Source organism: Endozoicomonas atrinae (assembly GCF_001647025.1).
Taxonomy (GTDB): Bacteria; Pseudomonadota; Gammaproteobacteria; order Pseudomonadales; family Endozoicomonadaceae; genus Endozoicomonas; species Endozoicomonas atrinae.
The window spans coordinates 1-45,944 of the sequence record NZ_LUKQ02000012.1; the positions used below are offsets into that span (position 1 = coordinate 1).

A 45,944-nucleotide genomic window follows, 5' to 3' on the forward strand; every position below is an offset into this window, starting at 1 on the left:
GAAAATCAACATCATTAAAACCTTCGGGTAGCTGTGGTCGACGAGACATCTGTTCTAGATAATGCATGGTAATGATGCCTAAGCATAGTTGGCGGCAGCTTAAGGATTTAGAAAATGCGATTGGTATTACTAGGCGACAACAAATCTTCCAAGCCATCTTTGCTCTCAGAATCCAATTCAAGATCTCTCAAATTCCCATAACTCTGGAGAGGGATATGCCCGATGGGAGGACGAGGCGACAAAGTTTCAGAGTCCTCGAGATCAGCATGAGTCACTTCCACTACATCACGCTTAAAGGATATATCACTCTCAAAGGAGGCCCTTCGTCTATCAGTCAGAAGAGAGGTATGCCTGGTGAGAGGACGACGAGGCATGCTCTCATCTTCAACACTATCTTCTATGTCCGATAGCGGTAAACTTGGAACCACTCGAGCAGGAGTCGCTCTATATACATCCATACCAGCTCTGCTGTCAGCAGGGTAAGTTTTTCCAAGGACATCAGTTTGAACAAGCGGACTTGCATCAACTTCAATGTCCTCGAGATCAGGGGTAGTCACTTCCAAACCACTACTACTTCCTTCACGAGACAGTGGAGCTACACTGTCAGCTTGACGAGAGATGTTGCTGGCGCGAAAACGCAACTGACTCTCATCCGCAATCCTGTCTTCTCTTAAGTATGAACCCACACGATCACGAACAGTCGTATGCATTGTACTTAACTGATCAGAAACAACTGGCCGTTGATCACCTTCTAAGTCACCGGCCTCACTGATTTCTTCCAATAGATCCAACCGTTGTCTCAGGGACTCCATCCTCAAGCCCCTTAACTCGGCTTGAACCCTGCTGCTGTGCAATTCAGCATCAACATCAATCGGGCCATTATTCATTCCCGGATGAGCAGAGCGATGCTGCACAGGTAAACCCTCAGACCTATGACCAGTTCCTGACTCTCTCATTCTCAATGTAAAATGCATTTTTGGACGAGCAGGAAGACTATCAGTTGCAACAGGAAGACTATCAGTTACAACAGGCAGACCACCAGGTCCGGCAGGCTGAATCTCAGATTCAGATCTCGTACGAGCTATCTGCGCCAATCGCTGCTCAAACCGCGCCATTCGTTCCTCAAACCGCACACGTTCTTCTTCGAGCTTATCCTGCACAGTTTTGCTGCGCTCGTAAAGCCACAATTCTTGCAACCTGTCAGCCTCTTCTTTAAGTTCAGCAACCTCTGCTTCAAGGTCAGCAACCTCTGCTGCAAGGTCAGAAGCATTGTACATATGATGATAAGCGACGTCCTGGAAAGCCTTCAGATCTCCTTTAAGCTGGCCAATTTTAGCAATGTTTGAGTGCACTACACCTCGAAGCGAGTCAATTTTTTCTTGCTGAGCTTCAATTTCAAGTTGCTGCTTGCGAATACATCCGACTTTCGACTTAATATCTTTGTCATCATTAGCGGCATTACGAACCAGGGCATCAATTTGACTTTCTGCTTCGTTACGAAGGTTCGCTTTCTCAAGCTCTGCTTTCTTGGCTGCATCCTTGGCTGCAGCTTCTGCAGCAGTAAGCTTATTCTGCAGCGCTTCAAATTGCGCTTGGGTTGGAACTTTCTTTTCAACCGATTCTACTTTCTTTGCGTCTCTGGAAAGGAGACTCTTGATTTTTTGGCCGCCATCATAAACGAGACCACCCAAGAGAGTCCCTGGTGAGGTTAGAATCGCAACAGTCCATCCAAAGAAACCACCAATCTTACTGGCGATCTTACCCTCGCCAAATAAGCCGGAAACTCCATCTTTAACTTTGTTGAATAGTTTCACGTGAGTCCATTGACTTTCAGGTGTTCCTGATGCTGTCATTCCACTTGTTGGTGCAGTCATTTTAACTTCCTCTATTTTTTGTTTGAGTATTTATTCAGTTGATACTGATGTCTTAGAGAGGAAAGTTGTGAGTTGGTTCAATGGTCAAATATCTTTTTTAGAAATTAAATTTTTTATAGATATTCATAAAATGAATAAAAAAGGACTGAACAGGGTGATCACCGACAGTCACTTAGAGATATTAGCAGGCGCTCTGAAAACCAGGAGCCTGTCGGACTAGCCGACCGTTGCGAGAAAAAGGCCGGTTTGAGCCAGTTTTTATGCTGATTTGAGGCGAATAGTGATTCTATTTAACGAGAAGCAGCATAAAAACCGGCTTTTTCACACAACGAAATGGATGCAGGAGCTAGGGGGTGTTACCAACTGGCCATTCAACCGTTGGTAACACCCCCTAGTACCCATAGGGCATAAAAGCAGTACAGGAGCAGTTGCCGTATGAGACAGTCTATTCCTGGTCAGCCCAGAAAGCCTGAATAGCGGCAATTCCCTGGGCTCCCAGCTGCCGGGCAAGAATCGCATCCCCCTGACCCATCCCTCCAAGCCAGAACACAGGGACTTTTGCCACTGTGGTCAACATTTCAGCCCGGGCCAGTCCCAGGGGGCTGACCTCAGGGTGCGAAGCTGTTCGCTTGACGGGTGACAGGGTCATAAAGTCCACCATCATCGCCTCGGCTGCCTTTATCTGCTCCTTATCATGACACGAAGCTACCAGTAACTGATTGATATGCCGTTTCTCTGGTTTAACCGGCAACCCCAGCTGGCGGGATGTCAAATGAAGCCCGTGACACCATGGCTTGGATAAAAGGGAAAATTCCCCTTTGATGATCAGCGTTCCACCTGCAGCCTGAACGAAACATGACAGTTCTTGTGCCAATCGGAGGTATTCACTTTCCTCAAGCCAATGAGCCCGAAATTGAATCAGGCGAATACCGTTATCCAATGCGGCTGAAACTCTATTGAAGAGTGTTTCTTTTTCCTCAAAATGACCGGTAACCATATAACGATCAGGGAGTTGCAGCGCCCGGAGAATGACCTTATTGGCTTCAGGAAATTCATAATCATTAAGGCAATCTTTTTCAACCCACTGAATCAACTGACCTTCATTGCCTTTTGGCTCGCCCTGAATACCACTGACAACCCAGGTATCAAGCAAGACAGATTTGTCAGGGTAGTCATGGCGAATTTTGATCAGCGGGGAAAATTCTGATACTTCAATATCCAGCTCTTCACGGAGTTCCCGGTTCAGGGCGAGCTGGATATCCTCCCCTGCCTCGACTTTCCCACCGGGAAACTCCCATAAACCGCCCATGTGTTTATCTTCAGGACGCCTGGCCAGCAAAACCCGGCCATCATCCCCAAGAATCACTGCAACCGCCACATGAACGACTTTTCTTTTTTCAACCATAACTTCTTCGATACCAGCTTCGTCAATTATTTCAGGTTCGATACTCGGCGTTGATCTTTACATATTCATGAGACAAATCGGTAGTCCAGATCTCTTCAGTGCAACTGCCTGCTCCCAGGGAGATTCTTATGAGGATTTCTTCCTGATTCATCACTTTCTGCCCAGCCTCTTCTGTATACCCCACTGCGGGCTGCCCACAGTCAACAATGACAGTATCACCCAGCCAGATGGATACACGATCAATCACAAGCTCAGGGATATCAGCCCGGCCAACTGCCGCCAGAATTCGTCCCCAGTTGGGGTCACTGGCAAACAGGGCCGTTTTCACCAGTGGTGAATGGGCTACGGTATAAGCTACTTCCAACGCGTCCTGGTGAGAGGCTGCCTGCTCTACTTTCACGGTGACAAACTTGGTTGCCCCCTCACCATCTCTGACAATTGCCTGAGCAAGCTCAACAGACACCTCTCGAAGGTTGCGAATCAGTTGCTCTGCCAATACTGAATCACGGGAAGTAATCGCATCATTGCCTGCAGCCCCAGTGGCAACCACCATAAAGCTGTCATTGGTCGATGTGTCACCGTCAATAGTAATTCGATTAAATGATTGATTGGTTATGTCAAGCAGCAGGTCTTGCAAAAACGATTGTTCAACAGATGCATCCGTTGCGATATAAGCCAGCATCGTCCCCATATTGGGTTTAATCATTCCGGCCCCTTTACTGATGCCAGAGACCGTATAGGTTTTACCCTCATGCTCAAACTGTCGACTACTGCCCTTAGGGCGGGAATCGGTTGTCATGATGCCTTCAGCAGCATGAAGCCAGTTATCTTCTTTCATGTCAGACAGCGCTGCTGGTATCGCATCACAGAGAGTGTTGACCGGAAGCTGTTCACCAATCACGCCAGTTGAAAAAGGCAAGACCTGCGACTCACCAACACCAGACAACTTCGCCAGCTCGGATGACGTCTGTCTGGCTGCCGTCATTCCCTGCTCACCGGTTCCCGCGTTGGCATTGCCGGTGTTAATCAGAAAGTAGCGGGGATCATCGAGTAAACGCTCACGACTTAAATGGACCGGCGCCGCACAGAAGCGATTAAGGGTAAAAACACCTGCCACTGAGCTTCCCTGATCCCAGTTCATTACCACAAGATCCCGGCGGCCGGGTTTTCTGATACCCGCCATTGTGGTTCCCAGCCGGAAGCCCTTAACTGGTTTCACTGCAGCCCATTCCCCAGAACCCGTTGCCATGATTGACTCCATTGGTGATGTTGTTGCTTATTCTTGACTGTAACGCGGTGATGATTTTGTGTTTTTCCCGTTTTCAGCAGGTTCTGTTGACATAAGGTTCCTTTCTCAGCTCAAGCCAGAATGTTTATATCAACAGAACCTGAGATGGATGCACAAATAAAAACGGGCCAGCCTGTTAAGGCTGACCCGCAGTTTAAGTTACCTGCTGTGATCAGGCAATTTTACCATGACACTGCTTGTACTTCTTACCAGAGCCACATGGACATGGATCATTCCGCCCCACTTTACGCCCTTCCCGAACGAATGGCTGATGAGCTTCAGGTTCTTCCTGCTCCGTTGCCTCAGCTTCTACACCCTGGGCCTGAGCATGCTCAAACTGCATTCTGCGAGCCATCTCTTCACGACGCTGACGCTCCATCTCAGCAGTCCGGTCGTCTTCCTGCACCTGCACATGGGAAATAATACGAACTGTGTCATATTTAATATCCTCAAGCATCTGCTGGAACAGCTCGAACGCCTCACGCTTGTATTCCTGCTTGGGGTTCTTCTGAGCATAACCACGAAGATGAATCCCCTGCCTCAGGTGATCCATGGTGGCCAGATGCTCTTTCCACTTGTCATCCAGAATCCGCAGCAGAATATGCTTTTCAAAGTTCCGCAGAACTTCTGCACCGGCCAACTCTTCCTTCTTACGGTAAGAGTCGATAACCCCCTGCAGAATGCGCTCACGAAGCGCTTCTTCATCCAGGCGGTCATCTTCATCCAGCCACTGCTGGACTGGCATACGCTCATTCAGCTCGCTGCCCAGCTTCTCTTCCAGACCTTTAACATCCCACTGCTCCTCAAGACTCTGAGGCGGAATGTGCTGACTGATCAAGCCACTCACTACATCTTCACGCAGCGCTTCAATGCTTGATGAAACATCATCCGCACTAAGCAGCTCATCGCGTTGATTGTAAATAACCTTACGCTGGTCATTGGCAACATCATCGTATTCCAGCAGCTGCTTACGAATATCAAAGTTGCGGCCTTCTACTTTCCTCTGGGCTTTTTCGATGGCATTGGTCACCATGCGGTGCTCAATGGCCTCACCTTTTTCCATGCCCAGCGCTTTCATGAAGTTTTTCACGCGCTCAGAGGCAAAAATCCGCATCAGACTGTCTTCCAGAGACAGGTAGAAACGGGAAGAACCCGGGTCACCCTGACGGCCGGAACGGCCTCTCAGCTGGTTATCAATGCGTCGAGACTCGTGACGCTCGGTACCAATAATATGAAGGCCGCCCGCCTCCAGCACAGCCATATGCCGTTTCTGCCAGTCCGCCTTGATCTGATCGATTTGCTCCTGAGATGGGTTATCCAGTTCAGCAACTTCCGCCTTCCAGTTACCGCCCAGCATGATATCGGTACCACGACCCGCCATATTAGTGGCGATGGTTACCGCACAGGGACGACCGGCCTGTGCGATGATATCCGCTTCTTTTTCGTGGAATTTGGCGTTAAGTACCTGATGAGGAATGCCTGCCTTATCCAGAGCTTTGGACAGATGCTCGGAAGAGTCGATAGAAGCCGTACCTACCAGAATCGGACGCTCGGCTTTTACTGTTTCTTTGATATCCTCGATAATTGCGTCGTATTTTTCCGCAATCGTCAGATAGACGAGGTCATTACCGTCCTGACGAACCATCTCTTTGTGCGTAGGAATAACGATAACGTCCAGACCGTAAATCTGGCGAAACTCGAACGCTTCCGTATCGGCAGTACCGGTCATGCCGGACAGCTTGTCATAATTACGGAAGTAGTTCTGGAATGTAGTGGAAGCCAGCGTCTGGCTTTCTGCCTGAATGCGAAGCCCTTCTTTCGCTTCAATAGCCTGATGAAGACCCTCTGAGAGGCGGCGACCCGGCATGGTACGGCCAGTGTGCTCATCTACCAGCAGGACTTCATTATTCTGAACAATGTATTCGATATTCCGGTTAAACAGAACATGAGCTTTCAGGGCTGAATTCACATGATGCAGCAGGTTCAGATTGTTGGAAGCGTATAGGCTTTCACCATCTGGCAACAAACCCTCTTGTTGCAGCAGTTCTTCGATAAACTGATGACCCAGTTCATTCAGCTCAACCTGACGGGTTTTCTCATCAACAGAGTAATGACCGGTAAGCTCAAACGTATTGGGATCCTGATCTTCAGGAATTGGCTCCTGTCGCTGCAGCTTTGGAACCAGTTGGTTCATCTTTTTGTAAAGTTCAGATAAATCTTCAGCCGGGCCAGAAATAATCAGAGGCGTTCTGGCCTCATCAATCAGAATCGAGTCTACTTCATCCACAATTGAGAAGAAAAGATCACGCTGGTAACGGTCCTCTTTCCTGAAGGCCATATTGTCACGGAGGTAATCGAAGCCAAATTCGTTATTGGTACCGTAAGTGATATCAGCCTGATAGGCCTGACGTTTCTCTTCAGGGTCCTGCTGCGGAACAACGATGCCAACACTCATCCCGAGGAATTCATAGAGTGGACGCATCCAGTTCGCATCACGACGAGCCAGATAGTCATTCACAGTAACAACATGAACACCCTTGCCAGGAATAGCATTCAGATAAGCAGGCAGTGTTGCCACCAGGGTCTTACCTTCACCGGTACGCATCTCGGCAATGCGCCCTTCATGCAGGGTCATACCACCAATAAGCTGGACATCAAAATGACGCATGCCCATCACACGCTTGCCTGCCTCACGAACAACAGCAAACGCCTCAGGCAACAGGTCATCAAGCGTTTCGCCTTTATTGAAGCGCTCGCGAAACTCTCCTGTTTTAGCCTTCAGCTCATCATCGCTCAGAGCAGCCAGGCTTTCTTCCAGAGCATTGATTGATTTGACAATCTTGCCCATCCGTTTCAGCTGGCGGTCATTCCGGCTACCAATAACTTTCTTAATTAAAGAAGCAAACATAAGTTGTTAACAGTCTCACACTCTGTTTCCGGAGCTGTCCTCCTACCAACAAATCCGGGCTGGAGCAGACAAGCGCACAATAGTCCAACATTCTATGACAATCACGGCAAAGTCTCATCTATATTAGCCGTATTTCTATACTGTCAATTGAGCTGAGTCGAAAAAGCAAAAAAACAGTCCAGATGGATAGTAAATCAGGAAAAGGGCGATCCCCAACTTGGCTCTTCATCAGCAGATGCATATCATCTCACCTCTACATTGGGCCGCCGAGAGAAAATTCAAGAGGGAAGGAGAAAAACGGCGACACCTTACTGTTGGAGTGAACAATAAACGTATGCGCTAATAAGCAACCTTTCGTTGCCAAGGCTATCGAAATCATTACAACACTTAATTCGAAAGTCTCAATGATGCGTCAATTGCAAGCCTCAGTTTGACATCCTCTGGTGCGGCAATATCGTGCTCACCTACTGAGTTATATCCTCCAACAGCTCCAGCTTCATCATCATGAGAAGAGTTTGACTCTATAACCATGTGCGCTTCAGAAGCCTTATTCACAGCAACCACTGCAGTCTTTGAACAAGGCCAGTCTGGCCTGACAACTATTTTTATCATCAGGTTTTGCACGCTTAAATCCTGCAGAGTTTGATGTTGTATTGCTTTAAGGACCTGCCTCACATCGTCAGGCACTTGATCACTAGCTATAAGCATCATGTACATTTCAGGGTCAGTCTCGGCCAGCCTCGAGTAGCCTGCCAAGCACTTGCCTGACTCAAGAATTCGAACCTCAAAGTCATATGCACCAGAACACTGAATAACTCCGGCTCGAACTTCATCATTGGCATACTCTAACAGCAATTTTCTTGATAGTGGTTTTTTAGTCTTTGAATCGATCCAGTCACGTACAGCACCCGGATCACCAAGATCAGGTAATTTTTCAACATTCCGGCTGAGTGATGATTTAATTAGTGATGGGATTTTTATTAATTTACTCAACAGCCCCTGATCACCTCCAGACTTGCAACTTTTTTTTCCACTCCCAAATTCAGCCCCTTCCGCCCTGTTAATATAATTTCCTTTTAGAGGCTGCTTTCTAACCCTCCCTTCTTCAGGGGCAACATCAAAACCTTTATCCTCAATACGGCAGGACTGCTGTTGACTCGAAAAAGATACTCTTTCCATAATTATACCAATTTCACCTTCTAAACATAAACTGCGCAGCCATTTTGCACAGCTGGCTCTTCGTTGGAACTCCTCGCAATAGCCCCGCTATTACTCGTCATTCCGCCTTGCCCAGCCGTCCAAAATGGCTTGCTCGATATCATATTTAGAAGGCGGAATTGGTATTACAACCCCAGGACAGCTACTCAAAACTCACGATTCATGCAAGCACATTGAATAAATAGATCAAAGATACCGGCTCAACAAATACCGCAAGATGTTTCGCTATAAAAAAGAGCTGTCCCTGTGAATCACAGAGAAAAACGGTTAAGAAGAAAAGGTGTTCAAGCAGGTATAATTCTGTAGCGATAGAACTATATGAAATAGAGAATAACTAAAGCGATAAACTCAAAGGCAATAAGCCAGTAATTACTTACTGGCTCTATAAATATATCTCGAGGGATCCTGGGGCTTACCGTTTTTCAAGACCTCAAAATGTACATGAGGACCAGTTGATCGCCCTGAGCTTCCCATTTTGGCAATGGCCTGCCCTCTGGTGACAATATCACCGACCTTGACCATGCTTTCATCATTATGGGCATAACGTGTCAGATAGCCATTTCCATGGTTAACCTCGACCAGAAGCCCAAAGCCTGAGCGGGTGCCTGACCAGACAACAACACCGGCAGCCACTGAAATAATGTCTGAGCCGCGCTTACCCGCAAAGTCCACACCATTATGCCAGGCTGCCTTACCTGTAAACGGGTCTGTACGACGACCATAACGGGAAGATAGCCAGCCTTTTCTGACAGGCAAGCCGGCCAGAAATGAGTCGTCATGAAGAGTTCTGCTGGAAATAAGATTATCCAGAAGATCCAGCTGCTCCTCACGGTTATCCATCTGATCAGCCAATTGATCAATAGCATCAATCAGGCTCACCTTGCTATAAGCAGCTTCTGCGTCAGCAAACTCCTGAGGGCCACCCAGAGCCGGAGCTTCACTGAAGTCAAACTCACCATCATCCAGCTTTGCCTTGTTAGTGAGACGCTCTCCAAGGGCATCAAGTCGGGTCATACGCCCCTGAAGTTCAGAAAGCCTTAACATCACAGCGTCCAGCTGGTTTTGCGCCTGCTGACGAACAAGACCAAGATCCTGCTGCTGTGTATCCAGAACCTGTTTCCAGTTTTTTACACCTTCACTGGTTAACATATGCTCCTGATTACTGGTCAACCAGACATACATTGCACCACCACCAATGGCCATGGATAGCAAAAAGGCACAGCAAAACAAAACCCCAACCCACTTTCCACTTCCGGAATAAGTTCGGGTTCGAGAATGATCCTGATTAACAACAATAATTTTCATTAGCAGCCCTTAATGCCAAAACAGCAGCACATCTCCACTATTATATTTTAGGAGTTTTCATAATACAGAACCAGAGGATGGATTTCCCAACGTCTTAAGTTACTCTCATCTACGCCCCACCCTGCAGCAAAGAGCCCCCTGATACTGATTTTATCGTTGCAAAACAGTATTTTTTAATACCGTCTATGCTGTTCAGCTCAATGTCAAAAAAACAGCACTAATGAACAAAAATATGCACCCAGCAGAAAACAGTTATAAATAAAGGTTTATTACTGACACCCACATAGAAAAAAGGCCACTTCAAATGTGGCCTAATTCAAGACTAAAAATTGCCAGCCTCGCAAAAATTACGTATCAGATCAGCATTAACTCAACAAGTAGCCATTAGGCAGTTACCGCAACAGGCTTCTGATAAGAAATCGGGGAAACCTCAGCGTTCTCGAAAGTCACTATCTCCCATAATTTCTCATTAGCAAGCAACGTTCTAACCAGTTTGTTGTTGAGCTCATGGCCGGATTTATGGCCAACAAACTGGCCAATCAGGCTATGCCCCAGCAAATAAAGGTCGCCGATGGCATCCAGCATTTTATGCTTAACAAACTCATCATGATAGCGGAGACCATCTTCATTGAGAATTCGGTAGTCATCGACAACAACCACATTATCCACACTGCCACCCAGAGCCAGATTCTGGGAACGAAGGTACTCAACATCTCGCATAAAACCGAAAGTACGAGCTCTGCTGACTTCCTTCACAAAAGAGGTACTGGAGAAGTCAATCGACGCTGTTTGAGAACGACTTTTGAAAACAGGATGATCAAAATCAATGGTGAAACTTACTTTAAAACCATCGTATGGTTTGAAGGTGGCCGTTTTATCCCCATCAGTTACCGTCACATCTTCTTTGATGCGAATGAACTTCTTAGGCGCGTTCTGCTCCTGAATACCTGCGGACTGTAACAGGAATACAAATGGACCAGCGCTGCCATCCATAATGGGTACTTCGTGAGCACTGACTTCAACGTAGGCATTATCAATACCCAGTCCAGCCAGAGCAGAGAGAAGGTGCTCAACGGTGTCAATTCGGATGCCGTCTTTATGCAAAGACGTGCAAAGCGTCGTCTGCCCGACATTCAGGGCATGCGCTGGAATTTCAACGACGGGATCAAGATCTGTTCTACAGAAAATGATGCCGGTATCTACGGGAGCAGGCTTAAGTGTAAGGTAAACCTTTTCACCAGAGTGAAGGCCCACACCCGTAGCACGAATAATATTTTTCAGTGTACGCTGTCTGATCATGATAACGCTGTTCCGCGACCTGTAAGGTCCCTATTATTTGGATGCAACGTCACATTGTAACAAAAGTAACAATTGAGACAAGTTCGCATTTATACGCCCTGATTAATCCGCCTGACGCCTCAGGAATGCAGGTATATCGAGGTAGTCGACACTATCGCCAGTAGCCACAGCTGCCCGCTTACCTTCTTCCCGCTGTCCCACGTCCTGTTCCTCCTTCTTTTTATCACGCAAAAGTGGAGAAATGTCCAGCCTGCCATAGTCAGGTGTGCCGTCTTTGTTTTTTGGCGGTGCTTTTTCAACCACCTTCAACTGTTCCTTGGAGAATCCACCAGCACCAATACCGGTTGCAACTACAGTAACACGCAGTTCATCCGTTAATTCTGAGTCAATTACAGTACCAATAACTACAGTTGCATCATTAGAAGCAAACTGACTTACAACATCGCCAACCTGATTATACTCACCAACCGTAAAGTCAAGACCAGCAGTGATGTTAACCAGAACACCCTTAGCGCCCTGAAGATCCACATCTTCCAGCAGTGGGCTGCGGATAGCTTTTTCAGCAGCTTCTGCCGCACGACCACTACCAGTTGCAACCCCGGTACCCATCATCGCCATACCCATTTCCGACATCACAGTACGGACATCGGCAAAGTCAACATTAATGAGACCATCACGGGTAATCAGTTCAGAAATACCCTGCACCGCGCCCAGCAGAACATCATTAGCTGCACCAAAAGCATTCAGCAGGCTGACATCACTACCAAGTACTGGTAATAACTTTTCATTGGGAATAGTTATCAGAGAATCCACATGCTCTTGAAGCTCCTTGAGACCTTCTTCAGCAATGGACATTCTGCGCTTGCCTTCAAAGCCGAATGGCTTCGTGACCACGGCTACGGTCAAAGCTCCTAGCTCACGGGCAACCTGGGCAACAACCGGAGCTGCACCGGTCCCTGTACCACCACCCATGCCCGCGGCAATAAAGACCATATCCGCACCTTTGAGGAGCTCCGCAATACGCTCCCGGTCTTCCATAGCCGCCTCACGACCAACATTCGGGTTAGCGCCAGCACCAAGCCCTCGCGTGATAGAGGCGCCCAACTGCAGGTGCGTATGGGCCTGCATGTGCTGTTTTTTCAGCGCCTGGGCATCGGTATTTGCACAGACAAACTCAACACCTTCCAGCTGACTTTTCAGCATGTGACAAACGGCATTACCGCCACCGCCACCGACACCGATAACTTTTATGACCGCTTCCTGCGGTACGTTATCCACCAATTCAAACATGGCCATCTCCTTTTTATCACCCTTAATCTAACAAATTCTTACCAATACCGTTACCGAAAACCTGCGCCGTCACAAAACAGGTTCTTAAAAGTTCTGAAACCAGCGCTTCATCTTGTCAATCAGGCCAGCATCCTGAGACTTACTGGCGATTGTTTTTTTCAACCCGTCTTTCTGCATTTTCTGGCCGTAGTGCAATAATCCAACACCCGTCGAATAAATAGGATTACTGACGACGTCACTCAACCCTTTCACTAACTGCGGCACACCCAGCCTGACCGGCATATGGAAAATCTCTTCTGCCAGCTCAATGGCACCCTCAATCTTGGAAGTACCACCCGTCAGCACTATTCCTGCAGGTATCAGGTCCTCAAAACCACTCCGCCTGATCTCAGCATTAATTAAAGTAAACAACTCGTCATAACGAGGCTCTACAACCTCTGCCAATGCCTGCCTGGAAAGCTCCCTGGGCGGCCGATCGCCGACACTGGGAACCTTAATGGTTTCATCGGCTCCAGCCAGCTGAGCCAGAGCACAGGCATATTTAATCTTTATGTCCTCTGCATTTTGCGTAGGTGTTCGCAAGGCCATGGCAATGTCATTGGTCACCTGATCTCCCGCAATGGGAATCACTGCCGTATGCCGAATAGCACCATCGGTAAAGATGGCAATGTCTGTAGTGCCACCACCGATGTCCACCATACAAACGCCAAGCTCTTTCTCATCTTCTGAAAGAACCGAATAACTTGAAGCCAGCTGCTCAAGAATAATATCGTCGACTTCCAGGCCGCAGCGACGGATGCAATTCTCAATATTCTGGGCTGCATTTACCGCACAGGTTACCAGGTGAACCTTGGCTTCCAGTCGAACACCGGACATCCCCTGAGGCTCCTTAATGCCCTCCTGGTTATCAATGGCATATTCCTGTGGAAGAATATGCAGAATCCGCTGATCCGCCGGGATCGCAACAGCCTGGGCTGCATCAATAACCCGGTCAATATCCGCACCATTCACTTCACGCTCGCGTATTGCAACAATGCCGTGAGAGTTAAGGCTCTTGATATGATTGCCGGCAATACCTGCATAGACCGAGTGAATCTGACACCCTGCCATCAGCTCAGCTTCTTCAACCGCTCTCTTAATGGCATGGACCGTAGAGTCAATATTAACGACGACACCACGCTTGAGCCCACGGGAAATATGCGAGCCAATGCCGATGACCTCAATATCTCCCTCAGCGTTGAGCTCTCCGACAATAGCCACCACTTTCGAGGTACCTATATCCAACCCAACGATCAATCTTCCATTATCTGCCGCTGTCATGGCATCAATCTTCCCAAACTTCTCTATCCATCATAAATCTGAGCCTGCCTGACTTACTTCGACCTCGCTTTAACAAGAGTCTCACTCCAGGCAACCGAAGCACCGTTCAAATATCGCAAGTCCACACGTTTTACCTGATTCCAGCGAGACTCCAGCTTTGCATGATAAAGCCGGACAAAACGCTGCAGCCTTTCCATTCTTCTGTCACGACCAATATTGACCTCAACATGTCCGATGGTAAAGCGCCATGAGCCACTACTACTGCGCTTCAGCATAGTCAGTTTGAGCCCCATTGGCCTGAGCAGCTGGCTGATCGCCAGATACTGCTGCATCACCTCAACAGCCATCTCATCAGGACCATCCAGAACCGGCATTGCTGAAAAAGCAGCAATATCATCTGGAGCAAACACCTTACCTTCATTACTGATAAGGTGTTTACTGCCCCATCTCGCTACCGGCTGCTGTTCCTCCAGGCTCACCTGGACACTGTCAGGCCAGTGTCGCCGAACCGAGACGCCCTTAATCCAGGGCATCTCCAGAAGGGCCTGTTGCATGTCGTTCAAATCCAAGGCAAAAAAGCGCTCCTGTAAGTGAGGATGCAATACTCTCTCTACCTGCTCCCTGGACAAATACTCAAAGCCTGCATGCACTTCCACTCGTGCTATCGGCTGATTCAACCAGTTCATCAACCATGGGGTCGAGGCCACCAACCCTGCCAGAAGAAAAAGAGAGACCAACACCTGTAGTACTCTTTTCCACGGCAGCGCTTTCTTTCTTCCTCCACTACCTTGCCGAGTATCCCTTCGGGAAGCGCCACGCACTTCCGCCGGTCGACTGGCTGAAACAGAAAAAACTGCTCTATCAGACATCCGCTGTTTTCAATATTTCAATAACCAGCTCATCGAAAGATAACCCCGCATCAGCTGCGGCCATAGGCATCAAACTATGATCTGTCATCCCTGGAATAGTATTAACCTCCAGCAGCCAAAATCGACCCTGCTGATCCTGCATGAAGTCAACACGCCCCCAGCCTGAACACCCCAGAGCCTCAAATGCTGTCAGAGCAACTGCCTGAAGTTCCTGTTCCTTAACCGAAGTCAGGCCACAGGGAATTGAGTATCGGGTATTATCCGACAGATACTTGGCTTCGTAATCATAAAACTCACCTTCTGCCTCAATTTTGATGACAGGAAGCGCCTGCTGATTAAGAATGCCAACAGTAAACTCAGGCCCATCGATAAACGATTCCACCAGAACAGGACCTTTGTGCTCCCCTGCACGCTCGCAGGCAGCTTCAAGGTCTTCTCTTCGGTCTACCCGCGCCACTCCAACACTGGAGCCTTCCATGCTAGGTTTCACAAAAGCAGGCAGCAGAGACTCCGCATGGCCAAGATTATCCACCCCCATTACCAGGGCAAATTCAGGTGTTGGCAGACCAATGGATTGCCACAGCAGTTTGCAACGGTATTTATCCATTGCCAAAGCGGATGCCATCACACCACTACCTGGATATGGAATATCCATGGTTTCCAGCAAACCCTGTATCGTTCCGTCTTCTCCCTTCCCACCATGCAACGCAATAAAAGCATAGTCAGGAGCATACTGCTGGAGCTGCTCAACAACATTTTCGCAGGTATCAATCAGCTGGCACTTCACACCCTGTCGGTTCAACGCCGCATAAATACGCTCACCACTGGTTAAACTCACTTCCCTTTCTGCGGAGTTACCACCAAAAAGTACAGCAACCTTGCCAAAAGCCTTTGGATCAAAGTGATCACAACTCCGGTCGTACTTCATGCACTGTATCCCTTTTCTATTCAATTCGTAGCTTTACTGTTCTGCTGGCAGTGCCAACTCTCCACTGGCAAGCCTGAGAGCCAGTGCGCCAATATCCCCGGCTCCCTGAGCCAACAGCAAGTCACCATCCTGGAGCACATCCGCCAAAACTGACTCAACTTCTTCAGGACGGGCAATAAATATCGGATCAACCAATCCACGCTGCCGGATACTTCGACACAATGAGCGGCTATCCGCACCCGCTATTGGTTCTTCTCCAGCAGGATATACTTCCATTAACAGAAGAACATCAACCCTGGAAAGAACATCGACAAAATCCTCATACAGGTCTCGGGTTCGAGAGAAACGATGAGGCTGGTAAATCATAACCAGCCGCTTACCATCCCAACCATCACGAACCGCTTTAATCGTCGCATCCACTTCAGTTGGGTGGTGACCATAGTCATCAACCAGCATCACTTCACCAGCCTGGGTATTAAACTCTCCCAACACTTGGAAACGCCGACCAACACCATCGAAACGACTCAAGCCCTCTGCAATAACCTGGTCCGGAATGCCTTCATCAGAAGCCGTCGCAAAAGTGGCAAGAGCATTCAGTACGTTATGGCGCCCCGGAATACCCAGTTCAATAGAAACAGGAGCCTCTTCAGCGTTGCTGCGACGAACCAGATCAAACGAGGTTCTCATTCCCTGCTGACAAACATTCACTGCCCGGTAGTCAGCATCTTCACTGAAGCCATAGGTAATCACCTGTCGCTTGATTTCTGGCAACAGTTCTCTAACCACTGGACAGTCGATACACACAATAGCCACACCGTAAAAAGGCAAATTGTGCAAGAAATCGATAAACGTCTTTTTCAGCTTGCCAAAGTCACCGTCGTAGGTAGACATATGGTCAGCATCAATATTGGTGACAATAGAAACCATTGGCTGCAAATGAAGAAAAGAGGCATCAGACTCGTCCGCCTCTGCAACCAGGTAACGGCTCCCGCCTAACTTTGCATTAGTACCAGCCGAGTTGAGCCTTCCACCAATCACAAAGGTTGGATCCATGCCACTGAACCCAAGCACCGAAGCAAGCAGACTGGTCGTCGTGGTCTTGCCATGAGTACCAGCCACCGCAATACCGTGTCGGTAACGCATTAACTCGGCCAACATCTGGGCTCGGGGAACAATGGGCAGCCGACGACTCTCTGCCTCAGCCACTTCAGGGTTATTTCCGGCAACAGCCGTTGAGGTAACAATAACATCTGCATTGGTAACATTTTCAGCACGATGACCAATAAATACCTCGATACCCAACCCCTCAAGACGCTCAGTGACGGATGATGCACGTATATCCGAGCCAGAGATTTCATAACCCTGATTCAAAAGCACCTCGGCAATGCCGCACATGCCAGAACCACCAATACCCACAAAATGGATTTTGCGGATTCGCCTCATCTCTGGTACAGCCACAACGGGAATTCGACTCTTTAAATCAGGCATAAGAGACCTCCTGGCCAGCCGCTTCGAGACAGTGCCTAACCACGTCACTTGTCGCCTGTGGTAAGCCTGCTGTTTTTGCTGATGAGGCCATTCGTTCAAGCTGGTCAGGATTGTCTGCCAGCTCCAGAATCATTTTTGTCAAACCGTCCACGTCCAAATCTTTTTGCTGAACCATCAGGGCTGCGCCTCTGTCCACAAGGTAATGCCCATTAACTGTCTGATGATCATCCACTGCAAAGGGGAAAGGCACCAGAATTCCAGGTTTTCCTGCCGCTGCCAGTTCTGCGATGGTTAATGCACCGGAACGGCAGAGTACCAGATCCGCCCACTCATAAGCCTGAGCCATATCATCAATAAACGGCTCTACTCGACCAGCAACCGCATTCTGCTCGTAATCTGCACGGCACTGCTCAAAGGTTCCCTTACCTGTCTGATGCCAGACTTCAATCTGGTCACCACAGTTTTTCAGAACCCGGGGAATCATCTGGTTAATTGCCATGGCTCCCCGGCTCCCGCCCACTACCAGTAGCCGTAAGGGAGAGTGAGGTGCATTACCAGAAACTGCTGCAATCTCCGGACGTACCGGATTCCCTGTCAGCATAACTTTCCTGGCGATGTCTGAAGAAAGCCCCTCAAAGGTTCCCGGAAACGCTTCGAGCACACGGGTAGCAATCCTGGCCAGCAACTTATTGGTCAGACCGGCAACCGCATTCTGTTCATGAACCACCAATGGAACACCAAGCAATCTGGCAGCCACACCACCCGGCCCCGTTACATAACCACCCATGCCAACAACACAAACCGGCTTGTGTTCTCTGAGAACTCGAACCGCTTTTAATAATGAAACAGCCAGACGCCAAGGGGCTTTCAACAGAAAGCTCAACCCTTTTCCCCGCAGGCCAGTGACCGGAATGAAGCTGATATCAATGCCGTGTCTGGGCACAAGCTCAGCTTCCATACTTCCGGGAGTACCCAGCCAATGAACACGGTAACCCTGTTTAATCAGCCCCTTGGCTGTAGCAAGTCCCGGAAAAATATGTCCACCGGTACCGCCCGCCATAATAATCACCAGAGGTGCCTGCTCAGCCATAAGTATTACCTCCAGCTGCTTCAATCGCCTTTCGCTCTTTAGCCTTGCGTCCCGCAACAGGCTTAGCCTCTATGGCTTTAGTCAGACGACGTTCAAAATCAATTCGCAACAAAATACCAAATGCCAGACAGTTAACAATTAAACTGCTGCCTCCATAGCTGATCATGGGTAAAGCCAGCCCTTTAGTAGGCAACAGCCCGGTGTTTACACCAATGTTAATCAATGCCTGACTGGCAAAAAGCAACGCAATACCATAAGCAACAAAACCATGAAATAACATGCCCTTGGATTCTGCTCTTGAGCCCAGCTGCAGTGACCGCCAGGCCACAAACAGAAACAGCCCAAGCAGCAGCAGCGATCCAATCACGCCAAATTCTTCAGCTAAAACGGCAAACACAAAATCCGTGTGTGCCTCTGGCAGGTAAAACAGCTTCTGAATACTATTGCCAAGCCCTTCACCAAACCAGGCACCTCGACCAAAAGCGATCAGGGCCTGAGTTAACTGATAGCCGCTGCCAAAAGCATGAGCCCATGGGTCCATATAGGATGTGATGCGAGCCATGCGATAAGGCTCCATCCAGATCATCAGGGCAATCAGAACAACCACTCCGGCAATCATCACCAGAAACTGGTGGAAGCGTGCCCCCGCCATGAAAATCATCCCCATTACCGCCACGGTGAGCACTACCAGCGCACCAAGATCAGGCTCCGCAAGCAGGAGCAAGGCCAGCCCTGCCATCACCAGCATTGGCTTGATAAAACCGCTCCAGCGAGTACGTACTTCATCAAGATGTCTCACCAGGTATCCCGCCAGATAAATCACCACACAAAGCTTGGCGACCTCTGAGGCCTGCAGGTTAAAGAAGCCAAGAGGAATCCAGCGGACACTGCCATTTATTTCCCGGCCAACAATCAGAACCACCACCAGCAGGAAAAATGCAACCAGCAAGCCAACCCAGCTCATCTGCTGAATCCTGCTGACAGGTACCAGCATCATGACGCCCATGGCAAACAGTCCCACCACCATAAACAGCAACTGCTTAAAGACGACCCTCAGTGGATCGCCAAAGGTCGCACTGGAAACATCCATGGAGGCTGACCCCACCATAACCAGACCAATGGCCAGCAGAGCAAGCACAGCTCCGAACAGGACCATGTCAACACTCATGGATATTGACGCCTCCTGTTCTAAAGACTCTTTCTCTCGGAGAAAGCTGTGTCTAACCCGTTTCAGCATAAAATCAAACCATTGACCAGCTCTGCAAATCGATCACCTCGATGCTCAAAGCTGTTGAACATATCAAAACTGGCACATGCCGGCGCCAACAGCACCGCATCCCCTTGTTCGGCCAACTCCGCCGCAAGACCCACCGCATCATCGAGACTGGCCGACTTATGAATGTCCGCACTATCTATCACTGCCTGCTCAATGGCGGGCCCATCACGTCCAATCAAAATCAGGTGACTGACGTACCGCTCAACCGCTGGCTTCAAGTCTGAAAAATCTGCCCCTTTACCATCACCTCCCGCAATCAGAATGACGTTGCCTTCAAGCCCTTCACCCAGACCTTCTATAGCCGCAACGGAAGCACCGACATTGGTCGCTTTTGAGTCGTTAAACCAGGCAACCCCATCAAGCTCACCAAGCCACTGACAGCGATGCTTCAACCCGGGAAATGCCATGAGCGCTTCAAGCATGGCACTGGAATCAAGACCTACCGCCTCACCCAGAGCCAAAGCAGCAAGGGCGTTCAAATAATTGTGACGCCCTTTGAGTTTCATCTGCCGGGTATTTATCTGCTTTTCCAGCCCTTTACTCAACCAGACGCCATCATCGTCAGACAGGAGCCCCATCTGCCCAAGATCCGGAGACCCGCTCGTAAACGTCACAGCTCCGGCTGTCACTGGCAGCAAAGGGGAAGTCAGAGGGTCATCCCTGTTAAATACAGCTGTGCCGCATCCTTTGTAAATACGCTGTTTGGCCTGGTGGTATTCAACCAGTGTCGGGTAACGATCCATATGGTCCGGACTTATATTCAGAACCGTCGCTGCCGTTGCACGAAGGCTATGCGTCGTTTCCAGCTGGAAACTGGAAAGCTCCAGAACGTAAACATCAATACTGTCATCATTCAGTAAATCAAGTGCTGGCGTTCCGATATTGCCTCCTACACCTGGATTAAGCCCTGAATATCTGACCATTTCACCAACCAGGGTGGTCACTGTACTTTTGCCATTGGAGCCGGTAATTGCGACGAGAGGCTTCTTTGGCGAGCACGTATTGACCGCTCGACAAAACAGCTCAATATCACCAATGGCAGTAGCGCCATTTTCAATCGCTCTGGCAATCGCTGGTTCAGACAGAGCAATGCCCGGACTAACCACCAACTCATCAGCAGCCATTAGCCACTGTTCATTGAAACCACCTGTATGAAGAGGGGTGTCAGGAAATAGCTGATGACACTCAGCCTCACCCGGTGGATTTTCCCGTGTATCAATAATTTTGAAAGGTAAACCCTGGCTATGAAGATAGTGGGCACAGGATAGCCCGGTCTTACCAAGGCCGATAACCACCCGATTACAGCTTGAGCCAATCAGTCCTGATGGCTCGTTATCTGCTGACTCCTGAGCAGCTGTTTTCCTGGCAAGAGTGCTGCCTGTCACCATCCCGTTACCCATTAAACCCGTTAGCGAATTTTCAAAGATGCCAGCCCAATCAGAACCAGCACAATCGTAATAATCCAGAAGCGCACGATGACCCGAGGCTCAGGCCACCCTTTCAACTCAAAGTGATGATGCAGCGGCGCCATGCGAAATATACGACGACCGGTTAATTTGTAGGAACCAACCTGCAGAATGACAGACACCGTTTCCATGACAAAAACACCACCCATAATAATCAGCACGATTTCCTGGCGAACGATAACTGCGACAACTCCGAGGGCAGCACCCAGCGCAAGAGCGCCCACATCCCCCATAAATACCTGAGCCGGGTACGTGTTAAACCAGAGAAAACCAAGACCTGCTCCAGCGATGGCAGCACAAAATACCACCAGTTCTCCAGCCCCAGGCACGGCAGGAATCAGTAGATACTGGGCAAATGTTGCATGTCCACTCAGATAGGCAAAAACAGCCAGAGCTGAAGCCACCATAACAGTCGGCAAAATAGCAAGACCATCCAACCCGTCCGTCAGGTTGACTGCATTACTCGAACCCACAATGGTCAAATAGGCCAGAACCACAAAAAAAGGCCCAAGCTGCAGCGTTACATTTTTGAAAAATGGGATAATCAGAGTTGTTTCTGTTGCGGATGGAGCAGTAAAAAACAGGAAAAAAGCGGCACCAAGGCCTGCAACCGATTGCCAGAACATTTTCCAGCGTGCCGGCAGGCCACGGGAGTTCTTTTCAACGACTTTGCGGTAGTCATCCACCCAACCAACAGCACCGAAAATACCGGTAACAATCAAGACAACCCAGACGTAACGATTGCTCAAGTCTGCCCAGAGCAAAGTACTGATGGCAATACAGATAAGAATCAGGGCACCACCCATGGTCGGGGTGCCAGCTTTACTCAAATGGCTTTGCGGACCATCATCTCGAACAGCCTGACCAATCTGGTAAAAACTCAGTTTCCGAATGAAACGAGGCCCAAGCCACAAGCTCATCGCCAGAGCCGTGAGGACCCCGAAAATACCTCTCAATGTGAGGTACTTGAATACCAGAAATCCATGGTAATACTGGGATAAATAATCTGCCAGCCAGACCAGCATCAGGCATCTCCCTTGTAATCAGACCCGATCAGAGCCTGGATTATATCCAACATCTTCATCCCCTTTGATCCTTTCACCAATACCGACACATCATCACAGAGGCCGTTGTTAAGCCGGGATTCCAACCAGGCAATCAGCTCACTTTTCTCATCAAAATGCAAACCATCACCAAACGATTCTGACGCCAAACGAGCCGAAGGGCCGAAACTCAAAAAATGTTCAATACCCTGTTCTTTGGCATACAGGCCGATATCCCGGTGACGCTCATCAGACACCTCACCCAGATCGAGCATGTCACCAAAAACCATGATGGTCTTACCACCGCAATCCGCAAGCTGCTCCACTGCCGCCAGCGTTGCTTTCGGGTTGGCATTGTATGTTTCATCAATCAAAACCGCACCGGAAGAGTGAACAAATCGCTGCCCCCGCCGCTGATAAGGTCGGGCATTTTCCAGCCCCCGGGCAATAATGTCCAGCGACAACCCAAACGCAGCTGCAACAGCGGCAGCACAACAGGCATTAGCCACCTGGTAGCGTCCCCAGAATGAGAGCTGTACCGACTTCTGCTCGCTCTGCTGACTCTCCCTGCGAATATGCAGCGCAAACCGAGTACCTTCATGATTGGGAGTGATATTACTGGCAAAACAGTTCGCTTCAGAACTCTGAGCACTGAAACTGATAATCCGTCGACCGGGCTTTTGAAGAACTCGTTCACACCATTGACCGTAGAATCGATCATCCATATTAAGGACAGCGGCGCCATTGTCCGGCAGTGCATCCAGAATAAAACCCTTTTCCCAGGCAACCCCGTCTACATTCTTAAGGTCAGCCAGGTGGGTTTCAGCGGCATTAACGATCACTGAGACGTCAGGGCGCCCCATATTAGCAATGTATTCAATTTCGCCGGGAGCACTGGTACCCATCTCAACCACTGCAAACCGATGTGTTTCGTTGATTCTTAACAGCGTTAATGGCGTGCCCAGCGCATTATTGAGATTGCCTTCCGTTGCCAGTGTTGAGCCTGCTTCTGAGAAGATGGCCATCAACATCTCTTTAACCGATGTTTTACCGCAAGAGCCGGTAACTCCAACAAGGCGCCCATCAAAGTTATTGCGATTGGCTGCTCCCAGCAACCCAAGCGCCTTTTCTGAGTTTTCAACAACAATTTGAGGCAGAGTGGCACCACTGACATATCGTTCTGTCAGAGCAGCAAACGCTCCTGCAGCCTGCGCCTGATCCAGATAATCATGCCCATCAAAACGAGGACCTTTGATGGCAATAAATAGATCCCCCGACTGCAACGTTCGGGTGTCAATGCTGACACCAGTTATCGGCAACTCATCATTTTGAAAATCATGCAACTGCCCGTCAACAATCTCGGCAACAACGGAAAGGGGCATCGATTTAATCATGCCTGAACCCCCTCTTTAACATTCTGGGAGAGAACGTTTCTACATTGAGACTGCAATACCAACTGTACCTGCTCTGCATCATCGAAGTGGTGTCGAACACCATGAATTTCCTGATAATTTTCATGTCCCTTGCCCGCAATCACGATAATATCGCCGGCACTGGCGGAAGCAATTGTGGAACGAATGGCTTCAGATCGGTCAGCAATAACCTGGATACGCCGACGATCATCATTTTCAATACCTTCCAGCGCATCAGCGATGATCTGGAGGGGATCTTCAGTCCTCGGATTATCACTGGTAAGCACTGCCATATCCGCACCATTCAAGGCTGCAGTCGTCATCAAAGGCCGCTTACCCCTGTCCCGGTCACCACCACAGCCATATACACAGACAATATTCCCGACACGTTGTTCGCTATCTTTTGCGGAACGTTTAATTGCACTCTCCAGTTGAGCACAGTGCTCACGCAATGACGAAAGAACACTCTCAATGGCATCAGGCGTATGGGCATAATCCACAAGAACCAAAGGCTGACTACCACCACCAAACTGCTGCATCCTGCCGGGAGGGGCAGAAATCAACGGAATCACTGCCAGAAGGCGGTCAAGTGAATACCCTTGAACACCCAGCGCGGCAATGACCGCCAACAGGTTTTCCAGATTAAAACGTCCCAACAATGAAGTAGCCAACGTCCCAACACCCCAGGGAGTATAAATGGTTGCCCGGAACCCCTGTGGCAACGTTTCAATATCACTGAGATAAACATCTGCCGACGCATCTTCCAGGGACCAGGTAGTTACATTGGCATTCAGAGGGCAGGATGAAAGCATCAATTCTGAAAACTCATCATCCTTACCTATGACGGCGTACCGATAAGTACACTCTGAAAAAAGCCTGGCCTTAGCCGCTGCGTACTTCTCCAGGGAGCCGTGATAGTCCAGATGATCACGACTGATATGAGTAAAAAGCGCCACGTTAAAAGAGACCCCTGACACCCGCCCCTGGTCAAGCCCATGGGATGAAACCTCCATGGCCAGAGCCTGCACTCCATCGGATACCAGTTGCCCCAGGTACTGTTGCAGGGAAACAACATCACTGGTGGTATTTAATGAAGCCTCCATCTGTCCCGGCAACCCGCGACCCACAGTGCCCATCAACGCACAGGTTTTTCCCAACTGCCCGAGAATCTCAGAGATAAACCAGCAACAGGAGGTTTTGCCATTGGTGCCAGTAACGCCAATAATATTCAGCTTTTCAGAAGGCTGCCGATAAAAACGATTAGCAAGAGATCCAATCTTTCCACTCAGACCTGGAACAATAAAAACCGACTCACAATCCGCAGCTGCAGACACATCAAACCCATCGCTATCGTCCACCAGCACCGCCGCAGCACCTTTTTTCAATGCGTCAGCTATGTATTTGCGGCCATCAGACTGAATGCCAGGAATCGCAATAAATAACTCTCCCCCGATAATCTTGCGACTATCGAGGGTCATATGATTCAGCTTCTTGTCTACAGCTACGGCAGGTAACTGCAGTTCGGCAAGCACGCCATTGAGAGTATTCTCTTGCTCAGCTGTCATTGCTTTTCGCTTTAACCTTCTTTAAACGGTGTAGAAACACGTGAACCGAAACTTTTCTCACCCGGATCCAGCACATAGGGAATAAATGCCATACGCTGATCTGAATCTGGATTCTCCAACTCAGCAGGCTCAACCCCCAGCAGTCGAAGTGCCCCCGCTGCCACCTTGGAAAATACCGGTGCTGCGGTCAGACCACCGTAATAGTTCTTTCCAGAGGGGTCATCAATAATGACAACCATTGCGAGCCGTGGATTATCAATCGGTGCCAAACCGGCAAACATCCCAATGTAACGATCTTTGATATAACCGTTTGGCCCAACCTTTCTGGCCGTTCCGGTTTTCCCCCCAACCTCAAACGCATCAATCATCGCCCGGCCCCCGGTGCCACCATGAACGACCTCTCGAAGCATTTTTCTCAGGTCATCAGCAACCTGCTGATCCATTACCCGAACACCATCAGGTACAACATCTCTCTTGATGAGGGAGACAGGGCGCATAATTCCACCAGAGCCCAGTACTGTATAAGCCTGAGCCAGCTGCAAAGGGGTCACCGTCAAACCATAGCCAAACGATAACGTTGCAACCTCAATATCACTCCAGCGGTCCCGATAAGGCAGATAACCCGGATTTTCTCCGGGAAACCCGGTTCCAGTGCTTTGGCCAAGTCCAACTCTCTGGAGCAAATCCAGCACCTTATCCGGGCCAATAGCCAGAGCCATTTTTGAAACGCCAACATTGCTGGACTTTCTCAGCACTGTGGTAACATCAATAGCTCCGTAGTTCCGGATATCCTTTACCTGATCCCTGCCAAGTCGCATATAACCGGGTGCGGTATGAATCACTGAGCCTTTGTGAAACTGACCAGACTCCAGGGCAGCAGCTACCGTAAAAGGCTTCAGTGTAGACCCGGGCTCGACCATATCCGTCACCACCCGGTTCCGCATTTTATGCGCCTGCATATCAGCCCGATTATTAGGGTTGTATGCAGGCTGGTTAACCATTGCCAGCACTTCCCCGGTCTTGACATCGAGCATGATCAAAGAGCCGGCCTTGGCTTTGTGCAGCTCAACCGCCTTTTTCAACTCCCGGTAAGCCATATACTGAAGCCTCAGATCAATACTGAGCATGAGTTCCTTGCCAGGGCTGGCACTTTTCATCAGCTCAGCCTGACGGGCAAGCTGTCCCTTACGGTCCTTAAGTACCCTTCGCTGACCTGGATCACCGGACAGCCACTCATTGTAGGCTAACTCCAGACCCTCCTGACCTGACTCATCAATATTGGTAAAACCAACCAGATGGGCGGTCACCTCAGCAGCAGGGTAATAACGGCGATGCTCATTAATAGCCCGGACACCCGGTACTCTTAATGCCATGACCTTTCTTCCCTGCTCCGGCGTCAGCTGGCGCTTGAGGTAGATAAAATCCCTGGTTTTGGCTGCCTTCACGCGATCTGACAACCACTGATGAGAAACCCCCAGCTCCCGGGCCAGCGCCTGCCAGCGTTCACTGGCCTCATACAGCACTTCAGGGTCAGCCCAGATGGTCACAACCGGTGTACTGACAGCCAGCGGGTCTCCATTACGGTCAAAAATCACACCTCTATGAGCAGCGACAGACTCATAACGAACAGAGCGTTTATCACCTTCATTTTGCAGAAAGTGTCGATCCAGTAATTGCAAATCGACAATTCGGTATCCGATGGCCAGCCCTGCAACCAGCAGAACCGATTGCAGCATTTTCAGCCGCCACTTCCTGGTCAGACTATTAACCATATGGCCAATCCAGACAGGCTCCTTGCCAGCCTTGCTCTTTGAAGCCGACAGGTTTCGCTGTGATACTTTCCGCCCCTGAGTCATGGCAGAACCATCTCTATCTGGCTGGTCTTTGGCACGTCCATGCCCAATTTCTCCCTTGCAACCTTTTCAATTTTTCCAGGAGATGTCAGTGTGCTGTGTTCCAGCAACAACTTACCCCACTCAACCTGCGCACTGTTTCTGTTCTCAAGCTCCTGCTGAATCTGGTTATGTAGAAGACGATTCTCGTAGGAAACATAACCAACAGACAATCCCGACAATACAACCAGTAACAGCAGTAAAATAGCAGCACCATAAGAGCGAATGAGGTGCATATGCACCAGAAGACCATTGCCCATCATCAGGCCAGCTTTTCTGCCACACGCATGACAGCACTTCGCGCCCTGGGATTTTCCTGCACTTCCTGCCTGGAAGGTTTGATCGCCTTACCCAGACTTTTCATACGCCGATTCAACTGCTCTTCTGTCACCGGTAGCCAGCTTGGCAGCTCATCTCCCTTTTGATGCTTGCGGATAAAGCGTTTTACAATTCTGTCTTCCAATGAGTGAAAGCTGATCACCACAAGCCGACCACCCGGCTTCAATTTTTCCAGGGCACGATCCAGACAAAGCACCAGATCATCAAGTTCACGATTGATGTGGATTCTGATGGCCTGGAACGCCCGGGTAGCTGGGTGTTTACCCTTCTCTCTGGTCGGGCAGGCTGCTGCAATAATATCGGCAAGACGTCTGGTGGTCAGAATCGGTTCAATTTCTCTTTCTCTGACAATGGCTCTGGCCATCCTCCGGGAAAAGCGGTCTTCGCCATATTCCCAGATTACCCGGCTGATCTCCTGCTCTTCGGCCCTAGCCAGCCAGTCAGCAGCACTTTCTCCGTCCTGGTGATTCATCCGCATATCCAGAGGTCCCTCATGCATGAAGCTGAAGCCTCTTTCAGGATCATCCAGCTGAGGCGAAGAAACCCCAAGATCCAGCAAAATCCCATCGACCAACTGGTCACTATTCACTGAATCAACATCGGTAAACGAACCATGATGAATTGAAAACCGCGCGTCCTGGCGCGCAAGTTCGACACCAGTGGCAATGGCCGCTGGATCTTTATCAATTCCAATCAACCGCCCCTGCTCTGTCAGAGAGCTCAAAATTAAACGACTGTGCCCCCCTCTTCCAAAAGTACCATCGACATATACCCCGGAAGGATCAGTCAGCAACGCATCGACAGCCTCATTCAGCAATACTGTTTTATGTACATGGTTAGTCACCTCACTTTCGGCAGCTAACTCCTGGCTATCAACACGATTTAACGATTTCATAAACCTTTCACAATTTTTTCAAAGAAGTGGTTTACAAAGAGAGCGACTGCAATTCCATCGGAATCTCTTCTGACTCACTGGCTTCTTTCAGGTATTGGTCACGGCGCTCGTTCCAGCAACATTCATCCCAAAGCTCGAACTTCTTGCCCTGACCCAACAAAATACTGCGCTTTTCAAGACCTGCGTATTCACGCAATAGTGGAGGGATAAGAATGCGCCCATTGCTATCCAGATCGACATCGGTGGCATGCCCAATCAAGAGCCTCTGAATCCGGCGGGTCATTGGATGAAAACTGGGAAGTGCTTCAATTTTCTGCTGAATCAGCTCCCACTCATCCAGTGGATAAATCAGCAAACAAGGTTCGTCAGTGTCAATCGTTGCCACCAGGGCACCACCACAGCGATCCCGCAACACCTGCCGATAACGGGCTGGTATAGCAAGACGCCCTTTGGCATCCAGATTAATGGCATTTACACCGCGAAACACACTACCTTCTCCCTGGTCCCCGAACCCCTGGAAACCTTACGGTACCCATCAGTTATAAAAAGCACTAATGAGAGCCAACTCCATTCAGCCACCCATCACGCCCCACAATAATCCACTTTACACCACTAAAGCACACTATAGAAATCTGAAAAACCCACGTCAAGCAGGGGTTCTACCTCTTCCCGCTCAATATTGGACAACCAAATGAAAGTACAGTTTGAAAAATGAATATCGAACGCCTGAATACAACGGCCAAAACGAAGTCTGCAGAGGATTTAAAGAACCATAGTTCAGCTTTTTTTTAAAAGGCAGCAACACCGAATACCAAACGCTTTTATTGCGAAGAAGGCTAACAGGATAAAAACATTCGATTTGAATACAGTACAAAAAAGCGGATAGAACCAAGTCTTATGGCAACAGACGCCATAAGAGCAACAGGCAACAATCAGGAAAAGCCAGAATTCAAGCGGAAATAAAGCGGAAATAAAGAGTCGCGAGCCGGCCTGTAAGCCGGGTTCTGTCCAGCCTGCCAAAACAGGCCTGGGCAATCATTCATCTGGGATGTCTGTCACCAGACACCTCAAGCAACCTACCCGAATCCAGTGCGGGTCACACCTATAGGATTCCTATTTGGTCTTGCTCCAGGCGGGGTTTACCGTGCCATGGACTGTTACCAGCCATGCGGTGCGCTCTTACCGCACCCTTTCACCCTTACCGGCCAAATTCTTTTCAACAAAAGTTGAAAAAAACACTGGCTTAGGCGGTCTACTCTCTGCTGCACTTTCCGTAGGCTTTCGCCCCCCAGGCATTACCTGGCGCCCTACCCTCTGGAGCCCGGACTTTCCTCCCTCCACTCTGATCAAATAACCAGAGTGAACAGCGACTGCCCGGCCAGCTCGCGGCCGCGAATATTACTTGCCCGACTCCAGTTAATCAACCGAAATCAGCATTTTATTCACCAGACTTCATTTCCAGGCCCAGTTCATAAAGGTCTTTCTTCCTGAGTCCAGTCAGATCAGCGACCACCGCCGCTGCTTTTTTAATGGGCAAATCTTCCATTAAGCGCTGCAGCATCTTTTTAGTTTCCGGACTAATTTCAGAATCCCCTTCTTCTTTATAGCCTTCAATCAGCACAACAAACTCTCCACGCTGCTGATTGGAATCCGATCTCAAAACAACCTGAATATCAGAAACCGTTCCAGCCATTACGGTTTCAAAGGTTTTAGTGACTTCCCGGGCAAGAGCAATGTATCGGTCACCACCAAGCACCGTTTCCAGATCCTCCAGAAGCTCCATAATACGATGTGGAGACTCATAAACCCCCCAGGTACTGGAAAAAGCAGCCAACGATTCTATTCGCTTGCGCCGTCCCGCGCCTTTCGCGGGCAGAAAGCCTTCAAAATAAAAACGGTCAGTCGGCAAACCACTGACTGACAACGCTGCAATAAATGCACAGGCCCCGGGGATAGGGACCACTCGAAATCCAGCGTCTCTCACCAAACGAACCAGATAAAAGCCTGGATCAGAAATTAAAGGCGTGCCGGCATCACTAATCAAGGCAACTGTTTCCCCTGCCTTCATACGCCGAACAATCATCTCTGCCTGATGACGCTCATTATGGTCATGACAGGGAATCAGCGGAGTATCAATACCGAAGTGATTCATCAAGCGCTTACTGTGCCGGGTATCCTCTGCTGCAATAACGTCAACCTGACGAAGCACCTCTATGGCTCTGGGAGTCATATCACCCAGGTTGCCAATTGGTGTAGAAACTATATAAAGAAGCGAGTCAGACATGACAGTAGAGAACCGATGTAATTTTTCAGGCAACATTCTAACATTTTGATAACTTCACGACCGCAAAAAGTCTGTCGAACAGAAATTTACCACCACCTGAAAACAGGCATAAGAAAAGTCATATAAAAACGAGACAAGAAACTTTCTTAAAAGCAAAGTTCGTCAATAGAAATATGCGCCCCCGCTCATCCAAGAGCAAAAGCACTTTTGCCTACTGAAACATTACCTGTACGGGAATGTAATTTAAATTGTGTAAACGCTTGTCGTTAATACTCCAAAATGGAGAATAACAATGAGCGTTGAAATCAACGAAAAACTGGTAGATCAAATAGCCAGTCAGATTAAAACTCAGGATGATCTTGCCGACTTCAGCCGTTTACTTATTAAGGCGACTGTTGAACGTGTTATGGCCGCTGAATTGGAAGAGCATCTGGGTTATGCCAAATACTCGCCTGAGGGCCATAACACGGGCAACAGCCGCAACGGCAGCACCTCAAAGAATATCAAAGGAGATTTTGGTGAGGTCGAAGTCAAAGTCCCCAGAGATCGAAATGGTGACTTTGTTCCTCAGCTGATAGCCAAAGGCCAGACTCGGCTAAACAAGCTGAGCCTGTACTGCCTTTGACCGATGGCAGTTTTGCATACGCGTCTTTATCGCTGACCAGCGTGTAAACACCACTTGGACTCATTCCCATTTTTTTAGAGTAGGCTTTCACTGAAGGGTAATTGACCCCTGCTTGAGGATCATAACAACTTCCATCAGGCCGCTGCATAATGTAATGATCCCGCCTGACACTGAGACAACCATCATCAAAACCGAGCATTGAGTAATTACAAACATGCAAAAGCAGCCGCTCATTCCTGCACAACTTTGGCGGTGAGGTACGATGAACTGGGCAGTGTCTTTTAACTTCTTTCCAGCCAGAAGGATCGCTCTGCCCAAAGTACCAATCGGTGATCCTCGAAGAGCAATAAAAGCGGCTATCAAGCCCAAGAAGCTTAACGGCATTTTTAATACCAACAGGACCAGAATACCCAGCATTATTCAGATTCCCTCGAAGACTTTGCTTCAGCCCTCCACTACCACTGACCAGCCTTCCTGCAATCCCATAAATCGCCGCTTCAGCACTTCTATCCCTAATGGACTGACCATTAAATCCATAAAGTTTATTGCTGGGTATTTTCTTTATCCCAAGCTCATAAGCTGCCTGCTGCAGGCATCGTGCAGCACAACTGTTTTTATACTGCTGCTTTGGAAAAGCACCGAGATGCTTTGAAGCAACTGATGCCACGTTCCTGCTTTTCAAGTAAGACTTAATAAACCTGGCATCACGCAAAGGCCAGATTTGCTTAACCAAATCAGATTCAAGAACTGTCATTTTCCGGCCAAGTAACAAGCAGGCAAGCCCTTTAAGCCTGCCAACCCCTTTACCGGTATTGTAAAAATGAGATACAGCATCAAGTTTCGAAAGCTGCACACAACCATCCATGATAGCAACACCCATATTTTCTTCCCTGAACAGCGCAGAAAGCCCAACCGCCCGATGGACTGAATCATGAAACTCTACATATTATTGAAAATCAAAGGTATAACCAGGTAGCAAGCACAACTGACAGAAGCCATCATCAGATCTCGAAACGACCTTCTACCCACTGCAAATTTCAGGTAAAACCTGTAAATTGGTGGAATACTCGAAATTACAATAGCTATAACCTATAGTGTCGATTCCAAGCCCTGTGTACAATCGAAGTACTAACAAAGACACCCCAGAAGAGCTGGCCCACGACTTCAAATGATGACCCATACAACCGCTCTGCGTAACACCCTGCCCCGGAAACTGGTAGCCATCACACTGGCTGCAATTATTCCGGTACTGATTACTGCCTGCTCATCACAGCCAAAGACCACACTGCCGCCAATGGCAAAATCCATCAAGAGCATCGATCAACAGCTGGCCGATGCAGAAAGACTCAGCTATCCGGAACGAGCCAGCCTGACTCTTGAGATCACCAGAGAACTGATGAGTAAAGAGCCAGCCCGCACGCAGCAGATTCTTGATCAGATGCCTTACGAACAACTGCCAAAGCGGATTCAGGCTGAACTGGCGGTTCAACAGGCTCAGATTGCCCAGATCAATAATCAGGACTGGGTGGTATTTGAATGGCTTGATCGAGAGGCTGTTATTATCAGTAACAGCACCTACATTAATTCCCAGGCACATATTCTGAAAGCTCTTGCCTATGCAAGATATGGTGAATACCAGGCTTCACTGGATGAATGGCTGCTGGCTGGTCCTTACCTCACAGAAGCAGAGCGTGAACCCCATTACGACAGTTTCTGGCAGACACTCCTTCATGTTCCAGCCGAACGGCTCGACAGCCTGTACAAACAGGAAAAGTCACAGAAACTAAAAGGCTGGCTGGCCCTTGCATTAATCTATCAAACTGGCCGCAGCCTGGATCAGCAACTCACAGGCCTTGAACAGTGGAAACGGGACTGGTCATACCATCCAGCGCACAAATATCTGCCCGGGGACTTTGAAACACTAAAAAGCAGCTCAACAAAACGTCCTGACAAAATCGCTGTACTACTCCCACTTTCAGGGAGATTGAGCAAAGTTGGTGAAGCCGTCAGAGACGGCATGCTGGCTTCCCACTATGAAGCCATGACGAAAGGGGAGCCTCTTCCAGAACTGCAGTTTTATAATACCGAGAGCACCAATATTAATGATCTGGCCAGCCAGGCTATTGAGGAGGGAGCGCAGCTGATTATTGGCCCCTTGAACAAAAGCCGTGTAAAAGCGTTAAACACTGATATCACCAACCGCATCCCAGTTCTGGCGTTGAATTATATCGACGATGCTACTGACCTGTTTTTAGCTAATGGAGTACCGGCAACACCGACCGGATATCGTACCGGGCTCTACCAATTTGGACTCTCTGCAGAAGATGAAGCCATTATGGCAGCTGAGAGAGGCAGACTGGATGGGCACAAAACGGCAATTATCATTACGCCTAACACAGAGTGGGGAAAGAAAATCAATACCACTTTTAAGGCACAATGGGAAGAGCTCGGTGGTGTAATTGTTGGTTCTGGCGAATTTGATGCCAAAACCCAGTTCAGCAGTCTGGCCGGCTGGTTGCTGCACACAGACCAAAGCGAAGCAAGAGCGAAACAGCTCAACCGGGTTCTGGGCGAGAGACTTGGCTTTCAGGCTCGTCGACGCCAGGACGTTGACATGGTATTTATTGGCGCCAGTCCTCAGGAAGCAAGGCAAATCAAGCCTGCCCTAGCTTACCAATATGCAAGCAATGTTCCCGTCTACGCAACATCCAGTGCATTTTCAGGAATCACCAATACCAACCAGGATCAGGATATGGACGGTATTCGGGTTCCTGTTATGCCATGGTTAATTCCTGGAGCTCCAAGCCCGCTGGAGCAACAGATCAACACCCTGTGGCAACAATCCAGGGGCCAGCTGGGAACGCTTTACGCACTGGGTGCCGATGCCTACAAGCTCTACCCAAGACTCCAGCAACTCTCAAGCCTTCAAGGCAGCCAGCTGCAGGGAATGACCGGATCACTGAGTATCGCTCCGAGCGGAAAAGTCCATCGTGAACTCTCATGGCAAATATTCAGGAACGGTCGACTAACTCCACTCCCTATAGTGAAGCCCAAAACTCCTGAAAGAGAGATCTCTCTGAAAAACAAAGCTACAAAACCAGTAACTACAAGTACATCCACCCTCTATGCCCTGGAAGCTCAGACTCAGTAACAGAAAAGGTGCCGAGGCAGAAAAAAGTGCCCTGTTGTTTATGAAACAGCAGGGGCTGACGCTTTTACATAGCAACTTTGCCTGTAAAATGGGTGAAGTTGACCTGATTATGCTGGATCATTCCATACTGGTTTTTGTCGAAGTTCGCTCCCGAAGCCATTCTCAATTCGGTAATGCAGCCAGCTCTATTAACAGAAACAAGCAACAGAAAATTCGCAAGACTGCAGCCGTTTATTTGCAAAAATATCGTCAGCACAGCCACAGGATTTGTCGATTTGATGCAATATCCATTGACAATCATGACTCCACAGGGCAAAACAGCTTAAAATGGATTAAAAGTGCTTTTTAAGAAATTTTCTTAAAAGCAGAGAAATCTTCTGATCGCTTTTCAGAAGAGCGACTTCAAGAAGAAGGAAGAATGAGAACCAAGTGGTTTTCATTTCAAGGTTTCAGGCATGCATGAACGTATAACGCAACACTTTTCCGATAGCATCGACGCCAAAATTCGCTCGGCAGATGCACTCCCTCCGCTCATTGCCGACGCAGCAGAGATGATGGTTCAATCCCTGCTGAACGAGGGAAAAATTATGGCGTGTGGAAATGGAGGCGCGGCAGGCGACGCCCAACACTTTGTTTCTGAACTGCTTAACCGGTTTGATCGTGAGCGCCCCGCTCTGCCAGCCCTGTCACTTTGTGCAGACAGCCTGACCATGAGTTCTATCGCTAACGATTCAAGTTACAATGAAGTGTTCTCTAAACAAATAAGGGCACTCGGTCAGGAAGGCGACATACTGCTGGCTATTTCAGCCCATGGCAACTGTCCCAATATGGTTCAGGCCATACAGGCCGCTCATGACAGGAATATTCAGGTGATCGCCCTGACGGGAAAAGACGGGGGTGACATGGCTCGCCTGCTCCACCCGGAAGAGGTCGAAATCAGGGTGCCTGACATCAGTCCACAACGCATACAGGAAGTACATACCCTGGTCATTCACTGCCTTTGCGATCTGATTGATGAGTTCCTGTTTTCCGCCGAATAAACTGGAATCTTTTCCTCATCTCCACCAAACCTTAATTTTTCACTATTCATGACCTCAGGGGGGAACCATGAAACCTATCGGCATTGCACTCCTAGCCGGTTTACTGACCCTGTTAAGTGGTTGCGCAGCGCTGGTTGACTCCGTTAACGAAGAGCCTGTCAACATTGATAACAGCAAACGGACCTGGGGATCCTGGATGGATGACCAGACCATTGAAACCGTCACCGCTGTAAACATTAACAAGGCTGATCCAGCCCTGAGAGAGTCGCGAGTTAAAGTCATCAGCTTTAACGGCATAGTACTGCTCATCGGCCAGGTACCTGATGAAAGCCTGAAACGACTGGCTGGTCAGACAGCACAGAATGTGGAAAAGGTTCGCCAAGTCTACAATGAGCTGGAAATTGGTCCAAACGCAGACATCCTGGTGCAAAGTAACGACAGCTGGCTGACCACAAAAATCAAAACCTCAATGGTGACCAATGAAGCTGTTATTGCTGACAGAATCAAAATCAATACTGAACAGGGAACGGTTTATCTCATGGGACTCATCACCCCCAAAATGGCACAGGAGGCCGTATCAATCGCAGCCAACACCTACGGAGTTTCAAGAGTCGTTAAGGTGTTTGAATACATACAGTAATTAGTAATAAGACAATATTAAGGTCTGCTCTAATACTGGGCAGACCCTATTGCAATTGCAAGCGCCAGCCCTAGCCACAGCCCTAAAGCACAACCCAAAACTGATCATTGCCATAGATCAACAGTTTTCATCCTTCAGCAAGAAAAACACCCACTTCCTTGATCTCGGCTAATACCTAGATATTGAAATTCCCATAACTGATAGGATGCCCGTACCATGAAGAATCATTCCAGAATTCATGGCGATAGGCGAGCGGCGCATTCCTATCCGGTAAGCCCTCAAAGCTGTTTGAACTTGAGTATCAAGGGATCAATAAAATGAAAGGCATTCAGATTACTGCCAGCGAAAACAACGCTCTGGTTAACTCAATCTGGTTGATGGACGAAGCTGCTGGCGAAGCTCGCCTGATCTGCGCCAAAACTGACGAATTCAAGCAGGGTGAAGTCGTTTCCCTGGAAAAGCTGGGCCAGTTCGAATCCCGCGAACTGGATCTGGAAGTTCAGGAAACCACCATCCGCGAAGGTGGCCAGCATCTGAACGTAAACGTTCTTTCTCGTGAAATGCTGGAAGACGCTGCTGCCAACCCAGAGAAATATCCATCTCTGACCATCCGTGTTTCCGGCTACGCTGTTCGCTTCAACTCCCTGACGCCAGAACAGCAGCGTGACGTGATCACACGTACCTTCACTCAGGACCTGTAATACAGCGCTGCCCGACGCAGCAATGTATTCCTGAATTAAGACCGTGATTTTTCATTAAATTCACGGTCTTCACACCCTCCTTCCTTCCAACATTGTTCAAACCGCAATCAACTAAAGACACCTGCCTAAAACAGAGGATATAATTCCGCTGCCAGCCTCAGAAGCCAACCTGTTGAATCTGATGTCGCTGAGCCAGATGATTGTTGGAACGAACCATTAATGAAACCGAAAAACAAGCGCCTCGCGCTTCAGGACATCGCCGACCGGGTCGGTGTTACCAAAATGACGGTCAGCCGTTACCTCAAGGACCCAACACAGGTTTCAAAAGCCACCGGCGAGAAAATTCAGACAGTCATTGACGAAGTAGGCTATGTTGCCAGCCGCGTTCCCGACATCCTCTCTAACTCCACCAGCAAAGCCATTGGCATTCTGATCCCCTCTATCTCCAACCAGGTCTTCGCGGCCGTTGTTCAGGGAATAGAAAGCGTTACCGAGCCATCGGGTTATCAGACCATGATCGCTCATTATGGCTATGATAAAGACGTTGAAGAAAAGCGTATAGAATCCATGCTCTCCTATCAGGTTGATGGGTTAATTCTTTCTGAGTGCGAGCATACAGAAAAATCACTGCGCATGATCGAAAGCGCCGGTATCCCTGTGGTCGAAGTGATGGATTCCTGCCTCCCCCCCATTGACCTTGCTGTCGGCCTGAATCACAGAGCCGCCAGCGAGGCCATGATCAGGCGCATGCTGGAGAACGGCAAGAAAAAGATCGCGTTTATTGCCGCCAGAATGGACATCCGAGTCAGGCAACGCCTGCAGGGCTATCACAATATTATGGAGAGTGTTGGCTGTGATCCCATCATCCTCTCCACCTCGGCTAATTCATCATTCACTCTTGGTGCAGAGTTAATGGCCGAAGCTCTGGATAACCACCCTGAACTTGATGGCGTATTCTGCTGCAATGATGACCTGGCCATTGGTGCCATTATGGAATGTCAGAGAAGAGGGATTTCAATACCTGAGCAGATGGCCGTTGCCGGATTTAATGCACTGGATATAGGACGCTCCATCACCCCAAAGCTGGCCAGTATCGACACTCCAAGGTGGGAGATTGGCAGCCTTGCTGCAACAATGCTGCTGGACAAGCTATCAGGTAATTCACCAGAACAACCCGTTGTAGATCTTGGCTTTACGCTGTTTGAGGGCGAAAGCATTTAATTTTCCGTAAAAAACACATTCACTTCCAGAATACCCCAAATACAAAAAAAGGCGCTGACCACACTGAGAAAAAATAACTCCAGTGTCGCCAGCGCCTTTAAAGCCTGGAAATCAGGAAGCCATGGCAACCGCTTCAGCAGCCAGACGAGAGATCTCTGCCCAATTACGGGATGCAACCAGATCCGCAGGCAGCATCCAGGAACCCCCAATCGTTGCTACGCAACTCAGCGCCAGGTAGTCCTTGATATTATCAGGACCAATACCACCGGTTGGACAGAAACGCACCTGTGGTAATGGCGCAGAAATCGCCTTAAGCGCCTTAACACCACCGTTGATTTCTGCAGGGAAAAATTTCAGATGATCATAACCATGAGAAAGCGCCTGCATCACTTCAGAAGGCGTTGCACAACCGGGAATCAATGGCGCTGAACACTGACTGGCATGTGCCAGAAGTTCTGGCGTCATTCCGGGCGAAATGACAAATTTTGCGCCCGCCTTTACCGCCGCATCGTACTGGGATGCATTAATGACCGTGCCCGCTCCTACCATGGCATCAGGCATCGCTTCTGCAATCTGACGAATGGCTTCTAACGCCGCATCTGTGCGCAGAGTGATTTCAAACACCTTGATACCACCCTCACTCAATGCACGAGCCATGGGTACCGCATCTTCTACACGATCAATCACCATCACCGGCACAACCGGAGACGCGGCAAAAACAGCTGCTGGATGTATCGCCCACTGACTCATTTCACACCTCGACAAAACAGAATGGATGCCCCTTCTTCCGCACTGGAAACAGACTGGCGACAACCATTGAATAATTCACGACCGTATCCATGGTGCAGATCTGACAGATCCGGACAATGCGCTTCACGGGCAGAAAGGTCGGTATGCACAGCAATTTCACCAGTGACTGCATTAACCGTCACCTGGTCACCATCCTGCAAATAAGCCAGAGGACCACCCATTTGCGCTTCCGGAGTAACGTGAATAGCAGCAGGTACCTTTCCGGATGCACCTGATAGACGTCCGTCAGTCAACAGAGCAATCTTATAGCCTGCCTTCTGCAGGTTACCCAGGATTGGCATCAGCATATGAAGCTCTGGCATACCATTGGCTGCAGGACCATTGAAACGAACAACAATCACTGCATCCTGATTCAGCTTGCCAGCCTTATAAGCTGCTTCCACGTCATACTGGGAATTAAAGACCAAAGCAGGCGCAGTCGTCGAATAATGTTCTTCCGCTACCGCACTCACCTTGATAACGGCACGCCCAAGGTTTCCAGAGAGCACTTTCAGCCCGCCAGTTACCGCAAAGACCTGCTCGGAGTCAGCAATCACTTCAGGATTGCGTGTTCCGGACATGGATTTCCAGACCAGCTGACCATTGTCCAGTTCCGGCATTTTCAAATAGTCGGCCATGGTTCCATAACAGGGCACAGCATCCATATACAGCAGGCCACGTTCCGCCAGAGCTGCCAACAGAACAGGCACACCACCAGCATCATGAAACTGGTTGATATCAGCCGGACCATTTGGATAGACACGGGTCAACAGCGGAACCACCTGTGACAGCGCATCAAAATCATCCCAGGTCAGGATAAAGCCAGCCGCACGGGCCACAGCAATCATATGGATAGAATGGTTAGTACTGCCACCAGAAGCCAGCAGAGCCACCAGGCCATTGACCAGACTTTTCTCATCCAGCACCTTAAAGAGCGGACGATAGGCAGGGGCTCCATGAATTTTGCTGGCGATATCCCCTGCAATTTTCTGAGTCAATGCATCACGCAATTCGGTGCCTGGCGGAATAAACGCGGAGCCCGGCAACATAAGCCCCATGGCTTCAAATACCAGCTGATTGGTATTGGCCGTACCATAGAAGGTGCAGGTACCGGGTGCATGGTAAGCATTGCACTCCATGGTGAGCAACGCATCTTTGCCCACTTCACCGGCAACATACTGCTGACGGACCTTTACCTTTTCATCGTTGGTAATACCCGTCGGCATTGGGCCGGAAGGAACAAAAGCCGTTGGCAGATGACCAAACGACAGCGCACCAATAAGCTGACCCGGGGCAATCTTGTCACATACACCCAGCAACAGGGTTGCGTCAAAGGTGTTATGGCTGAGACTGATGGCAACGCTCTGGGCAATGACATCCCGGGAGTACAGGGACATATCCATCCCGGCCTGCCCCTGGGTCACACCATCACACATGGCGGGCACGCAACCGGCTACCTGGGCACTGTGCCCCTGCCGGGCCAGCGTTTCCTTAATGGTAAACGGGTAATCCTGGTACGGCTGGTGCGCACTCAACATATCATTGTACGCTGAGATAATCGCCACATTGGCACGGGTAAAGTTAAGAATGGTGTCTTTCTGCTGGGTACCACAGGCCGCCACTGCGTGAGCAAGATTGCCACAGCTGAGGGACTTGCGGATTTTGCCGGTACTGGCCTGGTGCTCCATGCGGTCAAGATAGTTCTGACGAAGTGACGCACTGCGCTCGGCAATCCTCTGCGTCACTTCAAGCACGATAGGGTTCATGCCGCAACCTCTCTGGTAAAACTGGCAGAAGCTTCAACGGCCATGGCCACCACCTGATCAATATCGCTGGAGATATCAACGTGGGCGACACCCATTTCATCTGCGCCGGGTACTTCAAGGGTATTAAACTGGCTCTGCAGCATGGTCTCTTTCATAAAGTGCCCCTGGCGAGCCTTCATTCTTTCAAGGATCAGATCATAACTGCCATCCAGGAAGATAAAATAAACCTGGTCATTACCTTCACGAATGATGTCTCGGTACTGTTTTTTCAGAGCAGAACAAACAACAACACCCGTTTCATTTTTCGCCTGCACACTGAAGCAGACATCACGAATTCTTTCCAGCCATGGCTGACGATCATCGTCGTTCAGTGGATTTCCACCAGCCATCTTCTCAATATTAGCCCTGGGATGGAGATCATCACCATCAATAAACTTGGCACCGATTGCCCGGCTGAGTGACTCACCTACAGTAGACTTGCCAGAACCGGATACACCCATTACTACAAATGTTTTGCCACTCACTTTTTTGATCTCGATCAATAGTTATCGAAAAAATACAGAGAATAAACTTCTTCAAACAGCATGTTACGGGTAACATGTTACCCGTAACATTGAATCATGAAAAGTTTTTAAATTTTTTGAGACGAATCAATCATGTCGGACCTTTCTCTGATATATACCGCAGCCGGCTCCATCCTGCTGCTCCTGTTTCTGGTGATGAAAGCCAGACTGCACGCTGTAGTAGCACTGATTCTGGTGTCCATGATTGCCGGTATCGCTACTGGCATGAATCCGGCTGACATCGCCGCAACTATCCAGAAAGGTATGGGCGGAACACTGGGCTTCGTTGCCGTTGTGGTTGCTCTTGGTGCCATGTTCGGAAAGGTCATGGAAACCACCGGCGCTCTCGATCGCATCGCCCAGACCCTGCTGGCACGTTTCGGTAATGAGAAGGCCAACTGGGCAATTACCTTCACGGGCTTTATCTGCGCACTGCCACTTTTCTTTGACGTAGCTGTTGTACTGTTGATCGGTGTCGTCTTTGCCATCGTCAGAAAGAGCAAGGAAAGCGTTGTTAAAATGGGTATCGCCCTGCTTGCCGGTATCGCTACCTGCCAGGCATTCCTGATCCCTGCACCCGGTCCAATTCTGGTTGCTTCTCAGCTGGGCGCCGACTTTGGATGGATGATTCTGATTGGTCTGTCTGCTTCTATTCCAGCCATGATTCTTGCCGGCCCCATGTTTGGTTCTTTCATCAGCAAAATCGTTGATGTACCACTGCCTGCACACGCTGCCGCCAGCGAAGAATTCAAAGACCGCAACGGCACCCTGCCATCTTTTGGCCTGGCATTCGCCCTTATTATCCTGCCTCTACTGATGATCGGCCTGCAGACCATTGGCTCCCGTTTTGTTGAAGCTGGCTCTACTGTTCACGGCTGGCTGACCTTTATTGGCCACCCATTCACTGCCATCATGGTTGCCTGTCTTGCTGCCTGCTACCTGCTGGGCATCAAGCGCGGCTATACCAAAGATGAAGTGATGAACATCTGTGGATCCGCTCTGCAGCCAGCGGGCGTTATCATCCTGGTAACCGGTGCCGGTGGCGTCTTCAAGCAGGTACTGGTGGATTCTGGTGTTGGTCAGGCGCTTGGTAACATGCTGGCTGGCACAGGCCTGCCGATTGTAATCCTGGCCTTCATCCTGGCCGCTGCCGTTCGTGTTATTCAGGGCTCTGCAACGGTAGCCATGCTGACTGCCTGCGGCCTGATCCTGCCAATGCTGGAGCCTCTGGCACTGTCTGGTGCACAACTGGCAGCAGTCACCGTTGCCATCGGTGGTGGTGCGATTGTTCTGTCTCACGTTAACGACTCTGGCTTCTGGCTGGCCAACCGCTACCTGGGATTGAACGAAAAGCAAACCCTGCAAACCTGGACTGTGATGGAAACCATCATTGGTACCACCGGTGCCGTGGTTGCCGTGATCTTCAGCTTGTTTATCTAAGAAGCTACTCCATAAAAAAACTCCAGCATTTGCTGGAGTTTTTTTGTTTGCGACAAACCAATTTCGATTACATTCCATTTCGAAAGGTTTTGTGATCAATCACACCACTCTCTCTAACCAGCTTTAACCCTGTTGAGTATTCTTTGAGCAGCTTGAGACAATAGTCCACCCTCTCCTGCAAGTGCTCATCCCCCTCAGGGTCTTCACCCGTAAAGACCTGCCCCACATGACGAACAATCAAATGATCCGGCAGATAGCAGATTCGGCAGTTCTTATAGCTACTGGTACGAAGCTCCACCACAGGATATGCTCCACCCTGCCCGGCAGAAACAGCAGTAATCAATGCAGGCTTATGGCCCAGCTCAGCAGTACCAAACAGAAGAAAGAAATTCTTCAACCCTGCAGGCACCATACCATTCCACTCAGGGGCCACAACAACCAGCGCATCTGCCTCTTTTAGCTTCTGCTTCCAGGGTGCCAACCTGGCCTTCCACTCCTCATCACCGCTCCAGATAGACTCATCCCAATGAGGCAGCGGGTTTCCCGCCAGCGATAGAATCTCAACCGAGTCAAATAAGGAAAGCTCAAGCACTCGATCTGCCAAAGCACGGCTGATCCGCTCACTCTGGGATTCCAGCCGATGACTGCCACTGATAATTGCAAGCTTCATTTTTCTTCCTGTTCTGCCCTGGACAATTTCACCCCAAACTTTAACAGAGAAAAGCATAGTTCAAAGAGGCACAATACAAAAAGCAAACCAAATATTTTGGGCAGGCATAAAAAAAGAGCCGCATAGCGACTCTTTTTCAAAGGGTTCAGCTGATAAAAGGGTTACTTAACCACTTTCAGATGAGGACGACCAGGCTTTTTCGGTGGCTGAGGAGGCTCTTCATCCGACACTTCTGCCTGAGTTTCTTCCACCTCTTCCTGCTCATCAAGAGGCTCCGCCTCAAAGACCATTCCCTGCCCATTCTCCTGGGCATAGATAGCCATCAATGCCGGAACCGGTACGGTAATCGTCAAGGCGCGACCACCGAAGCGACCATCAAACATGATGTAATCATTACCAATATTCAGAGCACGCACCGCCGTCGGCGAGATGTTCAGAACAATCTGGCCATCCTTAACGTACTCCTGGGGAACCTCAACGCCACGGCGATGGGCATCCACCAGAATATAGGGTGTGCAATCATTATCAAGAATCCATTCATACAATGCTCTGGCAATATACGAACGGCTACTGGTCATTGTCATAACAGCCTCCGGACAAACACTTCACGCCGCCAGCCAGGTTACTCACGCATTTCCTTTTCGATTTCAGAAAGGCTCTCCTGGAACGACTCACGCTCAAATAAACGCTCAGCATAGTCCAGAATAGACTTGCCCTGCTTAGGCAGTTCAACGCCCAGCACTGGCAGGCGCCAGAGGATTGGTGCCACACAGCAGTCCACCAGAGTAAACTCTTCGCTCATAAAGAACGGCATTTCAGCAAAAATAGGCTCAACAGCCAGCAGGCTCTCACGCAGCTCTTTACGAGCACGAGCCGCAGGAGTCTCCTTGGTTCTTGGATCCAGAATAGTATCCACCAGGGCACACCAGTCTTTCTGAATGCGGTGCATCATCAGTCGGCTCTGGGCACGGCTGACTGGATAAACCGGCAGCAGCGGTGGATGAGGAAAACGTTCGTCCAGATATTCCATCATGACGTTTGGCTCATAAAGAACCAGTTCCCGGTCAACCAGCGTAGGTACGTTGTTGTAGGGGTTCAGATCGGAAAGCTCCCGTGGAAGGTTCTCCGGATTAACATTCTGAACGTCAACAGCAACGCCCTTTTCTGCCAGAACAATACGAACCCGGTGACAGTAATGGTCAGCTGGATCCGAGAAAAAAATCATGGATGACTTTTTGGCAACTACAGCCATGAAGTACCCCCGCCTTCATGCAAAGGATGAGAGAGTTCGGCAACAATCCCGGCCATGACAATAACCAGAGGATGACCACAGGCTACTGCATAACGGGTAAAACAGCCGCCCGCGAAATAACGCACTATCATAGCAAACTTTGCACCTGCCATAACAGCCCTACCAACGCAAATACTTAATACAACAATAACATACCGAAGATACAGCTCCGCCTAAACACTGTAGAGACTGCTTTCCGACAGTCTGATTGAAGCGCAGTCAGCCCCTCTAAAACACTCAGATTCACCATGACAGGCGATGACAGATCCACCTGCAAACATAATGAGCAACTACACTGAACGCTTATAAAATCACAAAACGGCAAGTAACAGGAAAACCTTTATTGCATTTGCACCGTACACTTTCATCTGATAGCAATAAGTAATGGATATGCTGTTTTTCTATTAAAGAAGCACCCCGCAGTTATTCATGCTGGCTCTGCTTACTGTCAACTGATTGCTCAAAGTCCCTATACACCGATACTCAGGAGAGGAAACGTGGCTGAGAATACTGCGAGTCAGATAGACTACAGTGTCACCCCAGACACTCATCCGGAAAAAGTAACTCGAACGCTGGTTCTGAACGAAGGCAACCCCGAGAGCAAACGACAGGAGTTGTTAAATTATTTCCTTCAGACATTTGATCAGTATGATCTGCTGTTTGAAACTCTGGCGTGTGAAGAAGCCTGGTATGAAAAAGCGATCCCCCTCCGCCACCCTCTGATCTTCTATTACGGGCATACTGCCGCGTTTTTTATCAACAAACTGATCACCGCCAAATTGATCTCGGAACGCGTTGACCCTTACATCGAGTCCACCGTTGCCATAGGTGTGGATGAAATGTCCTGGGATGATCTGGACGACAGCAACTACCAGTGGCCAACCGTTCAGCAGGTTCGCGACTACCGCAGCAAAGTCAGAGCACTCGTTGCCAGCTTTATACAGGATATGCCATTAGAGATACCTATCATCTGGGAGAGTCCAGCCTGGATCATTCTGATGGGTATTGAGCATGAGCGTATCCACCTTGAAACATCTTCGGTTCTTATTCGTCAGCTCCCAATCTCATATGTCCAGCCACACAACTACTGGCAGCACTGCACCGAAACCGGGGCCGCACCAGACAACAGCCTGATTGAAATAACCAGTCGATCGCTGCGTCTGGGCAAAGATTATGATGATTCTCTTTACGGCTGGGACAATGAATATGGACGTTTCGAGGTTGAGGTCGCGCCATTCAAAGCCAGTGAATATCTGGTCAGCAATCAGGAATTTAAAACCTTTATTGATGCCGGTGGTTATGACAACGAACGTTGGTGGACCGATGAAGGCTGGGCCTGGGCGACGTTCAGCAACAATGATGGCAAAGCTCGCCACCCCGAATTCTGGGTACCCGACAGAGATAGTTATCGCTATCGTACCATGCTCGAAGAGATCGACATGCCCTGGAACTGGCCAGTAGACGTTATACCAATCGCATTTTCTAAATCCTTAAGCTGCCGCCAACTATGCTTAGGCATCATTACCATGCATTATCTAGAACAGATGTCTCGTCGACCACAGCTACCCGAAGGTTTTAATGATGTTGATTTTC

General features: G+C 49.2%; 40 protein-coding genes and 1 other RNA gene. 9 read left to right on the plus strand and 32 right to left on the minus strand.

What is annotated here, in order from left to right:
* Nucleotides 1-107 precede the first annotated feature (107 nt).
* The 24 genes from AK963_RS03030 to rsmI form a co-directional block, all read right to left on the minus strand.
* Nucleotides 108-1,874, minus strand: coding sequence for a hypothetical protein (locus AK963_RS03030; RefSeq protein ID WP_066014002.1), 1,767 nt, complete (start codon nt 1,872-1,874; stop codon nt 108-110).
* Nucleotides 1,875-2,319: 445 nt separating this feature from the next.
* A complete protein-coding gene (locus tag AK963_RS03035; protein WP_066014003.1) occupies nt 2,320-3,279 on the minus strand; it encodes a Nudix family hydrolase in 960 nt (319 codons plus the stop codon).
* A gap of 31 nt (nt 3,280-3,310) precedes the next feature.
* On the minus strand, nt 3,311-4,528 hold the full coding sequence (gene argJ / locus AK963_RS03040) for a bifunctional glutamate N-acetyltransferase/amino-acid acetyltransferase ArgJ (RefSeq protein ID WP_066014004.1): 1,218 nt from the start codon (nt 4,526-4,528) through the stop codon (nt 3,311-3,313).
* A 211-nt stretch (nt 4,529-4,739) separates the two neighbouring features.
* Nucleotides 4,740-7,475 (minus strand): preprotein translocase subunit SecA, encoded by a 2,736-nt coding sequence (secA, locus tag AK963_RS03045; RefSeq protein ID WP_066014005.1) that lies wholly within the window; start codon nt 7,473-7,475, stop codon nt 4,740-4,742.
* Between the two features lie 387 nt (nt 7,476-7,862).
* Nucleotides 7,863-8,654 (minus strand): hypothetical protein, encoded by a 792-nt coding sequence (locus tag AK963_RS03050; RefSeq protein ID WP_066014006.1) that lies wholly within the window; start codon nt 8,652-8,654, stop codon nt 7,863-7,865.
* Nucleotides 8,655-9,062: 408 nt separating this feature from the next.
* Nucleotides 9,063-9,998, minus strand: a complete 936-nt coding sequence (locus AK963_RS03055; protein WP_066014007.1) for a M23 family metallopeptidase — start codon at nt 9,996-9,998, stop codon at nt 9,063-9,065.
* A 384-nt stretch (nt 9,999-10,382) separates the two neighbouring features.
* Nucleotides 10,383-11,297, minus strand: a complete 915-nt coding sequence (lpxC, locus tag AK963_RS03060) for a UDP-3-O-acyl-N-acetylglucosamine deacetylase (RefSeq protein ID WP_066014008.1) — start codon at nt 11,295-11,297, stop codon at nt 10,383-10,385.
* A 102-nt stretch (nt 11,298-11,399) separates the two neighbouring features.
* Entirely contained in the window at nt 11,400-12,587 is a 1,188-nt protein-coding gene (gene ftsZ, locus AK963_RS03065) for a cell division protein FtsZ (protein ID WP_066014009.1), read from the minus strand.
* Between the two features lie 84 nt (nt 12,588-12,671).
* The gene (ftsA, locus tag AK963_RS03070; RefSeq protein ID WP_066014010.1) at nt 12,672-13,907 is read right to left on the minus strand and encodes a cell division protein FtsA; all 1,236 of its coding nucleotides are present in this window, start codon (nt 13,905-13,907) and stop codon (nt 12,672-12,674) included.
* A gap of 53 nt (nt 13,908-13,960) precedes the next feature.
* Nucleotides 13,961-14,776: a cell division protein FtsQ/DivIB gene (locus AK963_RS03075; RefSeq protein WP_066014011.1), complete on the minus strand. Its 816-nt coding sequence runs from the start codon at nt 14,774-14,776 to the stop codon at nt 13,961-13,963.
* Nucleotides 14,769-15,704 carry a D-alanine--D-alanine ligase gene (locus AK963_RS03080; RefSeq protein ID WP_066014012.1) on the minus strand — a complete coding sequence of 312 codons (936 nt, stop codon included), beginning with the start codon at nt 15,702-15,704 and terminating at the stop codon, nt 14,769-14,771. Before AK963_RS03080 ends, AK963_RS03075 begins: the two co-directional genes overlap by 8 nt.
* 33 nt (nt 15,705-15,737) lie before the next feature.
* Nucleotides 15,738-17,192, minus strand: a complete 1,455-nt coding sequence (gene murC / locus AK963_RS03085) for a UDP-N-acetylmuramate--L-alanine ligase (protein ID WP_066014013.1) — start codon at nt 17,190-17,192, stop codon at nt 15,738-15,740.
* Nucleotides 17,185-18,282: an undecaprenyldiphospho-muramoylpentapeptide beta-N-acetylglucosaminyltransferase gene (gene murG / locus AK963_RS03090; protein WP_066014014.1), complete on the minus strand. Its 1,098-nt coding sequence runs from the start codon at nt 18,280-18,282 to the stop codon at nt 17,185-17,187. The genes murC and murG overlap by 8 nt, the downstream gene beginning before the upstream one ends.
* The gene (gene ftsW / locus AK963_RS03095) at nt 18,275-19,450 is read right to left on the minus strand and encodes a putative lipid II flippase FtsW (RefSeq protein ID WP_238593628.1); all 1,176 of its coding nucleotides are present in this window, start codon (nt 19,448-19,450) and stop codon (nt 18,275-18,277) included. Before ftsW ends, murG begins: the two co-directional genes overlap by 8 nt.
* Nucleotides 19,451-19,512: 62 nt before the next feature.
* Nucleotides 19,513-20,958, minus strand: a complete 1,446-nt coding sequence (murD, locus tag AK963_RS03100; RefSeq protein ID WP_083232420.1) for a UDP-N-acetylmuramoyl-L-alanine--D-glutamate ligase — start codon at nt 20,956-20,958, stop codon at nt 19,513-19,515.
* 8 nt (nt 20,959-20,966) lie between these two features.
* Nucleotides 20,967-22,049 carry a phospho-N-acetylmuramoyl-pentapeptide-transferase gene (gene mraY, locus AK963_RS03105; RefSeq protein ID WP_066014016.1) on the minus strand — a complete coding sequence of 361 codons (1,083 nt, stop codon included), beginning with the start codon at nt 22,047-22,049 and terminating at the stop codon, nt 20,967-20,969.
* Entirely contained in the window at nt 22,049-23,461 is a 1,413-nt protein-coding gene (locus tag AK963_RS03110) for a UDP-N-acetylmuramoyl-tripeptide--D-alanyl-D-alanine ligase (RefSeq protein WP_066014017.1), read from the minus strand. The genes mraY and AK963_RS03110 overlap by 1 nt, the downstream gene beginning before the upstream one ends.
* Entirely contained in the window at nt 23,458-25,044 is a 1,587-nt protein-coding gene (locus tag AK963_RS03115) for a UDP-N-acetylmuramoyl-L-alanyl-D-glutamate--2,6-diaminopimelate ligase (RefSeq protein WP_083232421.1), read from the minus strand. Before AK963_RS03115 ends, AK963_RS03110 begins: the two co-directional genes overlap by 4 nt.
* 11 nt (nt 25,045-25,055) lie before the next feature.
* Nucleotides 25,056-26,900, minus strand: coding sequence for a peptidoglycan D,D-transpeptidase FtsI family protein (locus AK963_RS03120; RefSeq protein WP_066014018.1), 1,845 nt, complete (start codon nt 26,898-26,900; stop codon nt 25,056-25,058).
* On the minus strand, nt 26,897-27,199 hold the full coding sequence (gene ftsL / locus AK963_RS03125) for a cell division protein FtsL (RefSeq protein WP_083232422.1): 303 nt from the start codon (nt 27,197-27,199) through the stop codon (nt 26,897-26,899). Before ftsL ends, AK963_RS03120 begins: the two co-directional genes overlap by 4 nt.
* Complete coding sequence (gene rsmH / locus AK963_RS03130) at nt 27,199-28,170, minus strand: 16S rRNA (cytosine(1402)-N(4))-methyltransferase RsmH (protein WP_066014019.1); 972 nt, start codon at nt 28,168-28,170, stop codon at nt 27,199-27,201. Before rsmH ends, ftsL begins: the two co-directional genes overlap by 1 nt.
* A 31-nt stretch (nt 28,171-28,201) precedes the next feature.
* On the minus strand, nt 28,202-28,657 hold the full coding sequence (mraZ, locus tag AK963_RS03135) for a division/cell wall cluster transcriptional repressor MraZ (RefSeq protein ID WP_066014020.1): 456 nt from the start codon (nt 28,655-28,657) through the stop codon (nt 28,202-28,204).
* Between the two features lie 490 nt (nt 28,658-29,147).
* Nucleotides 29,148-29,556, minus strand: an RNA gene (gene rnpB / locus AK963_RS03140) — RNase P RNA component class A.
* A gap of 52 nt (nt 29,557-29,608) precedes the next feature.
* Nucleotides 29,609-30,454 (minus strand): 16S rRNA (cytidine(1402)-2'-O)-methyltransferase, encoded by an 846-nt coding sequence (gene rsmI, locus AK963_RS03145; RefSeq protein WP_066014021.1) that lies wholly within the window; start codon nt 30,452-30,454, stop codon nt 29,609-29,611.
* A gap of 292 nt (nt 30,455-30,746) precedes the next feature.
* Between rsmI and AK963_RS03150 the strand changes: the two genes are divergently transcribed.
* Nucleotides 30,747-31,079 carry a transposase gene (locus tag AK963_RS03150; protein WP_066014022.1) on the plus strand — a complete coding sequence of 111 codons (333 nt, stop codon included), beginning with the start codon at nt 30,747-30,749 and terminating at the stop codon, nt 31,077-31,079.
* On the opposite strand, the gene AK963_RS37015 is transcribed toward AK963_RS03150, so the two are convergent.
* Nucleotides 30,985-31,959 (minus strand): T3SS effector IpaJ family cysteine protease, encoded by a 975-nt coding sequence (locus AK963_RS37015; RefSeq protein WP_476588281.1) that lies wholly within the window; start codon nt 31,957-31,959, stop codon nt 30,985-30,987. The genes AK963_RS03150 and AK963_RS37015 overlap by 95 nt on opposite strands.
* Before the next feature lie 288 nt (nt 31,960-32,247).
* Between AK963_RS37015 and AK963_RS03160 the strand changes: the two genes are divergently transcribed.
* The 6 genes from AK963_RS03160 (at nt 32,248) to AK963_RS03185 (ending at nt 37,832) form a co-directional block, all read left to right on the plus strand.
* On the plus strand, nt 32,248-34,230 hold the full coding sequence (locus AK963_RS03160) for a penicillin-binding protein activator (RefSeq protein ID WP_066014024.1): 1,983 nt from the start codon (nt 32,248-32,250) through the stop codon (nt 34,228-34,230).
* Complete coding sequence (locus tag AK963_RS03165) at nt 34,205-34,579, plus strand: YraN family protein (protein ID WP_066014025.1); 375 nt, start codon at nt 34,205-34,207, stop codon at nt 34,577-34,579. The genes AK963_RS03160 and AK963_RS03165 overlap by 26 nt, the downstream gene beginning before the upstream one ends.
* Before the next feature lie 106 nt (nt 34,580-34,685).
* Nucleotides 34,686-35,270, plus strand: a complete 585-nt coding sequence (locus AK963_RS03170) for a phosphoheptose isomerase (RefSeq protein ID WP_066014026.1) — start codon at nt 34,686-34,688, stop codon at nt 35,268-35,270.
* A gap of 67 nt (nt 35,271-35,337) precedes the next feature.
* Nucleotides 35,338-35,910 carry a BON domain-containing protein gene (locus AK963_RS03175; protein WP_066014027.1) on the plus strand — a complete coding sequence of 191 codons (573 nt, stop codon included), beginning with the start codon at nt 35,338-35,340 and terminating at the stop codon, nt 35,908-35,910.
* Nucleotides 35,911-36,227: 317 nt separating this feature from the next.
* The gene (gene grcA, locus AK963_RS03180; RefSeq protein ID WP_066014028.1) at nt 36,228-36,611 is read left to right on the plus strand and encodes an autonomous glycyl radical cofactor GrcA; all 384 of its coding nucleotides are present in this window, start codon (nt 36,228-36,230) and stop codon (nt 36,609-36,611) included.
* Between the two features lie 219 nt (nt 36,612-36,830).
* On the plus strand, nt 36,831-37,832 hold the full coding sequence (locus AK963_RS03185; RefSeq protein ID WP_066014029.1) for a LacI family DNA-binding transcriptional regulator: 1,002 nt from the start codon (nt 36,831-36,833) through the stop codon (nt 37,830-37,832).
* 111 nt (nt 37,833-37,943) lie between these two features.
* On the opposite strand, the gene AK963_RS03190 is transcribed toward AK963_RS03185, so the two are convergent.
* The 3 genes from AK963_RS03190 to AK963_RS03200 are packed head-to-tail and all read right to left on the minus strand — an operon-like array spanning nt 37,944 to nt 40,911.
* Nucleotides 37,944-38,582, minus strand: coding sequence for a bifunctional 4-hydroxy-2-oxoglutarate aldolase/2-dehydro-3-deoxy-phosphogluconate aldolase (locus AK963_RS03190; protein ID WP_066014030.1), 639 nt, complete (start codon nt 38,580-38,582; stop codon nt 37,944-37,946).
* Nucleotides 38,579-40,387 (minus strand): phosphogluconate dehydratase, encoded by a 1,809-nt coding sequence (gene edd, locus AK963_RS03195; RefSeq protein WP_066014031.1) that lies wholly within the window; start codon nt 40,385-40,387, stop codon nt 38,579-38,581. The genes AK963_RS03190 and edd overlap by 4 nt, the downstream gene beginning before the upstream one ends.
* Entirely contained in the window at nt 40,384-40,911 is a 528-nt protein-coding gene (locus AK963_RS03200) for a gluconokinase (protein ID WP_066014038.1), read from the minus strand. Before AK963_RS03200 ends, edd begins: the two co-directional genes overlap by 4 nt.
* Before the next feature lie 132 nt (nt 40,912-41,043).
* On the opposite strand from AK963_RS03200, the gene gntU reads away from it, so the two are divergent.
* Nucleotides 41,044-42,390, plus strand: coding sequence for a gluconate transporter (gene gntU / locus AK963_RS03205; protein WP_066014032.1), 1,347 nt, complete (start codon nt 41,044-41,046; stop codon nt 42,388-42,390).
* Nucleotides 42,391-42,457: 67 nt separating this feature from the next.
* Here the strand turns inward: gntU and AK963_RS03210 are convergent, their stop codons facing one another.
* The 4 genes from AK963_RS03210 to AK963_RS33080 form a co-directional block, all read right to left on the minus strand.
* Nucleotides 42,458-43,060 carry an NADPH-dependent FMN reductase gene (locus AK963_RS03210; RefSeq protein ID WP_066014033.1) on the minus strand — a complete coding sequence of 201 codons (603 nt, stop codon included), beginning with the start codon at nt 43,058-43,060 and terminating at the stop codon, nt 42,458-42,460.
* A gap of 161 nt (nt 43,061-43,221) precedes the next feature.
* Nucleotides 43,222-43,644 (minus strand): ClpXP protease specificity-enhancing factor, encoded by a 423-nt coding sequence (locus AK963_RS03215; protein WP_139117220.1) that lies wholly within the window; start codon nt 43,642-43,644, stop codon nt 43,222-43,224.
* Between the two features lie 38 nt (nt 43,645-43,682).
* Nucleotides 43,683-44,312: a glutathione S-transferase N-terminal domain-containing protein gene (locus AK963_RS03220; protein ID WP_066014034.1), complete on the minus strand. Its 630-nt coding sequence runs from the start codon at nt 44,310-44,312 to the stop codon at nt 43,683-43,685.
* On the minus strand, nt 44,303-44,443 hold the full coding sequence (locus AK963_RS33080; protein ID WP_238593629.1) for a hypothetical protein: 141 nt from the start codon (nt 44,441-44,443) through the stop codon (nt 44,303-44,305). Before AK963_RS33080 ends, AK963_RS03220 begins: the two co-directional genes overlap by 10 nt.
* Nucleotides 44,444-44,848: 405 nt before the next feature.
* On the opposite strand from AK963_RS33080, the gene ovoA reads away from it, so the two are divergent.
* A partial coding sequence (gene ovoA, locus AK963_RS03225; RefSeq protein WP_238593630.1) for a 5-histidylcysteine sulfoxide synthase occupies nt 44,849-45,944 on the plus strand: 1,096 nt, incomplete at its 3' end.

What these genes read in the sequence shown, in the direction of transcription:
- ftsZ (WP_066014009.1), bottom strand. Translation starts at nt 12,587, where the DNA reads ATGTTTGAATTGGTGGATAACGTACCGCAGGAAGCGGTCATAAAAGTT.
- mraY (WP_066014016.1), bottom strand. Translation starts at nt 22,049, where the DNA reads ATGCTGGTCTGGCTGGCAGATTATTTATCCCAGTATTACCATGGATTT.
- gntU (WP_066014032.1), top strand. Translation starts at nt 41,044, where the DNA reads ATGTCGGACCTTTCTCTGATATATACCGCAGCCGGCTCCATCCTGCTG.
- AK963_RS03110 (WP_066014017.1), bottom strand. Translation starts at nt 23,461, where the DNA reads ATGATTAAATCGATGCCCCTTTCCGTTGTTGCCGAGATTGTTGACGGG.
- AK963_RS03120 (WP_066014018.1), bottom strand. Translation starts at nt 26,900, where the DNA reads ATGACTCAGGGGCGGAAAGTATCACAGCGAAACCTGTCGGCTTCAAAG.
- murC (WP_066014013.1), bottom strand. Translation starts at nt 17,192, where the DNA reads ATGCCTGATTTAAAGAGTCGAATTCCCGTTGTGGCTGTACCAGAGATG.
- AK963_RS03165 (WP_066014025.1), top strand. Translation starts at nt 34,205, where the DNA reads ATGCCCTGGAAGCTCAGACTCAGTAACAGAAAAGGTGCCGAGGCAGAA.
- AK963_RS03035 (WP_066014003.1), bottom strand. Translation starts at nt 3,279, where the DNA reads ATGGTTGAAAAAAGAAAAGTCGTTCATGTGGCGGTTGCAGTGATTCTT.
- AK963_RS03210 (WP_066014033.1), bottom strand. Translation starts at nt 43,060, where the DNA reads ATGAAGCTTGCAATTATCAGTGGCAGTCATCGGCTGGAATCCCAGAGT.
- AK963_RS03170 (WP_066014026.1), top strand. Translation starts at nt 34,686, where the DNA reads ATGCATGAACGTATAACGCAACACTTTTCCGATAGCATCGACGCCAAA.
- grcA (WP_066014028.1), top strand. Translation starts at nt 36,228, where the DNA reads ATGAAAGGCATTCAGATTACTGCCAGCGAAAACAACGCTCTGGTTAAC.
- ftsA (WP_066014010.1), bottom strand. Translation starts at nt 13,907, where the DNA reads ATGACAGCGGCAGATAATGGAAGATTGATCGTTGGGTTGGATATAGGT.
- edd (WP_066014031.1), bottom strand. Translation starts at nt 40,387, where the DNA reads ATGAACCCTATCGTGCTTGAAGTGACGCAGAGGATTGCCGAGCGCAGT.
- AK963_RS03050 (WP_066014006.1), bottom strand. Translation starts at nt 8,654, where the DNA reads ATGGAAAGAGTATCTTTTTCGAGTCAACAGCAGTCCTGCCGTATTGAG.
- murG (WP_066014014.1), bottom strand. Translation starts at nt 18,282, where the DNA reads ATGGCTGAGCAGGCACCTCTGGTGATTATTATGGCGGGCGGTACCGGT.
- AK963_RS03215 (WP_139117220.1), bottom strand. Translation starts at nt 43,644, where the DNA reads ATGACAATGACCAGTAGCCGTTCGTATATTGCCAGAGCATTGTATGAA.
- ftsL (WP_083232422.1), bottom strand. Translation starts at nt 27,199, where the DNA reads ATGATGGGCAATGGTCTTCTGGTGCATATGCACCTCATTCGCTCTTAT.
- AK963_RS03055 (WP_066014007.1), bottom strand. Translation starts at nt 9,998, where the DNA reads ATGAAAATTATTGTTGTTAATCAGGATCATTCTCGAACCCGAACTTAT.
- AK963_RS03080 (WP_066014012.1), bottom strand. Translation starts at nt 15,704, where the DNA reads ATGAAGTACGACCGGAGTTGTGATCACTTTGATCCAAAGGCTTTTGGC.
- AK963_RS03220 (WP_066014034.1), bottom strand. Translation starts at nt 44,312, where the DNA reads ATGGCTGTAGTTGCCAAAAAGTCATCCATGATTTTTTTCTCGGATCCA.
- rsmH (WP_066014019.1), bottom strand. Translation starts at nt 28,170, where the DNA reads ATGAAATCGTTAAATCGTGTTGATAGCCAGGAGTTAGCTGCCGAAAGT.
- AK963_RS03185 (WP_066014029.1), top strand. Translation starts at nt 36,831, where the DNA reads ATGAAACCGAAAAACAAGCGCCTCGCGCTTCAGGACATCGCCGACCGG.
- AK963_RS03150 (WP_066014022.1), top strand. Translation starts at nt 30,747, where the DNA reads ATGAGCGTTGAAATCAACGAAAAACTGGTAGATCAAATAGCCAGTCAG.
- rsmI (WP_066014021.1), bottom strand. Translation starts at nt 30,454, where the DNA reads ATGTCTGACTCGCTTCTTTATATAGTTTCTACACCAATTGGCAACCTG.
- AK963_RS03075 (WP_066014011.1), bottom strand. Translation starts at nt 14,776, where the DNA reads ATGTCTGATAGAGCAGTTTTTTCTGTTTCAGCCAGTCGACCGGCGGAA.
- murD (WP_083232420.1), bottom strand. Translation starts at nt 20,958, where the DNA reads ATGGGTAACGGGATGGTGACAGGCAGCACTCTTGCCAGGAAAACAGCT.
- secA (WP_066014005.1), bottom strand. Translation starts at nt 7,475, where the DNA reads ATGTTTGCTTCTTTAATTAAGAAAGTTATTGGTAGCCGGAATGACCGC.
- AK963_RS03160 (WP_066014024.1), top strand. Translation starts at nt 32,248, where the DNA reads ATGATGACCCATACAACCGCTCTGCGTAACACCCTGCCCCGGAAACTG.
- ftsW (WP_238593628.1), bottom strand. Translation starts at nt 19,450, where the DNA reads ATGAGTGTTGACATGGTCCTGTTCGGAGCTGTGCTTGCTCTGCTGGCC.
- AK963_RS03175 (WP_066014027.1), top strand. Translation starts at nt 35,338, where the DNA reads ATGAAACCTATCGGCATTGCACTCCTAGCCGGTTTACTGACCCTGTTA.
- argJ (WP_066014004.1), bottom strand. Translation starts at nt 4,528, where the DNA reads ATGGCAACGGGTTCTGGGGAATGGGCTGCAGTGAAACCAGTTAAGGGC.
- AK963_RS37015 (WP_476588281.1), bottom strand. Translation starts at nt 31,959, where the DNA reads ATGGGTGTTGCTATCATGGATGGTTGTGTGCAGCTTTCGAAACTTGAT.
- lpxC (WP_066014008.1), bottom strand. Translation starts at nt 11,297, where the DNA reads ATGATCAGACAGCGTACACTGAAAAATATTATTCGTGCTACGGGTGTG.
- AK963_RS03030 (WP_066014002.1), bottom strand. Translation starts at nt 1,874, where the DNA reads ATGACTGCACCAACAAGTGGAATGACAGCATCAGGAACACCTGAAAGT.
- AK963_RS33080 (WP_238593629.1), bottom strand. Translation starts at nt 44,443, where the DNA reads ATGATAGTGCGTTATTTCGCGGGCGGCTGTTTTACCCGTTATGCAGTA.
- AK963_RS03115 (WP_083232421.1), bottom strand. Translation starts at nt 25,044, where the DNA reads ATGACAGCTGAGCAAGAGAATACTCTCAATGGCGTGCTTGCCGAACTG.
- AK963_RS03190 (WP_066014030.1), bottom strand. Translation starts at nt 38,582, where the DNA reads ATGAGTCAGTGGGCGATACATCCAGCAGCTGTTTTTGCCGCGTCTCCG.